Annotated in this window: 43 protein-coding genes (1 of these 43 cut by a window edge); 28 read left to right on the top strand and 15 right to left on the bottom strand. The window is 71.1% G+C overall.

What is annotated here, in order from left to right; translation table 11 throughout:
- Positions 1-490, top strand: partial view of a MarR family winged helix-turn-helix transcriptional regulator gene (locus AC0NH5_RS34550; protein WP_474411238.1) — the 3' portion only. Its footprint begins 92 nt before the window's first position; only the last 490 of its 582 coding nucleotides appear in the window; its start codon lies off the left edge, out of view; its stop codon occupies positions 488-490.
- Between the two features lie 159 nt (positions 491-649).
- The gene (locus tag AC0NH5_RS34555) at positions 650-1,084 is read left to right on the top strand and encodes a hypothetical protein (protein ID WP_474411239.1); all 435 of its coding nucleotides are present in this window, start codon (positions 650-652) and stop codon (positions 1,082-1,084) included.
- A gap of 256 nt (positions 1,085-1,340) precedes the next feature.
- Here the strand turns inward: AC0NH5_RS34555 and AC0NH5_RS34560 are convergent, their stop codons facing one another.
- A complete protein-coding gene (locus AC0NH5_RS34560) occupies positions 1,341-3,137 on the bottom strand; it encodes an AfsR/SARP family transcriptional regulator (protein WP_474411240.1) in 1,797 nt (598 codons plus the stop codon).
- A gap of 210 nt (positions 3,138-3,347) precedes the next feature.
- Between AC0NH5_RS34560 and AC0NH5_RS34565 the strand changes: the two genes are divergently transcribed.
- The 18 genes from AC0NH5_RS34565 to AC0NH5_RS34650 are packed head-to-tail and all read left to right on the top strand — an operon-like array spanning position 3,348 to position 29,936.
- Entirely contained in the window at positions 3,348-5,378 is a 2,031-nt protein-coding gene (locus AC0NH5_RS34565; RefSeq protein ID WP_474411241.1) for a phage tail sheath family protein, read from the top strand.
- Positions 5,379-5,431: 53 nt separating this feature from the next.
- Positions 5,432-5,956, top strand: coding sequence for a phage tail protein (locus tag AC0NH5_RS34570; RefSeq protein WP_474411242.1), 525 nt, complete (start codon positions 5,432-5,434; stop codon positions 5,954-5,956).
- Positions 5,956-6,657 carry a hypothetical protein gene (locus tag AC0NH5_RS34575; RefSeq protein ID WP_474411243.1) on the top strand — a complete coding sequence of 234 codons (702 nt, stop codon included), beginning with the start codon at positions 5,956-5,958 and terminating at the stop codon, positions 6,655-6,657. Before AC0NH5_RS34570 ends, AC0NH5_RS34575 begins: the two co-directional genes overlap by 1 nt.
- Entirely contained in the window at positions 6,650-7,333 is a 684-nt protein-coding gene (locus AC0NH5_RS34580; protein ID WP_474411244.1) for a hypothetical protein, read from the top strand. The genes AC0NH5_RS34575 and AC0NH5_RS34580 overlap by 8 nt, the downstream gene beginning before the upstream one ends.
- Positions 7,330-7,938 (top strand): Pvc16 family protein, encoded by a 609-nt coding sequence (locus AC0NH5_RS34585; protein ID WP_474411245.1) that lies wholly within the window; start codon positions 7,330-7,332, stop codon positions 7,936-7,938. Before AC0NH5_RS34580 ends, AC0NH5_RS34585 begins: the two co-directional genes overlap by 4 nt.
- Positions 7,931-9,895, top strand: a complete 1,965-nt coding sequence (locus AC0NH5_RS34590; protein ID WP_474411246.1) for an ATP-binding protein — start codon at positions 7,931-7,933, stop codon at positions 9,893-9,895. Before AC0NH5_RS34585 ends, AC0NH5_RS34590 begins: the two co-directional genes overlap by 8 nt.
- Complete coding sequence (locus AC0NH5_RS34595) at positions 9,886-10,197, top strand: hypothetical protein (protein WP_474411247.1); 312 nt, start codon at positions 9,886-9,888, stop codon at positions 10,195-10,197. The genes AC0NH5_RS34590 and AC0NH5_RS34595 overlap by 10 nt, the downstream gene beginning before the upstream one ends.
- Positions 10,194-16,556 carry an eCIS core domain-containing protein gene (locus tag AC0NH5_RS34600; protein WP_474411249.1) on the top strand — a complete coding sequence of 2,121 codons (6,363 nt, stop codon included), beginning with the start codon at positions 10,194-10,196 and terminating at the stop codon, positions 16,554-16,556. Before AC0NH5_RS34595 ends, AC0NH5_RS34600 begins: the two co-directional genes overlap by 4 nt.
- A gap of 8 nt (positions 16,557-16,564) precedes the next feature.
- Positions 16,565-17,281: a hypothetical protein gene (locus AC0NH5_RS34605; RefSeq protein ID WP_474411250.1), complete on the top strand. Its 717-nt coding sequence runs from the start codon at positions 16,565-16,567 to the stop codon at positions 17,279-17,281.
- Positions 17,278-17,907: a CIS tube protein gene (locus AC0NH5_RS34610; RefSeq protein ID WP_474411251.1), complete on the top strand. Its 630-nt coding sequence runs from the start codon at positions 17,278-17,280 to the stop codon at positions 17,905-17,907. The genes AC0NH5_RS34605 and AC0NH5_RS34610 overlap by 4 nt, the downstream gene beginning before the upstream one ends.
- A gap of 2 nt (positions 17,908-17,909) precedes the next feature.
- Positions 17,910-18,251, top strand: a complete 342-nt coding sequence (locus tag AC0NH5_RS34615; RefSeq protein WP_474411253.1) for a hypothetical protein — start codon at positions 17,910-17,912, stop codon at positions 18,249-18,251.
- A gap of 40 nt (positions 18,252-18,291) precedes the next feature.
- On the top strand, positions 18,292-19,383 hold the full coding sequence (locus AC0NH5_RS34620; RefSeq protein WP_474411255.1) for a hypothetical protein: 1,092 nt from the start codon (positions 18,292-18,294) through the stop codon (positions 19,381-19,383).
- Between the two features lie 8 nt (positions 19,384-19,391).
- Entirely contained in the window at positions 19,392-19,907 is a 516-nt protein-coding gene (locus AC0NH5_RS34625; protein ID WP_474411257.1) for a phage baseplate assembly protein V, read from the top strand.
- 3 nt (positions 19,908-19,910) lie between these two features.
- Positions 19,911-20,273: a GPW/gp25 family protein gene (locus AC0NH5_RS34630; RefSeq protein WP_474411259.1), complete on the top strand. Its 363-nt coding sequence runs from the start codon at positions 19,911-19,913 to the stop codon at positions 20,271-20,273.
- A complete protein-coding gene (locus tag AC0NH5_RS34635; RefSeq protein ID WP_474411261.1) occupies positions 20,270-22,963 on the top strand; it encodes a putative baseplate assembly protein in 2,694 nt (897 codons plus the stop codon). Before AC0NH5_RS34630 ends, AC0NH5_RS34635 begins: the two co-directional genes overlap by 4 nt.
- A gap of 1 nt (position 22,964) precedes the next feature.
- Positions 22,965-26,357 carry a putative baseplate assembly protein gene (locus AC0NH5_RS34640; protein ID WP_474411263.1) on the top strand — a complete coding sequence of 1,131 codons (3,393 nt, stop codon included), beginning with the start codon at positions 22,965-22,967 and terminating at the stop codon, positions 26,355-26,357.
- Positions 26,354-28,456: a hypothetical protein gene (locus AC0NH5_RS34645; RefSeq protein ID WP_474411265.1), complete on the top strand. Its 2,103-nt coding sequence runs from the start codon at positions 26,354-26,356 to the stop codon at positions 28,454-28,456. The genes AC0NH5_RS34640 and AC0NH5_RS34645 overlap by 4 nt, the downstream gene beginning before the upstream one ends.
- Before the next feature lie 25 nt (positions 28,457-28,481).
- Positions 28,482-29,936 carry a DUF6519 domain-containing protein gene (locus AC0NH5_RS34650; RefSeq protein WP_474411267.1) on the top strand — a complete coding sequence of 485 codons (1,455 nt, stop codon included), beginning with the start codon at positions 28,482-28,484 and terminating at the stop codon, positions 29,934-29,936.
- Positions 29,937-30,019: 83 nt separating this feature from the next.
- Here AC0NH5_RS34650 and AC0NH5_RS34655 read toward each other — a convergent pair whose 3' ends face one another.
- On the bottom strand, positions 30,020-30,508 hold the full coding sequence (locus tag AC0NH5_RS34655) for a hypothetical protein (protein WP_474411269.1): 489 nt from the start codon (positions 30,506-30,508) through the stop codon (positions 30,020-30,022).
- 155 nt (positions 30,509-30,663) lie between these two features.
- A complete protein-coding gene (locus tag AC0NH5_RS34660; RefSeq protein WP_474411271.1) occupies positions 30,664-31,389 on the bottom strand; it encodes a helix-turn-helix transcriptional regulator in 726 nt (241 codons plus the stop codon).
- Between the two features lie 590 nt (positions 31,390-31,979).
- On the opposite strand from AC0NH5_RS34660, the gene AC0NH5_RS34665 reads away from it, so the two are divergent.
- Entirely contained in the window at positions 31,980-32,480 is a 501-nt protein-coding gene (locus tag AC0NH5_RS34665) for a bulb-type lectin domain-containing protein (RefSeq protein ID WP_474411273.1), read from the top strand.
- 304 nt (positions 32,481-32,784) lie between these two features.
- On the opposite strand, the gene AC0NH5_RS34670 is transcribed toward AC0NH5_RS34665, so the two are convergent.
- The 8 genes from AC0NH5_RS34670 to AC0NH5_RS34705 all read right to left on the bottom strand — a co-directional run bounded on the left by AC0NH5_RS34670 (position 32,785) and on the right by AC0NH5_RS34705 (position 41,493).
- Entirely contained in the window at positions 32,785-33,264 is a 480-nt protein-coding gene (locus AC0NH5_RS34670; RefSeq protein WP_474411275.1) for a hypothetical protein, read from the bottom strand.
- A 108-nt stretch (positions 33,265-33,372) separates the two neighbouring features.
- Positions 33,373-34,611, bottom strand: a complete 1,239-nt coding sequence (locus tag AC0NH5_RS34675; RefSeq protein WP_474411277.1) for an iron-containing alcohol dehydrogenase — start codon at positions 34,609-34,611, stop codon at positions 33,373-33,375.
- Positions 34,612-34,660: 49 nt separating this feature from the next.
- Positions 34,661-36,121, bottom strand: a complete 1,461-nt coding sequence (locus AC0NH5_RS34680; RefSeq protein WP_474411279.1) for an NAD-dependent succinate-semialdehyde dehydrogenase — start codon at positions 36,119-36,121, stop codon at positions 34,661-34,663.
- A 12-nt stretch (positions 36,122-36,133) separates the two neighbouring features.
- A complete protein-coding gene (locus tag AC0NH5_RS34685; protein WP_474411281.1) occupies positions 36,134-37,210 on the bottom strand; it encodes an ABC transporter ATP-binding protein in 1,077 nt (358 codons plus the stop codon).
- A complete protein-coding gene (locus tag AC0NH5_RS34690; protein ID WP_474411283.1) occupies positions 37,210-38,277 on the bottom strand; it encodes an ABC transporter ATP-binding protein in 1,068 nt (355 codons plus the stop codon). Before AC0NH5_RS34690 ends, AC0NH5_RS34685 begins: the two co-directional genes overlap by 1 nt.
- A complete protein-coding gene (locus AC0NH5_RS34695; RefSeq protein WP_474411285.1) occupies positions 38,277-39,191 on the bottom strand; it encodes a carbohydrate ABC transporter permease in 915 nt (304 codons plus the stop codon). The genes AC0NH5_RS34690 and AC0NH5_RS34695 overlap by 1 nt, the downstream gene beginning before the upstream one ends.
- The gene (locus AC0NH5_RS34700) at positions 39,191-40,090 is read right to left on the bottom strand and encodes a carbohydrate ABC transporter permease (protein ID WP_474411287.1); all 900 of its coding nucleotides are present in this window, start codon (positions 40,088-40,090) and stop codon (positions 39,191-39,193) included. The genes AC0NH5_RS34695 and AC0NH5_RS34700 overlap by 1 nt, the downstream gene beginning before the upstream one ends.
- Before the next feature lie 47 nt (positions 40,091-40,137).
- Complete coding sequence (locus AC0NH5_RS34705) at positions 40,138-41,493, bottom strand: extracellular solute-binding protein (protein ID WP_474411289.1); 1,356 nt, start codon at positions 41,491-41,493, stop codon at positions 40,138-40,140.
- A gap of 338 nt (positions 41,494-41,831) precedes the next feature.
- Here AC0NH5_RS34705 and AC0NH5_RS34710 point away from each other — a divergent pair, with 338 nt between their 5' ends.
- The 3 genes from AC0NH5_RS34710 (at position 41,832) to AC0NH5_RS34720 (ending at position 44,046) form a co-directional block, all read left to right on the top strand.
- Complete coding sequence (locus tag AC0NH5_RS34710; RefSeq protein ID WP_474411291.1) at positions 41,832-42,575, top strand: GntR family transcriptional regulator; 744 nt, start codon at positions 41,832-41,834, stop codon at positions 42,573-42,575.
- 87 nt (positions 42,576-42,662) lie between these two features.
- Entirely contained in the window at positions 42,663-43,232 is a 570-nt protein-coding gene (locus tag AC0NH5_RS34715; protein ID WP_474411293.1) for a DJ-1/PfpI family protein, read from the top strand.
- A 1-nt stretch (position 43,233) separates the two neighbouring features.
- Positions 43,234-44,046 carry an alpha/beta fold hydrolase gene (locus AC0NH5_RS34720; protein WP_474411295.1) on the top strand — a complete coding sequence of 271 codons (813 nt, stop codon included), beginning with the start codon at positions 43,234-43,236 and terminating at the stop codon, positions 44,044-44,046.
- A gap of 626 nt (positions 44,047-44,672) precedes the next feature.
- Here AC0NH5_RS34720 and AC0NH5_RS34725 read toward each other — a convergent pair.
- On the bottom strand, positions 44,673-45,863 hold the full coding sequence (locus AC0NH5_RS34725) for a hypothetical protein (RefSeq protein ID WP_474411297.1): 1,191 nt from the start codon (positions 45,861-45,863) through the stop codon (positions 44,673-44,675).
- Between the two features lie 224 nt (positions 45,864-46,087).
- Here AC0NH5_RS34725 and AC0NH5_RS34730 point away from each other — a divergent pair, with 224 nt between their 5' ends.
- Positions 46,088-46,276 (top strand): hypothetical protein, encoded by a 189-nt coding sequence (locus AC0NH5_RS34730; RefSeq protein WP_474411299.1) that lies wholly within the window; start codon positions 46,088-46,090, stop codon positions 46,274-46,276.
- A gap of 83 nt (positions 46,277-46,359) precedes the next feature.
- Here AC0NH5_RS34730 and AC0NH5_RS34735 read toward each other — a convergent pair whose 3' ends face one another.
- Positions 46,360-46,503, bottom strand: coding sequence for a hypothetical protein (locus AC0NH5_RS34735; RefSeq protein ID WP_474411301.1), 144 nt, complete (start codon positions 46,501-46,503; stop codon positions 46,360-46,362).
- 610 nt (positions 46,504-47,113) lie between these two features.
- On the opposite strand from AC0NH5_RS34735, the gene AC0NH5_RS34740 reads away from it, so the two are divergent.
- The 3 genes from AC0NH5_RS34740 (at position 47,114) to AC0NH5_RS34750 (ending at position 49,728) form a co-directional block, all read left to right on the top strand.
- Complete coding sequence (locus AC0NH5_RS34740; protein WP_474411303.1) at positions 47,114-47,611, top strand: hypothetical protein; 498 nt, start codon at positions 47,114-47,116, stop codon at positions 47,609-47,611.
- Positions 47,612-47,938: 327 nt separating this feature from the next.
- The gene (locus AC0NH5_RS34745; RefSeq protein WP_474411304.1) at positions 47,939-48,610 is read left to right on the top strand and encodes a DUF4097 family beta strand repeat-containing protein; all 672 of its coding nucleotides are present in this window, start codon (positions 47,939-47,941) and stop codon (positions 48,608-48,610) included.
- 11 nt (positions 48,611-48,621) lie between these two features.
- Positions 48,622-49,728, top strand: a complete 1,107-nt coding sequence (locus tag AC0NH5_RS34750; protein WP_474411306.1) for a serine hydrolase domain-containing protein — start codon at positions 48,622-48,624, stop codon at positions 49,726-49,728.
- A gap of 50 nt (positions 49,729-49,778) precedes the next feature.
- Here AC0NH5_RS34750 and AC0NH5_RS34755 read toward each other — a convergent pair whose 3' ends face one another.
- Together AC0NH5_RS34755 and AC0NH5_RS34760 are read right to left on the bottom strand one after the other, a co-directional pair.
- Entirely contained in the window at positions 49,779-50,852 is a 1,074-nt protein-coding gene (locus AC0NH5_RS34755) for a transposase (RefSeq protein WP_474411308.1), read from the bottom strand.
- Between the two features lie 90 nt (positions 50,853-50,942).
- Positions 50,943-51,222: transposase (locus AC0NH5_RS34760; protein WP_474411310.1), on the bottom strand; the 280-nt coding region annotated here is incomplete at its 5' end.

The following is a 51,222-nucleotide window of genomic DNA, read 5'->3' on the forward strand; positions in this document are numbered from 1 at the left end:
CACGGAGCCGGTTACTGGAACGCGCTGGCTGAATGAGGACGAGCTGGCGGCGTGGTGGGCGAACTCCGCGATCATGATCAGCCTGCCGGCCGCCCTGGATGCCCGGATGCAGCGCGAGACACCCTTGACGTTCTTCGAATACATGGTGCTGTCGGTCCTGTCCGAGCAACCGGAACGCACCCTGCGGATGAGCGACCTGGCCGCCCGGACATCGGCTTCGCTGTCGCGGTTGTCGCATGTCGTCGGACGGCTGGAGAAACGTGGACTGATCGAGCGGGCCCGGGTTCCCGGCGCCGGCCGCCGGACCGTCGCCACGCTGACCGAGGCCGGTTACCGCGAGGTGGTGGCCGCCGCGCCGGGGCATGTCGCCGCGGTCCGCGAATATCTGATGGACCAGCTCGAGCCGCACGACCTGGCGGCATTGCGCCGCATCGGCACCGCCGTCAATGCCGCCATCAACCGCAACAGGCCGGACACGCCGAGTAGCTGACGCCCGGCACCGCGCCGCACTCACTGCCACCAGCAGCGAAGACGGCACCGCCGAGCGCTGGGCGGGCACAAAGCCGCCGTTCCCGCCCGGACCGTTCGACAATCCCTAGGGCTGTTAGCTTGCCCGGCGGCGCATCGGGTCCTTGACAAGGAGAAACACATGACGACCGAGGACGACGACTGGGGCCCGCTGTTCGTCGGCTCGGTCATCGGGGGACGGAGCCCGGGCAACACCGGCATCGCCACGGCGATCGACCGGCTGTCGCAGATCGTCGAGGGCGTCGGGTGGACCGACCAGGGGGACGAGTCGGGCGTGGACGTGGTGTTCCACGTCGCCGGGCCCCTGCTCGACACCGAGTTCACGGGGGTACGGACCGGCCGGTATGCGCGGCCGCTCCGGCTCGTCGCCGTGCAGATCGCGGTGCCGGCCGACCTGGAGAACCGGCCGCCGGAGGAGGTGCTGCCGATGCTCGCCGACCATCTCGTCGGGGCCACCGAGCTGGCGGCCGCGACCCTGGCGAAACGTAAGAACGCGCTGCCCGTCCGGCTGGCGGTCGACGTCGCCCGGACGGCGTGGGAGGTGGCCCGCACCTGACGCCGGGTTGCGCACCGAGCAGGTCCACGAAGCACGGGGAGGACAAGATGGGCAAGGTCGAGCGCAGGCGGCCGGCGGCCCCGTCGGCCTGATCGCTGACACCGAGTACGGCGGCGCGGTGCTGCACACGTCGGTGGTGCCGGCGGCCAAGGTCCGGGCGGCGCTGTTCCGCACGACGGGATTCCCCACGCGAGGCGTTCGCGCCGGTGAAGTAACGCGTGCTGCGCTCGACCGCCGTCGGAGGCCAACAGTGAACTCAGCCGCGTTCACTGCCGCTGCGGTCGCGCGCGGCGGTGTAGGCGGCGTGCGCCCGGGTCAGGTCGTGGAAGCGGTAACGGCCGGCGGCCGGTTCGCGCAGCAGGTTGGCGTCCAGCAGCTTGTTGAGGATCTGGGTGGCGGAGACCGGCGTGGCGTTGAGCAGGGTGGCGGTGGCGTGCTCGTCGATGTCCGGGCCCGGGTGGCGGCCGAGCACCTGGTAGGCGTACTGCTGTTCCGGACTGAGCCGCTGGTACGACAGGTCGAGGGAGGCGGTGACGCTGCGCTGGCCGGCCTCCAGCTCGGCCAGGCGGTAACGCTTGTCGCGCAGCCGCTCGGCCAGGTGTGCCGGCGTCCACGTCGGGTGTGAGCGCAGCCTGGCCGCCGCGATCCGGATCGCCAGGGGCAGCCGGCCGCACAGCTCGACCAGTTCGGCCAGCAGGCCGGCCTCGTGCGCGCGCGGATCCACGCCGGCGCTGCGGGCGAAGAGCGCGACGGCGTCGGGGACGGTGAGCGTGTCGAGTGACAGCTGCCGGGTGTTGTCGAGTCCGGCCAGCTGGTGCCGGCTGGTCATCAGCACCAGGCATCCGGGTGAACCGGGCAGCAGCGGCGCGACCTGACTCTCACCGGCCACGTTGTCCAGCACGATCAGCACCCGCCGCCCGGCCAGCCGGGTCCGGTACAGCGCGGCCCGGCCGTCGGCGCCGGCCGGTATCTGCGGCTCCGTAACCTCGATGCCGCGCAGCAGGTGCGCGAGCGCCTCGGCCGGTTCCATCGGCTCCGCCCCGCCGGTGTAGCCGCGCAGGTCCAGGTGGAGCTGCCCGTCCGGGTAGCGGCCGGCGATGCGGTGGGCCGCCTCGATGGCGAGGGCGGTCTTACCGACGCCGGCCATCCCGTCGATCACGGTGATCACCAGGTCGTCGGCGTCGCCGGGGCGGTCGAGCAGCGCCAGTTCGTCGACCCGGCCGGTGAACGCCGGTGGGGGAGCGGGCAGCTGGCGCGGCGTCCACCGGGCGTGTGCCTCGGCGGCGGGCAGGGCGAGTGCCGGGTCGGCGGCCAGGATCTGCCGGTACAGCTGTTGCAGCTCCGGTCCCGGGTCGGCACCGAGCTTGTCAGCCAGGTGCTCACGGATGACGGCGTAGTGGTCGAGGGCGTCAGCGGGGCGGCCCGCCGCGTACAGGGTACGGATGTAGGCTGCCGCCAGCGACTCGGCGGTGGGCCGCTCGGCGGTCAGGCCGGCCAGCAGGGCCAGCACCGCACCGACCTCACCGATGCGTACGGAGGTGGCCGCCCATTCCTGTGCGGCGTCGACGTACTGCTGGTCCCAGGCCTGCCGGACAGTGGCGGCCCACTGTCCCGGCAGGTCGGCCAGCGGCGTGCCGCGCCACAGGCCCATCGCCTCGGCGAGCAGCCGCAGGCGTTCGTGGTCGTCGCCGTGGCGTTCGTGGGCCCGCTCGACGAGGCGCCGGAACCGTAGCGCGTCGACCTGGTCGGGTGCCACGTCCAGCAGGTATCCACCGGAGCGGCGCAGCACCCGGACCGGCGGATCCCCGTCCGTCTCCCCGTTCGCCTGTGCCGTGTCCAGCAGCCGTCGCAGCCGGCTCAGATGAACCTGCAGCGTCCGGCGGGCGCCACCGGGCGCCGCGTCCCACACGCGATCGATCAGACTTTCCGTGCCGATCAGGCGGCCGGCGTCGGCGGCGAGTGCGGTCAGCACCAGCCGCTGCTGTGGAGCGCCCGCGTCCAGCGCGCGCCCGGCGGCAACTATCTCGATCGGTCCCAGCAGCCGAATCTGCATCCCCCGCACCCCGCCGCTGCTCGTCCCCGCGCCATCCGCAGGCGGGCTACCTGCCCGTTAGCAAATCAGTAGCGATCTGTACATCGACGAGTCTGACCCTCTACCGGATACCGGCACAAGCCGATGTAGGTCGGATTCCCGACCAACTGCCGCGTATCGGTCGCTGCGCCTGAAGGGAAGCCGATGCGCCTGAGGGGAAACGGAGGCGGGATGCCGGCGGACACGACCTATCCCGGGGTCTATGTCGGGGAAAACTCCACCACGGTAGGTAACGGCACACCGGTGTCCACCGCGACGGCCGCGTTCGTCGGGTACACCCGGCGCGGCCCGCTCAACCAGCCGGTCCGGATCGGAGGCTTCGCCGAGTACGAGCGGTACTTCGGCGGGCCGAGCCGGCACGGTGCGGTCGGCACCGCGGCGCAGCAGTTCTTCGCCAACGGCGGCCTCGCCGCGGTGATCGTCCGAGTGATCAAGGAGGGCAGCGCCGACGAGGCGTCGGTGACGCTCCTCGCCCGCGACCGCCACGACGACCACGGCGATCACGACGACGACCATAACCACGATGATCATGACGACCACGGGCCCGGCCGTCCGCCCCGGCCCGGGCGCCCGCGTGACGCGGCCGCGGACGAGAGCGACCAGCCCGAGCCGCTCGACGACCAGGAAGCCGCCTCCGACCAGGACCCGCGTGACCGTCACGACCGCCCGCGGGATCGCCCGGTGCTCGAGGTGCACGCCAGGGAGCCGGGTCACTGGGGCAACGAGCTGCGCATCGTGATCGACCACGCGACGCGGGATCCGCACGACACCTTCAATCTGTACGTGCTGAACGGTCCCACGGGACACGAGTCTCACCGCGGCCTGTCGATGGACCCGGACCACGAGCGGTTCGCTCCCGACGTGATCAATGCGGCGTCGAAGCTGATCCGGGTGGCGGCGGTGGGACGGCGCCGGCCGAACCCGAACGGCACGCTGTCGCGCGAGTTCGACCGCGACCTGCCCGACCTCGACGGCGACGTCCGGGTGCGCATCGGCGACGAGGAACGCGAGTTCCGGCTCTATCGGCCGCACCACGACGGACCGCCGCCGCGGCACCTGCCGGAGCTGGCCGCGCTGCTGGAACGCAAGCTGCGGGCGCAGCCGGACCGGCCGGGCAGCACCGCGTTCGGCGGCGCGCGGGTGCGTGTCGTCGGCCGCCGGCTGCTGACCGTCGCCGGGTCGCGGGACGAGGCCGACGTGGTGCACTTCTCCGGCGACCACTGTGACCACCTGGGCCTGGAGGCGTTCGCCGCGCCGCCGGTCTTCGCCCTGTCCGGCGGTGACAACGGCGACCCGCCCGAGCCGGGCGACCTGATCGGCGACGAGACCGCCAAGACCGGCCTGCACGCGCTGCGCGACGTCGGGGACGTGAACCTGCTGAACCTGCCCGACCTGGCCGGCTGGGACTCGCTCGAGGACGCCTCCACAGTGCTGGCGGTCGCCGACCGGATCGCCCGCGAGCAGCGCATCTTCGTGCTGATCGACGCGCCCGCCGGATGGACCAGCGTGGCGGCCGCCCGCACCGGCGTCGAGCGGCTCGCAGCGGCGCGCAGCGACCACGCCGCCCTGTACTTCCCGCACCTGATCGTGGACGACCCGGTGTCCGGGCGGCCGTGTCCGGTGCCGCCCGCCGGCGCCGTGGCCGGGGTGATCGCTCGCACCGACGTCGAGCGCGGGGTGTGGAAGGCGCCGGCCGGCACCGCGGCCCGGCTGCGGGGGGTGCGCGCGCTCAGCGTGCCGCTCACCGACCGCGAGAACGGGCTGCTCAACCCGCTGGCCGTCAACTGTCTGCGGATCTTCCCCGGCACCGGGCCGGTGGTCTGGGGTGCGCGCACCCTGGCCGGGGCCGAGGACGAGCAGGCCGGCGAGTGGGCCTACGTGCCGGTGCGGCGTCTGGCGTTGCACCTCGAGGAGAGCCTGTACCGGGCGCTGCGCTGGGTCGTCTTCGAACCCAACAACGAGCAGCTCTGGCAGGCGATCCGGATGGACGTGGGCGCCTACCTGGACACGTTGTTCCGGCGTGGAGCGTTCGCCGGGCGTACGCCTCACGAAGCGTTCTTCGTCAAGTGCGACGCCTCCACGACGACCGAGGCGGACATCGACGACGGTGTCGTCAACGTCGTTGCGGGCTTCGCGCCGCTCGACCCGGCCGAGTTCGTGATCGTCACGATCCGGCAGGTCGCCGGGCAGCCCGCCTACTGAGCCACGTCCACCCCTGAAACCCGCCTGCTGCAGCCGAGGAGCGAAGGAATTCGATGGCCGAGTTCGAGGTCAACGCGCACCGGTTCGACCCGTACAAGAACTTCAAGTTCCTGGTCCGGTGGGACGGGCGTACGGTCGCCGGAGTCAGCAAGATCAGCCCGTTGAAGCGCACCACCGAGGTGGTCAAGCACCGCGACGGCGGCTCGCCCAGCTCGCCGCGCAAGTCGCCGGGCCGCTCCGAGTTCGAGGGCGTCACCCTGGAGCGCGGGGTGACCCACGACCCGGAGTTCGACCGCTGGGCCAACAAGGTCTGGCAGGTCGGCGCCGGGCTCGGCGCCGAGGTGTCGCTGGCCGACTTCCGCAAGAACATCATCATCGACGTGCTGAACGAGGCCGGCCAGGTCGCGGTCTCGCACCGCCTGTACCGCTGCTGGGTCAGTGAGTACCAGGTGGTCGGTGAGCTGGACGCCAACGCCAACGCGGTCGCCATCCAGAGCCTCAAGCTCGAGGTGGAGGGCTGGGAACGCGACTACGAGGTGCGCGAGCCGGTCGAGCCGTCGTTCACCGATCCGGCCTGATGACGCTCGACCTGCTGACCGCCTGGGAGCGGGGGCTGGCCTGCTCGGGACCTGCCCGCTCCCTGGCGCTGCACCACACGGCGCGTCCCGGGGCCCAGCCCGCCGAGCTGCTCGCAGCCCCGGTGGGCGAGCGCGACGCGGACCTGTACGCGCTGCGCCGTGCCCTGTTCGGCGACCGGATGGAGGTGCTCGCCGAGTGCGCGAGCTGCGGTGCGGCGCTGGAGTTCGACCTCGACGCGGCGGCGCTCTCCCGGCATCCCGACCGCGCCGGCGAGCCGTTGCGGGTGGCCGACGACGGCTGGGAGGTCGAGTTCCGGGCGCCCACCGCCGGCGACCTGGCGGCGGCCACCGATCGCCGGGAACTGATGGCGCGCTGCACGCTGGCCGCCCGGCACGACGGCCGGGCGGTGGCCGCCGACGAGCTGCCGGAGCACATCCAGCGGCGGCTGGCCGAGGCGGCCGAGCGGGTGGACCCGTCCGGCGACGTCACGGTGCGGGTCGCCTGCCCCGGCTGCGCGGCGATGACCCCGCTCCAGCTCGACATCGCCGCCTATCTCTGGACCGAGCTGGACTTCTGGGCTCGCGACCTGCTGCTCGACGTGCATGTGCTGGCCGGCGCGTACGGCTGGAGCGAGGCGGAGATCCTGGCGCTGAGCCCGCTGCGGCGCCGCTACTACCTGGAGCTGTGCGCCGATGCCTGAGCCGGACTACTTCGATCGGTTGCTGGCCCGCCGTGCCGGAGCGGTCGCGAGCCTGGCGCGGCCGCGGCTGGCCGGCCGCTTCGAGCGCGCCGAACCGCGCTGGACCGAGGTGACCGAGCAGCCGCAGGCGTCGCCGCCCGCACCGCATCCGGCCGCCGAGGCCGTCTCGCCGTCGTTGCCGTGGCGCGATCGCGTCGAGCGGCACGTCGAGATCCACACCGAGACCCCGGCAGCCCCGGCCGCCCTGCCGCCGCCGGCGCCTTCCCCCGTCAGCTCCCGGACGCTCCCCGGGCCGCCGCGACCGATCGCGGCACCGCACCCGCGGCCGGCGGCCGCTCCCCGGATCACGCCCACGCCGCCGGCAGTGTCCGCCGGGGTCCGCCCGTCGCCACCCACCGCGACCCGGGCCGCGAGCCAGGACGGTCGGGCACCCACCGTGCGGGCGATGCCGAGGGCAGATCGAAACCCGGGCGTACGGCGCAGCGCCGTCCAGCCGCCGGCCATCCGCCGCCGGGAACGCCCCGCTGAGCCGGCCGTGCACGTGCGGATCGGCCGGCTGGAGGTGCGCGCCGCGGGCACCGGTGCCGGCCGGGCACCCGCCCGTGCCGCGCGGCCCGGCCGGCAGTCCCCGTCGGTGAGCCTGACCGACTACCTGACCGTGGGGAGGCGTCCGTGAGCAACGCCCTGGCCATCGCGACCGTCACTCAGGCGCTGGCGATGCAGATCGAGAACCACCTGCCCCCGGAGATCGACTTCGCGGTGTCCGTGCAGACCCGCCGCCCGCACACCGAACCGCCCAGCGAGCCGGCGATCACGGTCTTCTGCTACCAGGTCACCCCGGACGTGGCGATGCGCAACGCCGACCTGCCCACCCGGGCCTCGGACGGCACGCTGGTGGCCCGCCCCACCGCCGCGCTCGACCTGCACTACCTGATCAGCGCCTACGGCGAGGAGAACGAGCTGGTCGGCCAGCGGCTGATCGGCAGCGTGATCCGCACCCTGCACGAGCTCCCGCTGCTGCCGCGCGACGTGATCGAGGAGGCGGCGCAGCGGCCGTACCTCGACGGCAGCGATCTCGCCGAGTCGATCCAGCGGGTGCGGCTCACGCCCACGCAGATGGACGTGGACGAGACCTCGAAGCTGTGGGGGATGTTCAACCAGACCCCGTACGTGCTCTCGGTGGTCTATCAGGCGGCCCTCGTGCTGATCGAGGGTCGCGGGGTGCCGGGGCAGCGGCCGCCGGTCCGGGAGCGAACGGTCACGGTGAACGCCGGTGGCTGAACGGGCCCGCGAGTCGGCGGACACGAGCGGCGGCGAGGTGGCCCTGGCCACCGCCGTCCGTTCCGTGCTGGCCCGCCTCGACGCCCACGCCGCCGGCCCGGCACAGGCTCCTGAGCAGAGCGAGGACCCCGCCCTGCCGTCTCTCGACATGCTGGTGGACTGCTTCGGCCTGACCCGGTTCGAGCGCGCTGTCCTGCTTCTGGCGGCCGCCGCCGAGCTCGAACCCACCACCGGCAGCCGGTGTGCCGGAGCCGCCGGCGACCCGGAGCGGACCTACCCGACGTTCGGCCTCGCGCTGGCCGCCCTGCCCGAACCGCACTGGAGCGCGCTCACCCCGGTTGCGCCGCTGCGCCGCTTTCGGCTGGTCGAACCCGCCGACGAGACCCGGCTGACCGGCTCGCCGCTGCGCATCGACGAACGGGTCCTGCACTTCCTGGCCGGCACGCCCTATCTGGACGCCCGGCTGCACGGCATGCTGCGCCCGGCAGCCCCGCCGGACGACCTGCCACCCACCTATCGGCGGACCGCCGAGCAGGTCGCGACCGGTCTTGCCGACGCCGTGCCGCGTGTCGACCTGACCGGCGGGCCGCGCCGGGTCCGTACCGACATCGCCGCCGCGGCGGCCGCGCTGCTCGGTCTGCACCTGTACGTGATGCCCACCGCCGACATACCCACCGACCCGGCCGACCGCGACCGGCTCGCCCGGCTGTGGCAGCGCGAGGCGATCCTGCTGCCGGCCGTCCTGCTGGTGGAGACCGGCCCGATGGACCGGGGCCAGTCCTCCGCCGCCGACGCGTTCCTGGCCGCCGCGGCCGTTCCGCTGGTCGTGACCGGTGACGACCCCCGGCACACCGGCGAGCCGCGCGGTCAGCGGGTCACCGTGCCGCCGCTGCCCGACCGCGAGCAGCTCGCGATCTGGCGCGACGCCTTCGCCGGTGTCGACGGCCTCGCCGACGAGCAGGTGCGCGACCTGGTCGCCCAGTTCCAGCTGCCGCCGCACACTGTCCGGTCGGTCGCCGCCACGGTCCGCCGGGACCTGGCACAAACCTCAGCGCGGCAGGACGCACCGGCCGCGGGCGACGAGCCGGCCGCCACGACGGCCGCGGCGGTGGCGTGGCGGGCCGGCCTGGCCGAGGCGCGGATCGGCCTGGACGAACTCGGCCGCCGGATCGAACCGTCGGCGGGCTGGACCGACCTGGTGCTGCCCGAACGCCAGACCGCCGTCCTCCGGGAGATCACCGCCCACGTGCGCCGGCGTGCCGTCGTCCATCAGGAGTGGGGCTTCGCCCGGACGCTGCGCCGCGGGCTGGGCGTCACCGTGCTGTTCGCCGGCGGCTCGGGCACCGGCAAGACGCTCGCCGCCGAGGTGATCGCCGGCGAGCTGGGCCTCGACCTGTTCGTCATCGACCTGTCCCAGGTGGTGAGCAAATACATCGGCGAGACCGAGAAGAACCTGCGAGCTGTCTTCGACGCCGCCGAGCAGGGCGGGGCGGTGCTGCTCTTCGACGAGGCCGACGCGCTGTTCGGCAAGCGCAGCGAGGTCAAGGACAGCCACGACCGCTACGCCAACCTCGAGGTCAGCTACCTGCTGATGCGGATGGAGGCGTACCGCGGGCTCGCGGTGCTGACCAGCAACATGAAGCAGGCCCTCGACCCGGCGTTCCTGCGCCGCATCCGGTTCGTCGTCGACTTCCCGTTCCCCGGCGAGCGCGAGCGTGCCGAGATCTGGCAGCGCGTGCTGCCCGAGGAGACCCCGGCCAAGGGCCTCGACCCGCGGTTGCTGGCCCAGCTGACGGTGGCCGGCGGCTCGATCCGCAACATCGCCCTGTCGGGTGCTTTCCTGGCCGCCGAGGAAGGCGACAAGCTGCAGATGCGGCACCTGCTCGCGGCCGCCCGCACCGAATATTCCAAGCTCGAACGCTCGCTGACCCCGGGGGAGGTGCGCGGATGGGTCTGAACCGCGACGTTCACGTGGAGATCGGCGAGCTGGTGTTCGACGGTTTCGACCGCCCGCTCGACCCTGAGCTGGTGTCGGCCGCGTTCACCACCGAGCTGACCCGGCTGGTGCGCTCGCACGGCGTACCCCTTGCTCTTGGTCCGGAAAAAGCTCGCGACCTGGACGTGCTCGCCGGGCTGCCGCCGCTCGGACCCGCGGCTTCGCCGCACGAGCTCGGCGTGGCGCTGGCCAGGTCGGTGCATGCCGGCCTGAGCGGTCAGGGTCAGCAAGCACGAGACCGCGCGGTACGGGGGGAGCGATGAGCACCGCCCGAGCCGCTCAGGAGCGGCAGTCCACCGGCCGGGACGGCAAGCGCCGCAAGCCGAACCGCACCGGCACGCGCCCCGCGCCCGAGCCGAAGAGCATCGTCAGCGGGGCCGGGCAGCCGCTCGACCTCAGCGTGCGGCGGGAGGCGGAGGAGCGGCTCGGTCACGACTTCACCAGGGTGCGGCTGCACACCGACCGGGACGCGGACGCCCTGACCACGCTGCTCGGAGCGGACGCCGTCGCCGTCGGGCAGGACATCTTCTTCCGGGCCGGGGCGTTCCAGCCGGGCACCGCGGACGGTCGGCGGCTGCTCGCGCACGAGCTGCTGCACACCGTGCAGGACCCGCAGGGGCTCGGGGCGTTGCGAGCCGGCCGGGACGACGGCGCGGTCAGCCTGGCCGCGCAGCCCGCGGAGCAAGCGGCGGAGGAGACCGCGCAGCAGGCGGAGGGGCCGGAGGACGTCGAGGTCACGCCGGAGGCGCCGACGCCCGGCTGGATGCGCTATGCGACGGTCACCGCGGACCGGTTGCGCGGGGAGCGGCTGGACCCGGCGACGCTGCCGGACCGGCTGGCCGCGAACATTCTGCGGACGCTGCGCGGCGACCCGGCCGACTGGTCCAAGCGGACCCGGGTCCAGCTGGCCCGGCTGCCGGAGGGCCTGGTGGAGCCGGTGCTCGACCGCCTGGAGCGGCGGCTGCTGAGCACCGAGTACGAGCGGGTGCTCGACTTGCTGGACCAGGCCGGCGACGACGTCGACGTCGAGGCGGGTGCGCACGACGCGCCGGCGGCTGAACCGGACGCGGCCGCGCAGTTGTGGTGGGAGCGGGAGACCGCGGCCCGGCGTGAAGGTGAGGAGCGGCGCCGGGAGCAGCGGGCCGATCCGGCGCCGGGGCCGGAGAAGGAGCTGGTCGCCGGCCCTGGGGCGGTCGGCAGCACGCCGCGCAACGGTGGGGTGCCGGGCGACCGGGTCACGCCTCAGGGCGGAGCGGAGTCGCGCACCCCGGCGACGCCCCAGCCGGCCGCCGCATCGGCGCCGGCTGCCTCCTCCGCCGCGCCGACCTCCGCCGCGCCGACCTCCTCCGCGCCGGCCTCGTCCGCGCCGGCCTCCTCCGCCGCGCCCGGCCGGCAGGAGTCGAAGGCGGGCACCGAGGCGCCCGTGGAATCGGCCCCGCAGCGGGAGGCGCCGGTCGCGGGCCCGGAGGAGTCTGCGGCGCGGAACCGGCCGGCGGCGGCCGAGGCGGTGGCCGCGACCCGGCAGGTGAAGCCCGAGGACAAGCGCGGGCTCGACGTGCCGACCGGCTCACCGGCCGTCACCGGTGCCGGAACCCAGCTGCCGGGCGGCGCGGCCACCCTGGATCCGGTCCGCAACCAGGACGTCGAGGGCTTGGAGGAGGAGCCGCCCGCCGAGTCACCGCCCACCCACCAGTCCGAGGTGGACGTCGGCGGCGGGGAGCCGAGCGCCTGGGACATCACCCTGCGGCCGGAGGACTTCCTGCCGGCCCAGGACCCCGACGTGTCCGGGATCCCCACCGCCGACCGGGTCGACGAGGCCACCGGCGCCACACCGCCGATGCCGTCGTTCCCGGCGCCACCGGTCACCCGGGCTGACCAGGTGCAAGCAGAACGCGACGCGGAGGACGCCGAGGACGCCCGCGACGAGGCGGCGGCGGCCGAGGCCGAGCGCCAGCCGGCCGAGCCGGAGCGGCCCCTGGAGCAGGAGCCGCCGGACGCCGAGTCACTCGAGCCGATCGCCGCCGCGCCGCCTGGCCCGGCCGCCGCGTCACCGGTACCCACCAGCGGCGCGGATCCGAAGGCCGGGCCGGTGGACGCGCAGGTCACCGTGCAGGCCTCGGCCGGCAGGTCGGAGGGCGGCAGCCCCGAGAGCGAACAGGCCGCCAAGCAGGAGCAGGGCACACCGGCGGCCGGCGATCAGGTCCGAGCCGCCCCGGAGAAGGCGCCGCAGCAGCCGGCCAGCGGCCAGGCCGCGCCGGCTCCAGTTGAGCACACCCCGGATCCCGGCGGGTCCGGCAGCGCCCCGGCAGCGCCGGTGGCCGAACCCGCACCGGTGGCCGAACCTGCACCGGCCGCTCCCGCCGAGGTCGCGACCGCACCGGCGCCCATCGCGGAGCAGACGACCGTACGCGAAACGCCGTCACCGCAAGCGACGCCGGCCCCCCGCGCCGCCGCTCCGGACCCTGTTCCCACGTCGGAGCCCGGTCTTACGGCCGCACCCGGCGGGGCCCCGCAATCGTCGCCCGCCCCGGGTGGGCGGTCCGGCGGCAGCGCGGCAACGCCGCCCCGGCGAGCGGCGAAGGAGTCCGCGCCGGCCCCGAACCTGTCGACGGTGTCGCCCGAGGCCGGACTCGCCACCGCCGCGCAGCTCGAACCGCACCGCGCCCTCGAGTCGATGACCAGCGTGGGCAGCGCGGCCGACCGGACAGTCGGCGACGAGCACAAGAACCTGGCCGCCGCCCCGCCGTCGATGCAGCGACCGGCCGGCGCACCGCAGACCCTGTCCGGCGCCCCGAAGACCGACGCCCCGGTGCAGTACTCACAGGATCCGGCGCAGCGCTCGCAACCGCCGAACCAGGAGAGGGCCGAGGTCACCGGCGCCCGGCAACCCGAGGGGCCGATCGAGGCGGAGAAGGAGGAGGGCCCGAGCGGCTGGGACACGTTCAAGATGGCGCTCGGCTTCGTCGGCGGCAAGGTGGCGCAGTTCTTCGGCTTCGAGGTCGATCCGACCGAGCTGGCGGCCAAGTTCGCCGGCCTGCCGACCAAGGACGAGGCGCTGAAACAGGCCATGGCCGGCAACGCCCCCGGGGTGAACGCCGGCGCCGCCGCCGAGCAGACCTCCGGCGAGCAGGGCGCCGCCGTCGACACCAAGGGCCAGGACACGGTTTCCGCGGGTCGCGACGATGCCGGCCGCGGCATGGGCGAGGACCAGGTCTATCCCGACGTCCCGCCGGAGCAGATGCAGTCCGACGTGCCCGCCCGGTCCGGCGGCGCCCCGGTCGCTGCGGGCAGCGCGCCCACCGGCGTCGTGCCTGCCGAGGCGGCCTCGAAGGTGGCCGAGCACGACAACGGACCGGCCATCCAGGCCTCGTTCCAGCAGGGTCAGCAGGGCATGTCGCAGAGCCGGCAGGCCAAGGACCAGGGCTTCCGCGAGTCGCAGACGCGCCACCGGTCCAAGGTCGACACCGAGATCCGGGTCAACACCGAGAGCCAGCGCAACGAGCGGGACGCCGCGTTCGGCGACGTCGAGGCCCAGCGCACGGTGTGGCGCCGCGACCAGGACACCGAGCTGTCCAGGCTCGGCACCAAGAAGACCGACCGGCAGACCAGGGTCCGCAAGGACGTCACCGACCGCGAGAAGAAGGCCGACGACGACGTCGCGCGGGAGAAGACCGGCAGCGACAAGAAGATTCGCGACGAGGCCGGCAAGGCCGAGCGCGAGGCGAACCAGAAACGCGACACCGCCGTCCAGGACTCCGGCAACTGGGTGACCAAGGCCTTCGACTGGCTCAAGAACAAGGTCATCGAGATCAAGAAAGCGATCGTACGGGTGATCCGTGCGGCCCGGGACGCTGTCGTGGGCTTCATCAAGAACTTCAAGGAGACGGTGGAGCGCTGGATCAACGAGGCGCGCACCTTCATCGTCGACACGATCAAACGACTGATCGAGGACCTGATCGAGTTCGCGAAGGCGATGGTGCGCGCGATCATCGACCTGGCCAGGAAGATCCGCAACCTGATCACCAACCTGATCAAGGCCGCGATAGACCTGGTCAACCGGCTGGCCGAGCAGCTCAAGCGGATCGTCAAGGACCTGCTGGACAGGTTGGGCCGGCTGCTGGGCGACCTCTTGAAAGTTCTGTTCGAGGCATTGATGACCGCTGTCAGGGCGGTGGTCGACGCGCTCAAGCACTACCTGGCGATGGCGTCGCAGCTGTTGGGGATGCTGGGCACCTTCCTGTTCGTCGCCGTCGACTTCCTGTCGGACCCGGGCGGCTGGCTGAGCGGCGCCAAGAACTCAGCGGTGGACGGCGCGAAGAACCACCTGTTCCGTGAAGTGAAGGCGGCGGTCAAGCAGTGGTTCCAGTCCAAGATCGAGGAGGTCCTGGGCGTCGGCAAGGCGGTCATCGACACCCTGATCAAGGGCGGCTTCACCCTGGAGAAAATCGTCAAGGAGACCTGGGACGCGATCGTCCCGATGCTCCCCTTCATCATCGGCGAGATCGTCATCACCAAGGTCATCGCCAAGCTGATCCCGGGCGCGGGCTGGGTGATGGCGGTGATCGACGCGATCAAGGTGGCGATCGGCGCTCTGGGAGAGATCCTGCGCGCGATGGGCGCGGTGCTGGCCTGGCTGATCTCGGTCCGCCAAGGCGGTGCGGGGGTGTTGTTCGCCAAGGCGGTCGCTGCCGGCATCGTCGCGCTGCTCGAGTTGGCCTATGAGGCTTTGCTCAGCGGCATCGGCAAGTACGTGGCCAAGGTGGGCAAGCGCCTGAAGGGTGTCGCCCAGCGCATGACCAGGGACAAGAACCGCGCCGGGCAGGGGCCGCGCAAGGAGGGCGAGCCGGAGTCCGGCGGCACGAGGCAGGACGGTGACGGCCCGCGGGCGGCGCAACGGCCGGGCGGTCCCGGGAAGCCGGGAACTCTGCCGCGGCCGGCCGGCGTGGGACCTCGTCCGACCTCAGGCACTGGAACCCGCCCGGCCGGTGGCCCGGCCCGCCGGCCCGCCCCGGCCCCGTCAGGACCGCTCCGCACGCGGCCGGGAGAGAAGGCGGCCGGAGCACCGGACCGGCCGAAGGGCCGCCCAGAGACGGCACCGGCCGGGGTGCGCCCCGACGGGGCGCGCCCGGACGGCACCCGTCCGCCGGCGCCCACGCCCGCCACCGCACCGAGGAAGCCCGTGCCCGCCACCGCCAAGGACAAGGACGGTCGGCCGAAGACCGAACAGGACGAGCGACCGAACCCTCGGCCGACCCCGCCGCCGAGACCCCGGCCGAAGGCCGAGATGACCGCGAAGCCAAAGGAGCCGGCGCGTACCAAGCCGAAGGACGAGGATCCGAGCGCGCCCAAGCCGAGGAGTGACGGGGACGAGCGGACCCCGGGCGGGCCGAAGGACGGGGACGGCGCCGGGCCGAGGCGCGACAAGGACGACACCGTGCCGGGCAGGCCGAAGGATCAGCGAAGGCCGCAGGGCCGAAGCGACATCACGTTGCCCAAGGACAGGCAGGACAAAAAGGAGCATAAGAAGCAGCGCGAGGAAGAGGGCAAGGACAAGAGGCTCCGGGAGATCGTCGCGCGTATCCGCCCGCGGATCGAGGGCAGATTGAAACGGGGGATTCTCGAGCGCGACCACATCCAATTCCTGGCTCAGTTGCGCTCCTGGTACCGGCTGACGGCGTTGTTCAAGCGAGGTGCCGAGGATTTCAGTGTCCGGGCAGTGCTCAATCCGGAGATGGAGGCGGCCGACGGAGTGACGGAGCGCAGCGTGCCCACCGATAGGGACGAGCCGCTGCAATACCCGCCCACCGACGACCGCAGTCTGTTTACCGAAGGTCTGCCGAGGAGCTTCGAGCACAGATTCATCAACCCTGAGTGGTCCACTGGTGGCCAGCACCCTTATGGCGATCCGAGGAACCGGGCAATCAATTATCCCGGTTTCCGGCACATTTATCAGCGAGATGCCAACGGGGACGAGATCCCCGGCGCGGCCGATCTGCAGAACGCCATGGGATCATTCAAATGGAGCGCGATGCACCTGCTGCCCAGAGAGTTGGGCGGTCCCGCCGCGGGTTCGAACATGATTCCCGCACACCTGCACATCAACTCGGACTTCTACTGGGCCTTTGAAATCGATGCTATCCGGGCATTCGGTCTGAAGAACCAGGATCGGGAAGTAGGCCGGTACAGCGTTCAGGTGACTCCCTATACGGGGCCGGATCACGGTTACCCCAACGGTATCCCTGAGGGCTTCGCGGAATCCATCACCGCGAGATGGTCGAGGTACGAACACACGGGGGAGGGGAGCGGTAAGGACCCGGGTGAGTGGACGCCCCGGCCGTGGGCAAAGTCCAAGAGTCTCAGGTTGCCTCCGCCGCCTACGGGGAAACAGGCGGTGATCAATATCAACACGGAGACATCATTGGCGAATCTTCGAGGCGCGGTGGCGCGGAATGACGAGATCGTTCTGGCAATCCTCGATCTCAGGCCTTTCGAGAGCCTGGACCACATGAAGCGCGAATTGACTCACTACCTGGTGCCTGATACCGGTGAGCCGATCGAGGGTCTGGACGAACAGATGAAGAAGATAGAGAGTCGGCACAGCAGATACTTTATCATCGGATAGATTGCTAGGTGACTGAAATGCGTGCGCCGAATGATTTGGAGGAGCGTCATGTGGCGTCGCTCGCTGAAATACGCAGTGCCGCTTCGATCAATGTGATCGACGAGTCCTGTGGTGAGATCGGTCCTGGGTTCACGGCTGTGCGGCGACTGACGATGTTCAACCCTGACTGGGGGGATCTGCAGCTGGATCGCGAAATGCTCGAAACGCCACTTCGATTCTCGGAGATCGCGGTTCATTGGGAGTCGGAGGATAATTTTCCGGGACTGTCCGGGGAATATCGGGTTCCGTCGCCGATGGATATTTTGGGGCAGGAACCGATCCCGGAGGCAAGTGCCAGACCCAACGAATTCCAACGTGATTTCATTGCGGAACTCCGCTACATCGACGAGGCTTATAACTCGTCCCGAGGATGGATGACGTACCTGCAGATGAGACCTGGCTCTTCGCCGCTCGCCGTGTGGTTCCAGGACCTGGTTGCTATCGAACACCCGCCCTATCCAGTGGGATTCGTTAAACTCGACCTCACCTACGGGCGGTACATGGACGCGCTGGTGCTGACCAAGGGTGTGCACGGATGGCAGTACCTTTTCGCCGACCTGTCTCTCCGAGATGTCGTTCTCGAGGAGACTTCCCGGCGCTTACAGACGATGATTGAAGCCTTCCCTCTCCTCTTTCCGGGTCATGACTATGCCGACTTGGCCGCGCGGCTGGAGGAGCGGCTGTGACCACGTTCGCAGACATACCGAGAGCGATTCGGGCGGGGATCGTGGTGGTGGATCCCGAGAGCGGGACGCCGCAGCGGGTCATCGTCATGCAGTTCAACCCGGACACGCTCGAACGGTCGATTCAGGCGCAGGCGGCCGGGGGGACCGCGGACCCCAGCGGCAGCGGCACCGACGGCGACCGCAACGAAGCGCTCCGGCTCAAGGGGCCCGCCGAGGAGCAATGGAAATTCACCGCCGAGATCGACGCCACCGATCAGCTGGACGTCGCCGCTCCCGACGGGATCCACCCGCAGCTCGCGGCGCTGGAGATGCTCATTCAGCCGACCACCGCCCAGCTGCGCGAGTCCATCGCGCAGAGCCGGCGCGGCGCCATCGAGGTCAGCCCGATCGAGATGCCGCTGACGCTGTTCACCTGGGGCGACAAGCGGATCATGCCGGTCCGGCTGACCGAGTTCTCGGTCAACGAGCAGGCTTTCGACGTCAACCTCAACCCGATCCGCGCCTCGCTGAGCCTCAGTTTCAAGATTCTGACCGTCAGCGACCTGCCGGACGGGCATCCCGGTGCTGACTTCTATCTCGCGCACCTGGCGATGAAAGAGCAGCTGGCCCGGCGGGCGGTGAGCTGATCATGCCGGAGCCCTATCAGGCCGCCTACGACGCCATTCCCGGCGCCGGGCGCTACCCGCGGACCAGCCGGTACGCCGATGCCGAGATCGCCGTGCACACGCTGCCGGACGGTACCGAGGTGCGGTACGCCAAGCATCGCCTGCTGCCGCCAATGCGCGAGGGCACAGCCGGACACGTCGTGACCGCCGGTGAGCGTCCCGACCATCTGGGACAGAAGTATTTCGGTGACCCGGGGCAGTGGTGGCGGATCGCGGACGCCAACCCGGTGCTGGACCCGCGGGAGCTGACCGCCGAGGCCGGGCGCCGGATCTCCGTACCGAAGGCGGGGTCGGACTTTGCCTGACGAACCGTTCGGGCGTGGCCCGCTTCATCTGAATCTCAGCATGGGTCGCGACCTGCCCCGGCCGATCCCGCCGGAGGTCGGCGACGGGCTGCTGTCCGCGCAGATCACCGCGACGGCGGGGGAGCGCAGCGGGTTCCAGCTCGCTTTCGACCTGACGAAGAGCGGGCCGATCGCGCGGCGTTACCTGCCGGAGCGCTTCTTCCACCCGCGTACCCGGGTGGTGATGACCACGACGCTGCGCGGCATCCCGACGGTGATCTTCGACGGGTTGATCACCCGGCAGGAGGTGGGGGCGAGCAACCGGCCGGGGCAGTCCACGCTGACCGTCACCGGGGAGGACCTGACGCTGGCGATGGACCTGGAGGAGCGCGCGGAGGGCTTCCCCAACCTGGCGCCGTCGCAGCGGGCCGAGATGATCCTGCGCCGGTACGCGAGTCTCGGCATCACGCCGCGGGTGATCACCGAGCAGGTGCCGCAGCCGCCGGACGCGACCGAGCGGATCGATTTCCAGAGCGGCACCGACCTGCAATATCTGAACCAGCTGGCGCGGGCCAACGGCTACACGTTCTACCTCGAGCCGGGGCCGGAGCCGGGACGGTCGACCGCGTACTGGGGGCCGCAGATCCGGACCGGGCAGCGGCAGCACGCGCTGTCGGTCAACATGGACGCCAACTCGACGGTCGACCAGCTGACCTTCGCGTACGACGGGCTGGCGCGCGAGGAACCGACCGCCCTGGTCCAGGATCCGGCCACCCGGGAGATCGTCCAGCTGCCGCAGCCGTCGATCGACCCGCTGCGCCCGCCGCTGGGCCGGGACCCGACCGAGGCGCTGAAGCGGCCGAGTCTGCGCAACATCGCGAAGCTGAGCACCGCGCAGGCGCAGGCCGAGCTGCTGGCCCGAGCCGCGACCTCGGCGGACGCGATCGCCGGGTCGGGGTCGCTGGACGTCACCCGGTACGGCTACGTGCTGCGCCCCCGGGAGCTGGTCGGCGTGCGCGGCGCGGGAGTCGCGTACGACGGCGACTACTACGTCACCTCGGTCACGCACACGCTGCGGCCGGGGACGTACCTGCAGAACTTCACGATTTCCCGCGAGGGAATGGTCGCCCGCAGCGACACCGTGCGGCCCTAGGAGAGCTGATGCCGGAACCGACCAACCGATTCCTCGGGAAGTACCGGGGCCGGGTCGCTGATAACGCCGATCCGCGGCGCATCGCGCGGATCCGGGCCGAGGTGCCCGACGTGCTGGGCCGCGAGGTGTCCACCTGGGCGCTGCCGTGCCTGCCGTTCACCGGCGAGGGCTTCGGGCACTTCACCGTGCCCGCCGTCGGCGCCGGTGTGTGGATCGAGTTCGAGCAGGGCGACCCGAGCCACCCGATCTGGTCCGGCACCTGGTTCGGCGAGGCGGACGAGCTGCCGCCCGACGCCCGGGCCGCGCAGGAGACCGAGCCGCCGAGCCGGCCGGTGGTGATCCAGACCGGGGCCGGCCACAAGCTGTTGATCTTCGATACGCCGGGCGGCGGCATCCTGCTGGCGGCCGGCGGCTCGCGGATCCGGATCGACGGCGGCGGGGTGCGCATCGAGGACGGCGCCGGCGGCATCTCGATCACCAACGGCAACGTCGACATCAACGGCCAGATCTTCCCCCGGAGGTGACCTGTGAGAACCGACATCGCGTTCCCGTTCCGCGCCGGCGTGCGCGGGCGAACCGCCGGGGCGACGTACGACGAACACGTCCGTGACCTGATCGAGCAGCTGTTGTTCACCGGCCCGGGCGAGCGGCCGATGCGGCCCGACTTCGGTTGCGGCCTGCTGGACCTGGTGTTCGCGCCGACCGGCCCGGAGCTGATCGCGGCGCTGGAGCTGTCGGTGCGGGCGAGCCTGCAGCGGTGGCTGGGTGACCTGATCGAGGTGCGGTCGCTGGACATGACGGTCGCCGGCGGCACTGTGCGGGTGTGTCTGGCCTACACGGTCCGGCGCACCGGCGCCGCGGCCGAGGAGATCTTCGAGGGGCGAGCATGAACAGGCGCGCGGCGATCCGGGCGGCCCACCACAACGGGGTGGACGAGGTCGAGGTGAGCGACGACGGGCTGCGGCTGACCGTCACCTTCCTCGGCCGGGCACCGGACGAGCTGCGACCGGGGAACGTCCGCATCGACGGCGGCCGCCGGGTCACCGGCATCACGGCCGTCGAGGTGTCGGTGGAGCGCGCCGGCGATCCGGAGGCCGACGACCGGCTGCACGTCACCGTCGACCGGCCCGGCGACACCTCGCGATACCGGTTGTCGCTCGTCGAGACCGACGCCCACGGACGCCCCGGCACCCGCCCGTACCCGGGTCTCGACCAGCGCTATTACGGCGCCGGCTTCCGGTTCTGGCCGCAGCTCGGAACTCCGTTCGACCACACCGGCCCGGGGGAGCAGGGCCCGGCGGCGCCGGCCCCGGTGATCGACTACACCGCCCGGGACTACGACTCGGTCCGGCGGCTGCTGCTGGACCGGCTGGCGCTGACGATTCCCGGCTGGGTCGAGCGCAACCCGGCCGACCTCGGTGTCACGCTCGTCGAGCTGCTCGCGTACACCGCTGATCAGATCTCCTACCAGCAGGACGCGGTAGCCACCGAGGCCTACCTGGACACCGCCCGCCGCCGGGTCTCGGTCCGCCGGCACACCCGGCTGATCGACTACCCGATGCACGACGGCGGCAACGCCCGCGCCGTCGTGGTCGTGAAGGTTGCCGAACCGGTCACCCTGCGGCCCGGGGAGTACCGGTTCGCGACCGCGGTGCCGGGCGCCACCACCGCCGCGGTCATCGACGACCGGGACCTGGCCGGACCGGCCGGGTCCGGCGGTGTGGAGATCTTCGAGCCGCTGGACCGGCACCCGGTGCGGCTGGACCCGGACCACGACGCGATCCCGCTGTGGATCTGGGACGGCGAGGAGGACGTCCTGCCGGTCGGCGCCACCGCGGCGACGCTTCGCGACGGCTGGGCCGGATCGGACCGGAGCCGGCGGGCACTGTCGCTGCGCCCCGGCGACGTGCTGGTTCTCGAGGCGGAAGAACACCACCAAGCGGTACGCCTGGAAACCGTCACGCCGGGCATGGACCGTCTCGTCGGCCGGCCGGTGCTGGAGGTCACCTGGTCGCGGGCGGACGCGCTCACCGCCGCGCTGCCTCTCGCCGGGACGGTCGCGCACGGCAACGCGATCGTCGTGGACCACGGCCGGTCGGTCACCGAGCGGCTCGGCGCCCCGTACGTGCTGCCGCCGGGGGCGGTGCGGTGGCCGGTCACCCAGGCCGCGCCCTACCCGCTGCCGGAGCACGTCTGCGCCGGTCAGGCCGCGCATCTGGCGAGCATTCCGGAGCGGGTGCGGGCCCGGCTGTCCGACCTGTGGCGCAGCGCCGGCGACCGCGACGGCCTGTCCGACGCCGAGGTCGACGAGCTGGCCGCGCTGTTCGGCCTGGGCCACCGGGACCTGGCGGCCCTGCGCGAGGACCCGGTCCGCGCGCTGGGCGACCTGATGCGCCGCTCGACCCGGCTGCTGGCCGGCAAGCGGCGGCGCCTCGACGTGCTGGCAGCCCGGGCCCGGGCCGGCACCGTCCTGCCGGCGCACGTCGCCGACGAGATCGAGCAGAGCTGGGGCCGGCGGTACGTGGGTGGCCTGCACCCCGGCGATCCGGTGCTGCACGGCCCGATGGCCGCGCTGGCGGGCGACCCCCGGCTGGCTCTGCCGGACGTCACGGCGCACCACCGCGGCCACACCTGGACACCCCGGCGCGACCTGCTCGACAGCGGGCCCCGCGACCGGCACTTCGTCGGCGAGCTCGGCGACGACAACCGGCTGACGCTGCGGTTCGGCGACGGCCGGTACGGCGCCACCGCACCGGAGGAAAGGCCGCCGGACGGAAAGGTGCCGGAGGCGAAACTGGAGGTCCGGTACCGGCTGGGCGGCGGAACGGCCGGCAACGTCGGCGCCGGCGCGATCGCCCACCTGGTCCTCACCCACGACCCGAGCCTGCCGGACCGGGAGCTCCCGCCGGTGCTGGCCGTGCGCAACCCACTGCCCGCGACCGGCGGCACCGCGCCGGAGCCGGTCGAGCAGGTCCGCCACCTGGCGCCGCTCGACCTGCGGCGCCGCCGCCTGCGCGCGGTGACCGCCGCCGACTACGCCGAGCTCGCCTCGGCCCTGCCCGGTGTGCAGCGCGCGGCCGCCGAGCTGCGGTGGACCGGCAGCGTCACCGAGGCGCACGTCGCGGTGGACGCCGCCGGCACCGGCACCCCGTCGCGGCAGCTTCTCGACGAGGTCGCGCACCGCCTGGAGGCCTACCGGCGCATCGGCCACGACCTGGTGGTCGGGCCCGCCCGCACGATCCCGCTGGACATCGCCGTCGAGGTGCGCACCGCCCCCGGCCATCAGCGGGGCCGGGTCGTCGCCGAGCTGTACCGCCGGCTGCTCGCCACCTTCCGGCCCGACGCGGTGAGCTTCGGCGACCCGGTGCGGGGCAGCCGGCTCACCGCCCTCGCCGCGTCGGTGACCGGCGTCCGTAGCGCCCGGGTGACCCGGTTGCGCCGCCAGTTCGAGGCCGGCGCCGGGGAGCTGGCGGCCGGCCTGCTGCGCCTCGGCCCGCTGGAGATCGCGCGGTGCGACAACGACCCGGACCGGCCCGACGGCGGCCGCCTGGTGATCACCCTGACCGACGGAGGCGAGTGACGTGGACACCCCCACCGGCCACGCTGCGTTCCTGGCCGCCATGCTGGACCGGCTGCCGGAGCACCCGGCGTTGCGCCCGCTGACGGTGCGCACCACCGACGACCCGGCCGTCGCCCTGCTCGACGCGGCGGCCGTGGCCGGCGACCTGCTGAGCTTCCACTCCGCGCGGATCGCCGCCGAGGGCTATCTGCGGACCGCCGGCGACCAGCGGTCGCTGGGTCTGCTCGGCCGCCTGGTCGACCACCGTCCGCGCCCCGGCCTGGCCGCGAGCACCCACCTGGCATACCGGCTGGACCCGCGCTCGCAGCCCGGCGGCCCGGACGCCGACGTGCTGATCCCGCGCGGCTCGCGCAGCCGCAGCGTGCCGGTGGCGACCGGCGAGCAGCCGCGGACGTTCGAGACCGACGCCGACCTGACCGCCCGCGCCGCCTTCAACGAGCTGGCGGTCCGCCGCCGCCGGCCCGGCCTGCTGTTCCCCGACGACCTCGACCGCCGCGCCGAGGTCCTGGTCGCGGGTACCGACACGCTGCTGGTGGCCGGTGACCGGCTGCTGTTCGTGTTCGGCACCGGCGCCTCCGCCACCCGGCGGCTGGTGCCGGTGGCCCGGGTCCGGGTGGACCATGACCGGGACGTCACCGCGATCGGCCTGCCCACCTCGCCGCCGCCCAGCCTTACCGAGCTGGCGGCCGAGCTGCGCCGGTGGATCACCGACTCGGGCGACGGCAGCCCGAACCCGCGCCCGGCCGGTGCGCTCGTCGCCGAGGTCGACGCCGAGGTCCTGGCGCCACTGCGCGCCCAGCTCGACCGGTTCACCAGTCCGGAGGCGTTCGCCGCCGCGCTGGTCGCACCGCGCGAGCGCCTCACCGAGGCGGCCGTGGTCGCCGGTTCCCGGCGTGCGGTCGCCGGCTGGTTCGACGAGCTGGAGGCCGTCCTCGCCGACCTGTCCGCCCGAGCTCACGACCTGGGCGGCATCCACGACGAAGCGCCCACCGGACCGGCCCGTGCCACCCGTCGTGCCGCGCCGCCGGCCGGCGCGCTGACCAGCCTGATCGCGCTGCGGGCGACGGCGGCGCCGTTCGGGGCGCGGGCGGCGCTGCAACCGGTCCGCGACGAGCGGGGCAGGGTCGTCACGCTGACCGATTGGCCGCTGCCCGGCGCCACCCTCACCACCACCCGGGTCGTCTTCGACACCGCCGGCCGCACCGCGTCGCGGGCCGAGTTCGTCCACGCCCAGCCGGACGGCACTGTCCAGCACACCGTGGACCTGCCCACCGCGGCGACGACGTTCCCGCTGGGCCCGGGGCGCATCACGGTGACGGGTACCGCCGAGGCGGTCACCGTCGGGCTGGAGGCGGAACTGCCGGCACACCGGCTGGTCGTGAACAGCCCGGGCGAGGACCGCCGAATCACCATCGAGATCGACGATCGTACGATCGACGTGTCCCCCGGTGATCGGAAGCCGGTCGACGCCGGCGGCCGGAAGATCGTCGTCAGCTGTCCGGCCGCGACCCAGCCCGCCACGCTGGAGATCGCCGTCGCCACCGTCCCGGATCCGGTCCGGCGCACCGTCCTGCCGCTGGACGTCGTTCTGCCCGGCGTCACGGCCGGCAGCACGGTCGCCGTCGAACGTCCCGGCAAGGCCGGCCTCGCGCTGGTCGTGACCAGGGTCGTCGAGGCCCGCCCGGCCACCTACAGCATGTTCGGCACGACCGGTCGCGGCACCCGGCTCACCCTCGAGGATCCGTGGCTCGACGAGGACGACGTGCTGCTCTCCCAGATCCGCGACACCACGGTCTACGCCGTGGGGGAGCCGCTGCGCCCGGCCGGCCGCCCGGTCGACGACGACGTGCACGGCAACCGGGTCGAGCTCGCCGGCCTGCACCGCGGCCTCGGCCCCGGCCGCCTGCTGGCCGTCAGCGGCACCCGCTGGGGAGAGCCGGGGCGCGATACGCACCCCCACTTCACACCCAAGCCGGCCGGCAGCGAGCGTGGGGAGTTGGGGCGCGATACGGACCCGAACTTCACACGCGAGTCGGTGGGCACGGAGATCGCCGTGATCGCCGCCGTCGAGCACGGCACCGACCCGGAGGTGCCCGGCGACCACCCGCACACCACGCTGATCCTGACGGCGGACCTCGCCGGCCGGTACCGGCGAGACACCGTCCGCATCCTCGGCAACGTGGTGCCGGCCAGCAACGGCGAGAGCCGTGACGAGCCGATCGGCAGCGGCGACGCCACCGCTGCCGGGCAGGTCTTCACCCTGTGGCAGGAGCCGCTGACCTGGCTGCCCGAGCCGAACCCGTCCGGCGCCCACCCGGCGCTGGAGATCCGCGTCGACGGGCTGCTCTGGCAGCCGGTGGACAGCCTGGCGGGCCGCGGCCCCGGCGAGCGGGTCTACGCGCTGGGCACCGCACCGGACGGCCGGGCCACGGTCACGTTCGGCGATGGCGTGCACGGCGCCCGACTGCCCACCGGGCAGGAGAACGTCCGCGCCCGTTACCGCTTCGGCACCGGCGCGGCCGGCAACCTGCCGGCGCACCGGATCACCCAGGCGGTCACCCGGCCGCTCGGCGTCACCGGCGTCACCAACCCGGTCCCGGCGACCGGCGGCGCCGACCCGGACGGCCCGGGGCTGGCCCGGCGGCGCATCCCGCTGGCCGTCGCCACCCTGGACCGGCTGCTGTCCACCAGCGACTACGCCGAGTTCGCCCGCGCCCGGGTGGGCATCGGCCGGGCCGCTGCCCGCGAGCTGTTCGACGGCCGGCGCCGCGTCGTGCACGTCACTGTGGCCGGCGTCGACGATGTGCCGCTCGACGCCGGCCCCGGCCTCGGCCCGCTGGTGCCGGCGCTGTGGTCGGCACTGGCCGCGCACGGCGATCCGCGGCTGCCGGTGCGGGTGGACGTGCGGGAGCTGATCCCGCTGCGTCTGGTCGCCGAGGTGCGGGTGGCCCCGGGACACAGCTGGGAACTGGTCGAACCGCGGTTGCGCGAGGCGCTGCTGCGCCGGCTCGGCCATCCCGGTCGGGACCTGGGGCGCGACGCCCACCTCAGTGAGGTGATGGCGGTCGCCGACGCGGTCACCGGTGTCGACTACGTCGACGTCGCCGTCTTCTCCACGGTGGGCGGGCCGGCCGAACCGCTGGCCGTCGTCACCGCACGCGCAGCCCGTACCACTGAAGAAACCCACCGCGTCGCCGGAACCGGTCCGCAGAGCCTGACCCGCGTCGCCGCGCGGGCCGGCGTCGCCCTGGCCGAGCTGGTGCGGCTGAACCCGGGCATCACCGGCGTGCGGCCGCTGCCCGCCGGCCGGGTGGTCACCACGTTCCGCGGCATTCGCCCCGCCCAGCTCGCCGCCCTGGCGCCCGGCGACCTGACCCTCACGGAGATCCGATGACCGGCACGCCGAGAACTGTCGACGAACTAGCCGAGCTGCTGCCGCGCTGGCATCGGCAGGCCGGTGACGACCAGGGTGAAGCGCTTCGGGCCCTGCTCGCGGTGATCGCCGAGCAGATCGACCACGTCCGGGACACCGTGGACCAGCAGTATCAGGACTGGTTCGTGGAGACCGCCGCCGCCCGGGTGCTGCCGCTGCTCGGTGAGCTGGTCGGCTACCGGCCCCGGGCCGGCTACCAGCGGGTGCCGACCGAGGGACTGTGTGACGCTGGCCCGTCCGGCACCTCGGCGCAGCGGCTCGCCGAGGCGCTCGCCCCGCGCCGCGACGTCGCCGCCACGGTCGGGTACCGGCGCCGCAAAGGCACCCTGTCGCTGCTGGAGGAGCTCGCCGAGTCGGCGGCCGGCTGGCCGGCCCGGGCCGTGGAGACCTCGCGGCTGCTGGCCCACACCCAGCCGGTGCGGCTTTACGGCTCGGGCACCGGGCGGGCCGACACGATCCGCGCCGGCCGCGGGCGCCTCGCCGACCTGCGCGACGGCGCCGCCCTCGACCGTACCGGCACGCCGTTCGAGACGATCGCGCGGACGGCGGACGTGCGCCGTGGCCACCTCCCGGCCGGTGTGCAGCTGTACGTCTGGCGGCTGCGGCCGCACGCCGTCACCCGCGCTCCGGCGCACTGCGTCGACAGCGGGCGCAACCTCTACACGTTCTCGCTGCTCGGCAACGACACCCCGCTGGTGACCAGACCCGAACCGGAGCCGTCGACCTCGCACGTGGCCACCGTCGACAACGTGCCTGCGTTTCTGCGGCGGCGAGGGTTCGCCGATCGGCTGGCCGACTACTACGGGCCGGGCAAGTCGGTGGCCGTGTGGGTGGACGACCGCCTCGTACCCGCCTCCGATCTGGTCGTCGCCGATCTGACCGGCTGGCGGTACCACCCGCGGCGCGGCCAGGTGGTGATCGATCCCGAGCTGGGCCGGATCGCGTTCGCCGGCCGGTCCGCGCCGGACGGCGGCGTGACCGTGACCTACCACCACGCGTTCAGCGACGACCTGGGCGGCGGTGAGTACCCCCGGGACCTCCCGGAGCCCGGAGAGCAGGCGTACTACCAGGTCGGGGGCGAGCGGGCGCACCGCCGGATCGCCGACGCCCTGCGGCAGTGGCGCAACGACCGGCCGGCGCGGGCGATCATCGAGATCACCGACAGCGGCGCCTACTCCGAGCAGCTCGAGGTCGAACTGGCTGAAGGGCAGCACCTGACGCTGCGCGCGGCCGACGGCACCCGCCCGGTCCTGCGGTTGCTCGACTGGTCGAGCAACCGGCCCGACGCGCTCACTGTCTCGGTCGCCGACGACTGCCGATCGGACGAGCGGCCGTCGCTGATCGTCGACGGGCTGCTCGTCACCGGCCGCGGCGTGCACGTCACCGGCCCGCTCGGCTCGCTCACCGTGCGGCACAGCACGCTGGTGCCCGGCTGGTCGCTGGAGCCCGGGTGCGTCCCGTCGGACCCGCAGGAGGCCAGCCTCGTGCTGGAGAGCACCACCGCCGCGGTGCTCGTCGACCGGAGCGTGCTGGGCTCGATCCAGGTGCTCGGCGACGAGGTCGGCACCGACCCGCTGCCGCTGCGCCTGCACGACAGCATCCTGGACGCGACCGGCCCCGACCGGGCGGCGCTGTCGGGCGCCGACGGCCGCCACGCCCACGCCGCCCTGCACGCACACCGGGTGACCGTGCTCGGCGAGGTGCGCGTGCACGCCGTGGCCGCCGCTTCGGACAGCATCTTCACCGGGTTGCTGCATGTCGCCCGGCGCCAGAGCGGCGAGCTGCGGTTCAGCTACCTGCCGGCGGGCTCGCGGACGCCACGCCGGCACCGCTGCCCGTCCGGGCCCGGCCCGGTGTTCGTCAGCGAGCGGTACGGCACGCCCGGTTACGCCCAGCTGGCCGAGGCCTGCCCGGACGAGATCGCCCGTGGCGCCGAGGACGGCTCCGAACTGGGCGCCTTCCACGACCTTTACCAGCCGCAGCGGGCGGACAACCTGCGCGCCCGGCTCAACGAGTACACCCCCGCCGGCGTCGACGCCGCCGTCGTCTTCGTCTCCTGACCCGCCCTGGAAGGACTTTCCGACCATGCACGCAGATCTGTCCCGTGACACCTTCCGGGCCGGCCGGCACTATTCGAGGGTGCTCGCCCAGCAGGGCCGGGTCACCCTGGACGCCGACCTCAACGAGCAGGCCGCGATCCAGAACCACCTGCTGCGTACGCTGGTGGCCGATCTGGTCGGACCGGACGGCGGGCCCCGCGACGACGCCGGATTCGCGATCACCCACGTGCCCGGCCAGGGCGGCGCCCCGGACGATCTGTCGATCGGGGCCGGGCGCTACTACGTCGACGGTGTCCTGGCCGACGCGACGCCGCCGGAGCCCGGTGTTCCGGTGCCCGACGACGGCAACCCGCCGGAGGCCGGGGAACCGGAACCGTGGACCTACTTCACCCAGCCGGACGGCGTCCGTGACCCGGATCGGGCGGACGACCTGCTCCCGGACGCATTCCCGTACCTCGCCTGTCTGAAGGTCTTCGAACGCGCGGTGAGCGCCGCCGAGGATCCCGCGCTGCGCGAGGTCGCGCTCGGCCCGGTGGTGCCGGACACCGCGGCGCGCGTGCGGGTGAGCTGGCAGGTCGTCGCGCTGACCGCCGAGGAGCTCGGGCTGACCGGCGCCCCGGAACCCGAAGCGGTCCGGGCGGCTCTCGCCGACTGGGCGGTCCGCGACGACGAACCCCGGATGGCGGCACGGGCGCTGCGGCCGGCGGACGCCGACGACCACCCCGGCCTGACCGAACCGGACGCCCGGTACCGCGGGCCGGAGAACCAGCTGTACCGGGTGGAGATCCACGAGGGTGGCGCGGCCGACCGGGCGACGCTGAAATGGTCGCGGGAGAACGGCTCGGTGGTGTTCGGCGTAGAGGGGATCGACGGCACCTGGGTCGACCTGACCACCCTCGGCGCCGACGACAAACTCGACCTGCGGGCCGGCGACCGGGTCGAGGTGGTGGACACCGCGTACGCGAGCCGGCTCGAAGCCCTGCCGCTGCTGCGCGTGGATGAGGTGGACCCGGCCGGCCGTCGCGTGCGGCTGTCCGGCGAACCCGATCCGGGTGTCGGGCGCCGCCCCGAACGGCACCCGTTCCTGCGCCGGTGGGACCACGCCGGGGACGACACGACCGGCGCGCGCGGCGGTGCGGTGCCGTTGCAGGAGGGCCGCTGGCTGCCGCTGGAGGACGGCGTCGAGGTCTATTTCGCGGCCGGCGACTTCGCGTACGCCACCGGCGACCACTGGCTGATCCCGGCCCGCACCGCCACCGGTGACGTGGAGTGGCCGCGGGACCCGGCGCGGCGCCCGCTGCTGGCCGCGCCGGCCGGCATCAGCGTGTCCTACGCTCCGCTGGCGTGGATCACCGGCGCCGGCGAGCAGAGCGACCTACGGCTCATCTTCGGCCCGCTGGCGACGCCGGCCGGCGACGGCGCCGCGAAACCGGCCAAGGCGGCCGCCAAGCGCCGTCCCCGGCGCTCCGGCGGCGCATGACGCTCAGGACCGTCACGGTCAGCCGGGGTGCGATAGGCGCCCATCGGGCGTCGGACAGGTCAGGATGACGATGTACGGCCGGGTCAGGTAGGTAGTTCCAAGCAGGTGGCGCAAAAGCCGTCGCCTGGTTCGGGATCGAGAGAGTCGTCGAAGTAATGCACAGGGCGGTCCACCAAAGGGTCGTCCGTCGGAAGCGAGGCGGCGACCATCTCATTGTCTGCTGCGACGTCGAGCTTGATGCACGCGAGGCGAACGTTCGCGCTGCGCATCAGGCAAACTCCCACCGGGCTCCTCGTCGGGACAGTCCTGAATGCGGCCTGGACAATGGTGGGCCCGTCGTCCTCGTAGTGGCGCAGACGAGTGGCGTACGCGACCGGAGGCCGGTCCGCCCGGAAAGCCACCACTGTGAAGGAGTACTTGGCGAGCCAGGGGCGACAGAGGGCGATCACCGCGCGAATGAACACATGGTTTTGCGCGTCCCGCTCCAGCGGGCCGATGGTCCCGGTGGCACAACCGCTGTCGTTCCATCGGACCTGCCGGGTCGTCGGCGTCGGCGTCGGCGTCAACGTCATGGGACCTGCACCGTACGTCTGACTTCTCGGCGGAGCCGGTGGGGTGACCTCGGCGGATGCCGGCCGTAGCGCACCGGTGATCAGCAGTATCGCGGCGGCCGCTACGGCGGTCACTGCAGCAGCGGAGCGGACAGACACCGCAGACGGCGAATTCGTCATGACTCATCAGCTCCGGCGGGCGTGTCGGCGCGACTGGTGGTCGGCAGCGGCGCCGCCCCCGCAGCACCGAGTAGCAGTGCGAGTTGGAAGCGGTTCTCCACACCGAGTCGGTCCATCAGTGTTCGCATGGTGTAGGCGACGGTACGGGCGCTGACGTTCATCTGCTCCGCGGCGGACATGTCGGTATGGCCGACGGCCAGCAGCGCGACGAGAGCACGCTCCCGTTGGGTCAGGTCGATGGCGGGGACCCCCTTGCGAAACGGGTCATGACCGAAGCTCCACAACCGATGGAAGAACAGACACAGCCGCTGCACCACCGACGGCTCGTCGACCTCTACGTACCCGGCCTCCAGATCGAGGGGATCAGAGGGGAAGAGCGCCACCCTGCGATCGAAGATCATCAGCTTGAGGGGCAAGTCGGTCGCCTGCCGGTAGATTCCCGCCGCCCCCGCGGCGATGGTCCGCGGAGGAGCCGAACGGTCACCATCGGCCGGCGGCCGGCTCAGCACCCGCATCCGGACGCCGCGATCCAGCAGGCTCCGATCCAGGGGCAGGGCGGCGGCCCACGACTCCGCACTGATCACTTCTTCTATGTTGATCGTCAGATGTTCGTGGCGCTCCACCGCGACCAGGTGCGCGGCACGCCGCCGCGCCAGCACACGACTGCTCCAATGCCGCACCGTCAGGTTGTCCAACGCCGGCACCTGCAGTCCGTCGAGCACTGCGAAATGATCCCGCCATCGCTCGGTCGGGGCAGTCCGCACGGGCCGTCGACGCAATCGGCTCAGGGCGTCCGGCACTGGCGCCGCAATCCACGCTCGTGAAGGTCGCGGCCCGGAGGCTGTCCCGGTCGCGATCAACCCTCTCGCCACGAGTTCGTCGACAGCCGACCGGACCCGGACCCGCGTCACGCCCAACTCCCGGACGAGGCGTGTCTCACCCATGGAACCGACGATTGCCAAGGCGCGGTAGACCAGATCGGCGTCGACGGAAACACCCCATCGGGTCAACGACGGGACGGCTCCAGGACTCGTGACTCGCATGGCACCTCCGGCGGCCTTGCCGTCGTTCCTGTCTCTGTGCAGGAGAACCTCAGGATGTCGATGCGGCCGAGGGTTCACCCCGACGCTCGCCCAGCACATCAGCTGGAGGCCGAGCTGGGAAGGCTTGCCCGTCGCACCGTTGCAGGTTCGTGCAACCGATTCCGCGGTGGTTCTGTTCGGACCGTACGACACCGGCGCATGGTCTGCCTGCGTCGCCGGAGAGGCCGGCGGCCACGCTACTGCAAGCCTCACGACCGGAGGTACGAACCATGATCCGACTTCACCGCGTCCTGCTTGGCCTGGCCCTGGCCGGGACCATGCTCAGCGCGACGCCGGTCGCCGCAGCTGCCGCGCCGGCAGCAAACGGCAACGCGAGCACCGTCATCGGGAAGCCCACCGAGCCGTCGTCCGCGGCGGCCGCGCCGGCCGGCATCGGCACGCAGCGCGCGTGCATCTACCGGCGCGGAACGGTGTTCAACCCCAACACAGGCTGCCGCAGCAACAACGCACTGTTCATCATGCAGTCGGACGGCAACCTGGTTCTCTACCGGGCCAACGGCAGCGTCAAGTGGGCCTCCTACACGCAGGGCAACCCCGGGGCGTTCGCCGTGTTCCAGAACGACGGAAACTTCGTCGTCTACAACGCCTCCCGCACCCGGGCGCTGTGGAACTCCGTCACCTACGGCCGCGGCGCCGACCGGCTCGCCGTGCAGGACGACGGGAACGTCGTCATCTACGCCACCACTGGCGCGGTGCTCTGGGCGGTCTGACGCTCTTCGCGGAACGTTGCCCCCACCGGACGCGTGCGCACCCGGTGGGGGCAACGCGATGTCAAGTTGCTCGACGTTGCGATAGGACGAGGCCGTAGTGCAGGTGCCGGCGCACCGCCACCGGCATCACCTCGGCCGGGAACCGGAACCCGCGAAGGTCGAGCGGGAGGGACGTACAGATTGACGACGAGTACGCCATCGCTTGCCGCCAGTCGCGCCGTCATGCCCCCTGTCCGCATCCGGGCACGACCGGCTGAACCGCCGAGTCGGCTTGGCGCCGAACGCGGCAGATGGGGCGTCGCTGTCAGGCCTGTCGCCACACCCGGAATGTCTGTTGCAGGCGCCATTCGCCGTCGGGCTGCTGGGCCTCGTTGCGCCAGGAGAAGGCGTCGGGCTCGATGTCCGAGAACGTCCAACGCAGGTCGCCGCCGTCGAGCACGATTTCGGCACCCTCCTGACGAGCCAGAAAGGTGTGCACCCGGCGCCGGCCCGGCCCCACCCAGGTCGAGCGCCATACGCCGGGGCCCGCGCTCGGGTCGGGAAATCGCACGCTGACACCGTGTTCGACGCCGGGCAGAATCCAGACGTCGGTGGTGGCCCGGCCGCCCAGTGCGAATCCGAAATGCCATTCGCCCCGCAATACGGATGAGGATCCGCCGAGGTGGTACTCCGTGCAGTCCAGCGCCCACGAGCCGGCGAACTGTCCGAAAAGGTGGAGATCGACTCCAGCGGCGGGTCGGTCCGCGAGGTAGGCCGCACCGACCGCGGCCAGGTGGGTCGTCATGGTCGAACGATAGCCGAGACGCCAAGGACCGCTATCCATTTACGGGCACCACAGCGCACGCAAGGCCATGTTCGGCGTCGTCCGAGTAGCACAGGTGAGGAAGGCCGGTCACGGGACCCTGATCGATGACAGGACGTTGCGTTTCCGGTCGCCGGCCCAGGCGGCTTCGAGGATCGCGGTCAGGCTGGCGGTGTCGGTCGGGCCCGGATGGTTCTGGATCAGGCGGGTGACGCCACCGGCCATCTTCGCGAAGCGGGGGAGGTCGGCGCGCTTCACGCCGATGTCGGCCAGAGTGGCGGGGATGCCGATGTCCGCCAGGAGTTGGTCGAGCCAGGTGAGGAAGGCGTCCGCGGCCTCGGCGTCCGTTGCGTCGGACACGTCGAGCCCGGACACCCGGGCCAGAGCGGCCAGCCGGTCGTTGATGGTGTCCCGGGCCGCGTCGAGCGCGTAGGGCAGGAGCAGCCCGACACCCAGGCCGTGCGGCGTGTGCGTCGCCGCGCCGATCGGGTACTGGAGGGCGTGCGGGGCCGCGTTGCCGGCGTGGGAGAAGGCGATCCCGGCGAGCATGGACCCGTACGACATGTCGGCGCGAGCGTCCGTGTCGCCCCCGTCCCGGACGGCTCGGCGCAAGCTGCGGGCGATCCGCTCCGCGGCCAGCAGCGCGTAGTGGTCGGTGATCCGGTTGCGCCCGAGGAAAACCTGTTCCACCGGGTCGCGCGGTCCGTGGGGCCGGGGCCGCGCGGTGTAGCTCTCCACCGCGTGGCAGAACGCGTCGATGCCGGAGTGGGCGGTGACCGTCGGGGGACAGCTGTAGGTGAGTTCGGGGTCGACGACGGCGAAGTCGGGCACGATGTGGACGCTCGAGACCCCCACCTTCAGCGCGCGGTCCGGGTCGGTCAGCACCGAGACGGGGGTGAGCTCGGAGCCGGTGCCCGACGTCGTCGGGACCGCGACGAGCGGAATCGTCGGGCCGGGCACCTTCGACTCGCCGTAGTAGTCGCCCGGCGTCCCGCCGTGGCGCCGGATCACGCCGACCATTTTGGCCAGGTCGATCACCGTGCCGCCGCCGATGGCCAGGATCACGTCGGCGTCCACTGCGGTGGCCGCCGAGACGGCCAGGGCCACGTCGCGCAGCGGCACGTCGGGAGTCGCTTCGGGGAAGACCTCGACAGCGTCCACCCTGTCCCGGACGGCGGCGACGATCTCGGCCACGGCCGGCTGCCCCAGAAGGGTCCGGTCGGTCACGATGAGAACCCGTGAGCCGCTCTCGGCCACCAGACGGGGGATGTTCTGCGCGACGCCTTCGCCCACTATCAGCTGGCGCGGTCCGCGGACGGTCTCAAGCATGTCGGTGCCTCTCCGGAACGTCGGCGGTCGTGGGGGAACAGCAGGCCGGTCACGGCAGGTCGATCGCCGCGTAGGTGAAGTCGAGGTACTCGAGGATCCCCTCGTGCGAACCCTCCTTGCCGATCCCGGACTGTTTCACGCCGCCGAACGGAGCGGACGGATCCGAGATCAGGCCACGGTTGACGCCGAGCATCCCCGTTTCCAGCCCTTCGGCGAACCGGATCGCCCGCTGCAGGTCCCGGGTGAAGACATAGCCCGCCAGGCCGTACTCGGTGTCGTTGGCCTTGGCCATCACCTCGTCGTCGGATGTGAACGAGACGATCGGCGCCACCGGGCCGAAGATCTCCTCCGTCAGCATCCGCGCGTCCTCGGGCACGTCGACGAGGACCGTGGGCGGGTAGAAGTAGCCCGGTCCGTCCGGGCGCCGGCCGCCCACCAGGACCCGGGCACCACGATCGACCGCGTCGGCGACGAGTTCGCCGACCTTGGCGACCGCGGGCTCGTCGATCAACGCCCCGACGTCCACGCCGTCGTCGAGGCCGTGACCCACCGAAAGCGCGGCCATCCGCGCGGCGAAGCGCGCCGTGAACTCCTCGCGCACCGGCTCCTCGACGTAGATCCGGTTGGCCGCGATGCAGGACTCCCCGATGTTGCGCATCTTGGCGACCATGGCCCCGTCGACCGCGACGTCCAGGTCCGCGTCGGCACAGACGATCAGGGCCGCGTTCCCCCCGAGTTCCATCGAGGTACGCAACACGTTGTCCGCGGCCTGCCGGAGCAGCCCGCGCCCGACCTCGGTCGACCCGGTGAACGAGAGTTTGCGGGTCCGGCGGTCGGACAGCAGGGCCGAGATCACCTCGCCGGCCCGCTTGGTGGTCACCACGTTGACGACGCCCGGGGGGACGCCGGCCTCCTCCATGATGCGCGCCAGCAACAGCATGCTGAGAGGCGTCAGCGCGGCCGGTTTGGTGATCGTGGTGCAGCCCGCGGCCAGCGCAGGAGCGATCTTACGAGTGCCCATGGCCAGCGGAAAGTTCCAGGGCGTCACGAACACGCACGGTCCTACCGGCTTCGGTACGGTGAGGATGCGACAGCCGCCCCCGGGCGCGGTGCTGTAACGCCCTTCGACACGGACCGCCTCCTCGGCGAACCAGCGGAAGAACTCGGCGCCGTACGCCACCTCGGCCCGCGCCTCGGCGAGCGGCTTGCCCATCTCGAGCGTGATCAGGCGGGCGACCTCCTCGGACCGCACGATCAGGGCCCGGTACGTCGCGGCCAGCAACTCCGACCGTTTGCGCGGCGGGGTCGCCGCCCAGTCCGCCATCGCTTTGCTCGCCGCGTCCAGAGCAGCGAGCCCGTCGGCCGCACCGGCGTCCGCCACCTCGGCGATGGCCTTGCCGGTCGCCGGGTCCTCGACGGTGAAGGTGGCTCCGCTCGCGGCGTCGCGCCAGGTGCCGCCGATCCGGAGCAGCCGGTGCTCGGGGGCCAGGACCTTCATCGGGTCACTCATCGCGTGGGCTCCTTACCGGGTGGCCGCGGACAGCGACTGCCCGGTGCTCGCGTCGAACAGGTGCGCACGATCCAGGTCGACGGTGACGAGCAGCCGCTCGCCCGGTGTGCCGCTGATCGTGGGTCGTGCCTTGACCTTGAGAATCTCCGTCCCTACCCGGACGTCGACCACCGTTCGGTCACCGAGCGGCTCGAACCCGTAGAGCTCCCCGGGCAACGAGGCGTCGCCCCGCTGCTCGACGGACAGGTCCTCCGAGCGCAGCCCCAGCAGCAGCGGACGGCCGTTCTCGGCCGTGGTCCAGCCAGGCCGCGGCAGCGACCAACCCTCCGCACCGATCAGACGGTCTCCTTCGGCGCGGCAGGCGAGCAGGCTGATCGGCGGGCTCCCGACGAATCGGGCGACCCACTGGTTGGCCGGCCGCTCGTACACCTCGGCCGGTGTCCCGACCTGCTGCACCCGCCCTTCCTTGAGGACCGCGACCTGGTCGGCCATGGACAGCGCCTCGACCTGGTCGTTGGTCACGTAGACGAAGGTGGCTCCGAGGCTGCGGTGGATGCGGGTGAGCTCGGTACGCATCTCGACGCGCAGCTTGAGATCGAGGTTGGTCAGGGGCTCGTCCATGAGGAACGCGCGCGGGCTGCGGACCAGCGCCCGGGCCAGGGCGACCCGTTGCATCTCACCACCCGACAACTGCGCGGGACGGCGCTGCAGCAGGCGTTCGATGTGCAGCAGGCCCGCCACCCGGTCGACGGCCGTGGCGATCTCGTCCGAGGAGCGGTGGCGTGCTTGCAACGGCGAAGCGATGTTCTCGTACACCGTCTGCCGCGGATAGAGAGCATAGTTCTGGAAGACCATGGCCAGGTCGCGGTCTCCGGGGGCGTCACCGGTCGCGTCCCGGCCGTCCAGATGCACCGATCCGGCGTCCAGCTTCTCCAGACCGGCGATCGCTCGCAACGTCGTCGTCTTGCCCGCCCCCGACGGCCCGAGCACGACGAAGAACGAGCCGTCCGGCACGTCCAGCGTCACCCCGTCCAGGGCCTGAACCTTGCCGAAGGACTTGCTCAGCCCCTGTGCTGCCACGGTTCCCATCAGGCCACCAGCTCTTCCGTGCGCACGTCGTAGACGGCGGGGGCAGCGCCGGTGTGCCGCAGACCGACCCGGGTGTCGGTGGCGAAACGGACCGTCGGAGCCATCCGGACCCGGACGTCGCTCTGACCGCCGTGGTCGACCACGTAGATGATCTCGTCGCCCAGCCACTCCGCCGAGACCACGCGGGCCGGGATCGAACGGTCCGCACCGGGTGCCGTGACCTCCAGCGCCTCCGGCCGGACACCGGCGACCAGGCCCCGGTCGCGCGGCAGGCCCGGCGGGGGCGTGAGGTCCAGCCTGCCCCTGCTGCGCAGCTTCCCGTCGGCCACCTCGACGTCCATGAGGTTCATCGGCGGGGAGCCGATGAAAGCGGCGCAGAAGAGGCTCGCCGGACGGTCGTAGACCTCCAGCGGCGTGCCGACCTGCTCGACGCGGCCCTTGTTGAGGATGGCGATCCGGTGACCGAGTGACATCGCCTCGACCTGGTCGTGGGTGACGTAGACCATCGTCGTCCCCAGTTGGCCCTGCAGGTGCTTGATCTCCGTGCGCATGTCCGCCCTCAACTCGGCGTCCAGGTTGGTGAGAGGCTCGTCCATGAGGAAGGCGCGCGGTCGCCGCACCAGGGCGCGAGCAAGCGCGACGCGCTGCTGCTCACCGCCGGACAGCCGGCTCGGCCGCCGATCCAGCAGCGGGCCGAGCCGCATCAGCCGCGCCGCCTCGTCGACCCGTTCGCGTACCTCGGCCTTGGGAAGTCCCTCGGCGCGCAGCGGGAACGCCAGGTTGTCGCGGGTTCGCAGATGGGGGTAGAGGGCGTAGAACTGGAACACCATGGCGATGTCGCGCTCGGCCGGCGGCAGGTCGTTGACCAGCGTGGCGCCGATGCGGATGTCGCCACTGGTCTGCCTCTCCAGGCCGGCTATGGCCCGCAGCGTGGTCGTCTTGCCGCAACCCGACGGGCCGAGCATCACGAAAAGCTCACCGTCGCCGATGGACAGGTCCACCCGCTCCACCGCGACCGTCCCGTCCGGGTAGCGCTTGTGCAGCGCTGTCGCCTCGATGCCGGCCATCAGCGACGCACCGCCCCGAGCGTCACACCGGCGACGAGATGCCTGCGCACCAGGTAGGCGAATATGAGCACCGGCAGGGCGAAGACCACGGAGGAGGCGGCCACCAGACCCCAGTCCACGGTGGTGCCGCCGATGAGCCCGGCGATGGCCGGTGGGGCGGTCCGGACACTGTCGCTGGAGGTGAGGAAGACGGCGAACACGAACTCGTTCCACGAGAAGATGAGGGCGAACACCGCCGTCGCGGCGATGCCGGGCACGAGCAGGGGCAGCGTGAACTTCCGGAACGCCTGCAGGCGGGTGTAGCCGTCGAGCATGGCGGCGTCCTCGTACTCCGCGGGCACCTCGTCGACGAATCCCTTCACCATCCAGATCGTGAACGGCAGGTTGAAGGCGGTGTAGATGAGGATCAGGCCGAGCGGGGTGTCGATGAGCCCGACCACGCGGTACATCAGGAAGATCGGGATCACGACCACCACGGGCGGCATGAAGCGGGTGGACAGGATGAAGAACAGCTGGTCCTTCTTGGCCTTCAGGGTGAAGCGTGAGTAGGCCCAGGCCGCCGGGACGCCCAGCAGCGTGGCCATCACGGTGGAGGCGCCGGCGACCAGGAGGGAGTTGAGGAAGGCGACGGACAGGTCCGATCGGCCGCCGCCGGGGCCGACGAAGACGTCCCGGTAATGGGCCAGGGTGACCTGGAAATCGAAGAATTTTGCCGGTACGGCGTAGACGTCGCGATTCTCCTTGATGGACGTCTCGATCATCCACAGCACCGGGAAGAGCATCAAGACGGCCAGCACGGTCAGCAGCGCGATCTCGAGCACCGAGCGGCCCCGTCCTCTGCCGATGCCACGCGCGGGTGGCGTGCGATCCCGGACAGGACTTGTGGGCACGGCCTCGTTCACGGAGACGGCCATCAGTCCTCCTTGAGCTTGTTCAGGTAGCGCAGGTAGAGCTGCGTGAGGACGATGACGATGACGACCATGAGAATTCCGTACGCCGAGGCGGTTCCGGTGTTGAAGCCCAGGAACGCGACCTTGTAGACGTGGAACGACAACGTCTCGGTGGAGACCCCCGGGCCTCCGCTGGTCAGGATGTAGACGAGGTCGAACAGCCGGAAGGCCTCGATGGCCCGGAACAGCACGGCGATGAGCAGCAGCGGCCACACCAGCGGAAGCGTGATGGTGCGGAACCGGAACCACTCGGACGCCCGGTCGATCGAGGCGGCCTCGTACAGGTACTTGGGCACCGCGGTCAGGCCGGCCAGGGCGATGAGCATGATGAACGGCGTCCATTGCCAGGTGTCCACCACGATCAGGGAGGCCAGCGCCGTGCGCTGCCGGGTGAGCCACTCCACCTGTTCCAGGCCGAGTGAGCCGAGCATGCTGTTGACCACGCCGAACTGCGCGTCGAGCATGAATCGCCAGAACAGGCCGACCACGACCGGCGACAGCATCATCGGGATCAGGAACAGCGTGGTCAGCAGGCCCCGCCCGTGCGTACGCCGTGAGATCAGGTAGGCGATGGTGAAACCGAGCACGGTCTGCAGGACGACCGCACCGACCACGTAGATCAACGTCGTCACGGCCCTGAGATGGACCTGCGCCGAGGTCAGGACCGCGGTGTAGTTCTCGAACCAGACGAAGGTGCCGGACCCCCCGCGAGTGGCCGAGTAGTCGGTGAAGGACAGGTACAACGCCCACAGCAGCGGGAACACCGACATGGCGAGCAACAGCAGCAACGCCGGGGCGATGAAGGCTACGGCGAGCTTGCGGTCGCTCAACCGGCGGGACCGGCCCCGGGCCGGCGGCGTCACGGACGCCACCTGCCCGGGCCGGTCGGTCGTCAGAGGAACGGCGTCACTCACAGTCCGCCGCCGCCCTTTTTGCCGCTGGAGTCGAGTACGGCCTGCTGTTCCCTGGCGATGTCGTTGAGCGCGTCGCTCGGCTTCTTCGCGCCGTTGAGGGCCGCGTTGACGCTGGTGTTCTCGATGTCGACCAGCCGCGCGTACTGGGGCACGTTCCACATGTCCCGCATCCGCGGAACCGAGTCGGCGTACACCTTGTTGAACGGGCCGGCGTTGAGGAACTCGGGTGACTGGATGGCGTCCGTCCGCGAGGGCACGCCGCCCGCCGCGGCCCACTTCTTCTGGACGTCAGCCTGCTCGAACCACTTCATGAAGTTCAGGGCCTCGGCCTGGTTCGCCGCCGGCGAGTAGGCCGACACGTGCATTCCCATGCCGCCGAGAGGCACCAGGTCCGTCTTCTGCTTCGGCAGGGTGGCGAAGCCGAGCTTGTCGAGGATCTCCTCCCTCGACTTGCCGAGCGTCGACTGCTTCGGGTCGAGCAGGCCGCCGCTCGCGGCGATCCAGTTGAACGCGATGCAGGCCTTGCCCTGCGCGACCGCCGCGTTCACCTCGTCGATGAACCAGTTGCCGGAACCCTTGGCGGTCAGTGGCTTCATCCTGTTGACCAGGACGTCCATCGCCTCCTGGCCGGCGGCGTCGTTGAGGACACCCTCGATCTTCTTCGCCTTGGCGTCCCACAGGTTGCCGCCGTAGACGCCGTTGACCGTGTTGTAGGTGACGGCCGCGGCGTCGGAGCCGTTGGCCTGGTGGAACGCCAGACCGCTGACGCCCGGGTTGTCCGTCTGACACTTCTGGGCCGCTGAGATCATCTCGTCCCAGGTCTGCGGCGGCTGGTCGCCGATCAGGTCCTTGCGGTAGATCATCGTCCAGGTGTCGCCGAGCAGCGGCAGCCCGTACAGGCTGGCGTTCTCGTCACGCTGACCGGTCTCCGCCTGGGGGAACTGGCCGTAGGCGGCCAGCAGGTACGGGTCGTAGGCGTTGACGTCGATGTTGTTCTTGACGAAGTCGGTGAGGTCGAGGATGTTGCCGTTCGTCACCGCCTCGCCGATGTGCTGCGAGTCCAGGATCGCGATGTCGAAATCGGTCTTCCGCGCGGCGAACTGGGTGAACATGGCGTCGTGCCAGTTCGCGTTCGGCACGGTGTTGACCTTGATGGTCGCGTTCGGGCGTACCTTCCTGTACTCCTCGTTCGCGAACTTCTCCAGCGCCTGGGCGGGGGGCCACTCGAACCAGATGAAGCTGAGGGTCAGCGGGTCCGTGGTGAGCTCCGGGATGGTCGCCGGTGCCTTGGGCGCGCTCACCTGCGCGGCCCCGTCGTCGGTGTCGCTGCATGCCGTCACGGTGGTGCCCATCAGCAGCATGGCAGCCGCTGCCAAATATGCTTTTCGAGCAGGTCGTCCTGTTCGCCGGGAGGATCGCATCTGTGGCCTGCTTTCTGGGGGTGGTGACTTCTACAACCTCGCCAGGTGCTTCGTTGCGTTTCGCAGGTGCTGGATCGGGGAGGCATGGTGACGCGCTTCGCGGGTGTCCCCCCGAGGCCGGTGACACGCGTGCGCCTCGATGTACTGGGTTGCGGGATGACGAGCATCCGCTACTTTTCCTATACGATCCCGGCCGAGGGCGTCAGAATGCCGCAGCGGTGTGACCGATGTCAACGGGGTCGAAGACGCAGGAAGGACCTCATGTCGCGATGGACGACGAAGCGATGACCTCGCTGGACCGAAACGGCATGGCCGGCCCTGTGCCGCCGGGCCGATCTCGCGGCCGGCTTGCCGACGAGGTCTACGACACGCTGCTCGGCCAGCTGATGTCGCTACGGATCGAGCCCGGCTCCCGCGTCACGATCGACGCCCTGGCGCGTGAGCTGGGGGTGTCGCAGACGCCGATCCGGGACGCTCTCAACCGCATGGAGGCCGAGGGCCTGGTCGTGCGGGTGCCGCACGCCGGCTACCGCATTCCCCCGCAGATCACCCAGCACCGCTTCGAGGACATGCTCGAGGTCCGGCTGCTTCTCGAGCCCGCCGCAGCGCGCCGATCAGCGGAGCGGGCGTCACTTGAGCAGGTGAACGGCTTGCGGCGAATGCTGGCCGAGATGGAGGAACTGGAGGGCGGTGCCGGGCCCATGGCCTATGGCGCCTTCGGTCTGCGCGATGCCGCTTTCCACGATCTTGTCGCGCTGAGCGCGGAGAACGAGGTCATCCGCGAGGCGCTCGCTCGCCTGCACAGCCACGTGCACCTTTTCCGGCTGCACCGCGACGCCCAGGTCACCCACCTGGCCATGGCCGAGCACGAGCAGATCGTGGCCGCGATCGCGGCTCGTGACCCCGACGCCGCCGCCTACGCGATGCGCCGGCACATCCTGCGCTCCGGCGAGCGTTTCCGGCGGATCTTCGACGAGGTCGAGGACGTGGGTGTGATGGTGGCAGAGCCTTGACGGGCGGGTCCCCCCGGGGAATGCTGATCCGATCGAATCGGATCCGATCGGATCCCCCCAGCTGCCCCCGGATGCGAGGAGAAGCGGGTGCCCAGAGCACTGCTCCTGACCGGCGACGCCGCCGAAGAGCTCGACACCATGTATCCCTACTATCGCGTGCAGGAGGCCGGTTGGGACATCGACGTCTCGTCGCGGACGTTGCGTGACGTGCAACTGGTCATCCACGAGTTCGACCCCGATTCCGACGCCTACGTGGAGAAGAACGGCCGGAAACTGCCGGTCGACGTGCCGTGGGCCGAGGTCGACGTCGAGCGTTACAACGCCTTGATCATTCCCGGAGGCCGCGCCCCCGAGTGGATCCGCGTCGACCCCGACGTCCGGCGTATCACCGAGCACTTCTTCGCGCGCAACCTGCCCATCGCGCTGGTGTGCCACGGCGCGCAGGTGCCGGCGGTCTACGGGTTGCTCAAGGGCCGCAAGACCGCGTGCTTCCCGCCCATCACCGGCGACATGGAAAATGCGGGCGCGACGGTCATCGACGCTCCCGACGTCGTGGACGGCAACCTCGTCTCGTGCCGGGGCTGGCCCGACATGCCGCAGTTCGGCCGGGCGATGATGGACGTGTTCTCGAAGTCGGTCAACCCCGCATCGGCGTGAGGTGACGGACCTTCGGACCATCACCGTCGGCGGCTCGCCCGTCCGCGTCCTGGACAGCCGCGGCGGCCCCGCGGTGCTGATGCTGCACGGCTCCGGACCCGGCACGACCGGGTCCGGAGCCTGGGCCGGGACGGCGGAGGCGCTGGGCCCGTCCTGGCGTTGGGTCGCGCCGGACCAGGCGGGATTCGGCGGCACCCCGGTGCCGCCGGGTTCCCGGGGCGGCCTCGAGCTGTGGGCCGGGCAGGCCGCGGGCCTCATGGATGCTCTGGGCGTCGAGCAGTACGCCGTGATAGGGCACTCCATGGGCGGCGCGGTGGCACTGGCGCTGGCAGCCGCGCGGCCCCGGCAGGTCACCCGGATCGTCGCCGTCTCGACGATGGGCACCCCCGGCGCGCCACTGTCCGCCGACCTCGACGCGATCTGGGCCGCCCCCGCCGACCGGCACGGGGCCCGGGACATGCTGAGCCGCCTGTTCTTTGACCCGGCGCTGGTGACCGACGCGGCCGTCGACGCGCGTGCGGCCGCGATGCGAGAGGGGGCAGCCGGCTACGCGTCGTTGTTCCCCCCGCCCCGGGCACGGTGGGCCGACGACCTGACCGTTCCGGCGTCGGAACTGGCCGCTGTCCGCGCTCCCGTACTGCTCGTCCACGGCGCCGAGGACCGGGTCACCCCGCTCACGACAGCAGCCCTGCCCCTTCTCCACCACCTGCCCGACGTACGCCTGCACGTCCTCGGCCGCTGCGGTCACGTGCCGGCGGTCGAGCATCCGCACGAGTTCCGGCAACTCCTGTCAGGCTTCCTCAGCCGGGACTGATGTCCCGATCGGGCACCGATACCCGCCGGGGCCGGTCAGTGCCGCACGTGTCGCTCCGCCGGTCGATCCCCGTTTCTCAGACCTGGGCCAACACCATGATCCGGCGAACCGCGAGGCCATCGAGGAGACAGCCGCGCCCACGAGGCCGGCGCGGAGGCAGGCACGCAAGTCCCCGGCGGGCTGATCGCCGCGGGTCCGACTGGCACGCTGATGACCTCGAGTGGATAACCCCGCCGCCGTCCGGGCCAGGAGGCGCCGCCCGTCGCGCCGCCGGCCTCGGCCCGCTGGTCGACCTGCTCGACGACCGCACCGAAACCCTGGGCCTCGATCACCGCGATCTCCACCATCGCGCCGCGGCTCCTGTCGGTGATTGGCGAGTATGGGCAGTTCAGGGCAGTCTTTCCAAGTGCGCGACACTGCTCCGCCCCTGGCGGAACAGTGTCGCGCTGGATATCGCCGGCACCTGATCCGGGCCGCCGGTGCGGATCTCACATCGCCGCAGGCCGTCACTCAGGCACGGCGCTGCGGCGAAGAAGGCCGCGCAGCGCTGAAGGCTCCATGCCGGGGATGTCCGTGATGCTTACCGCTGGCCGGCCCTGGGGCTGACCATTCGTCACAGCGTCAGGTCAGTGGACAGGCTGTAGGGGGTCACAGTCGAGAAGCCGCGTCAGCTGCCGGCCTTCTCGACGCAGCTTGCGTCGCACCCGTTCACCGAACTCGGCCCCTTGCCCGCATGTCTGCGCTGCGTCACCCCACTCCGCTCTGGGATGGCGCGCGTATGCGAGTGCCACACGCTGCTCATCCGGATGAAGGCGGGCAAGCACGCGATCGATGCGGCGGTCATCCCAGCCACCGAACCCACCGTTGAACATGGCTCCGACAGGGTCGACCGCCAACGTGTCGCTCAGGCACCTCGACGCTCTGCCATTACCAGAAGCAGCAACGGGTCGATCCAGGCAGTCGACGTGGGCGCCTCGTAGCTGGGTCTCCCACAGAGGACGGCTGCTCCTGCGGTACGCGACCGTGTCGATCCTGAGTTGTCGGACCACGTCGATGTCGCCGAGAGACTCGAGCGTGGCAAGCTCTGCGTGCAGAAGCGCCGTTTCGGCTGCTTCAATGATCGCCGGTGTCGGTCGGAAGCCAAGCCAGGTTTCCACGAACGCTGTCATGATCGCCGCCTTGATCATCGGCTCTCCGTACACGACGGCGTCGCGGGCGAAGGCGGCGACGGCAGCGGCCGTACGCGCTGTCGTCGCCGCTTGCATCTCCGGATCGGCCGATGAGACTGACGGGTCGGCGCCCCGGCGACCGACTTGATGCCAGTGGCTGACAGTTGCGGCTAGCGCATCCGTGAAGACACCGATCAACCCGCGGTCTGGCTCACGCGCCCAGCTCGACTCCGCCACAGACAGGAGATCTGCCGGTACTAGAAACTCGAGGACGGTGCCGGCGGGTTGGGCAGCCAGCCACGACGTGAAATTTGACGGCCCGGTGTCGCTGCTGAAATCGATCGCACCGATCGCGAGCAGCTGCTCAGCTAACGAGGGGGGTATGTCGCTATCCACCGCGCCCCTGGCGGAATGACAGGCCGCCAGTACCACGACCGCCGTCGACCGCGTCGCTGTGATCGCGGCGGTCAGCTCATAACTATCCATGGCGGCCGTCGCGTCGTCGAGCACATGATGCTCGCCAACTTCGTACTCACCCCAGCCATGACCAGCGAAGTGGACGAGGTTCGTGCTCGGCTCGCCGTCCCCGCCGGGCACGTACGGTTCATCTGATTCGACCCGATCTCGGCAGTTCTCGTGGGATGTCATCGCCCTCTCCTTCAACGCGCTCTGTGTTCAAGGTGCGAGAACTGGCAGCACCGGCAATAAATCTTGGTCTGGTCCGGTCCGCGGCAACTGGAGAGAGACATTTCCGACGGTGCGGAAGGAGTCAACGGTGCCCTTCCAACGCCGCACAAGATTTTTGCCGGAAGGCCACAGCCTGAGCCCCTTAAAGGAGAAGGACGTTCTCTCCCGAGAAGGAGCCGAAGATCATGAGCCACCACGACACCCCGCCGTTGCTGACCATGCGCAGCGCAGTCGTCATCCTCGCGGCTATCCTCGTCGGCTTGGTCGCCGGCGTATTGAGTTGGCTGGCTGGCCACAACGAGCCGATGGCGGTGTTGTTCGGCGCCGGAGCGACTGGCGGCAGCGCGGCTGCTCTCCACACTTTGATCGATTGACAGCAACCGGGCTGTTTGCGTCCTCAGTGGCGGTGAGGAGTGTCGAACACCGTCATCTCGCCTGCTCGACGCTTCCGGGCACGTCATGGAATTTTTTCGGTCGCGTAGCGGATCACTGCGAGAAGGAGAGCGATCGTGGCGCCGCAGGCGCCGCCGCCAGTGACGATCGCCAGTGGAACAGCGACATTGCCGGCGGCGGACAGCAGTCCCGCGGTGGCGCCGACCATCACTCCGGCGATGAGGCGAAGCCGACCCAGACGGCGCGCGGAACGCCAGGAATCACCGCATGTGCAACGGGCTGTGGTTCCTCATTGTTGGAGCTGGGAGGCCTTGTTACGGTCATGGGGATATGCCTTCCCTTCGGGCTCTGGCGGGTCCTTGCGGGCAGGGGATCGGAAACGGCATCCGTGGGCTAGACGGGTGCCGTTTCATCTGTGTGGGGACTGCTCCGGGCTCAGTGGGTTGAGCAGGCCACTCCCTAACCGTACGGAGAGCACTGCCTACAGAACAGACCGGTGGGTAAGCAAGAAAGAGGAATGAGTGCGGATGAATGCCGCGTTCCCGGCTACCATCTTCTTCGGATGGCGCACCCCCGTGGTTCCGGCTGTCGATCCGTGCACCGCCGTAGCGGCGTCTGGTTCTCCATTTGTGCAGGTAACCCGAGGTATAAACATTGAGCGGGTATCCCGGCCTGGCGCTGCGGTCGCAGACTAGAACCGGCACGAGCCCGCGATCGTGGCAAGCGGTGCTCGGCCGTATACGTCAGCGGCTGCCGCGGCCGGGCTGCGCCGGCGTCGGCCACTCTCGGTAGCGGCCCGCGGCCAGGCGCTCGGCGTCATGGGACTCATTCCGGTCAATGCGGTGTCGCCGGACGCGATCCACAACCCGAGCCCGGCCGCGCCTGCTGCGGCGAGTGCCCACCCGATCGGTCGCGCTTGTCGAAACGCCATCTCGTCACGAGACCATCCCTCCGCCAGTAGATCGAACGCCATCACGCCGATGAGCTACACCGTCGGGCCGTGCTCAAGACGAGGACGTCGAGGTGAATCCGCCCGCAGTGGCGGTCTCCACCGACCTGCCGGCTATCAAACCAGCACCGCGAAGGTCGACGTCTCCCCGTACGACTCCGTACGGGCGCTGGCCGATACCGCCGCCCAGCTCGGCGCCGTCATGCACGCCATACACACCGCCGAGCTTTCCCCGGCGCAGGCGTCGCCGGAAGCGATCATCGAGGTCGATCTGGTCGGCACCGCCCACGTTCTCGACGAGTTCGCCCGGGTGCTCGCCTCCGGCGGGGTCGGGCATCGTCATCTTCAGCGAGGCCGGGTCACGTGATCCCGCCGCTGCCGCCCGAGCAGAACGAGGCCCGGGCGCGTACCCCCGGCGGTGACCTTGCCGGACTGCCGTTCCTGCAACCCGACACCATCGTCAACTCCGGCGTCGCTTACGCCGTCGCGGTGTCCATGAGGGTGCCCCATAGCCTTCACTTCCCATCTATTGCAACGACCCGGCCGTGCCGTTGCGTTAGATCTACAGCGAGTGCAACGATTTCGTGCCGTTGAGCTGCGAATCGACTATCAGAAAGCAACGTAAGGCTTTCGGAATCCATGAAGGCAACGTAGCGTTTCCTATGTCAGAAACAAGCAGCCGAAGGAGCTCACGATGCAGAAGTTCGCCACCCCCGCCCCGGTCTCTGCCGTCCTCGACATCCCCGCGGGGCGTATCCGGTTCATTGCCGCCGATCGGGCCGACACCACGGTCGAAATCCTGCCCGCAGACGCCTCCCGCAGCCGTGATGTGAAGGCGGCGGAGCGCATCGGGGTCGCCTACGGCGACGGCGTCCTGCGGATCGAGGCCGCGGAGGCGACGAGCCGGGTCCTCGGCGCTTCCGGATCCGTCGAGGTGACGGTCCAGCTGCCCGCCGGTTCGCGGATCGAGGCGAAGGCGGCCACCGCCGAGTTCCGGGGCGTCGGACGCCTCGGCGACGTCACCTTCGAAGGTGCGCAGGCCTCGGTGAAGCTCGACGAGGCCGCGAGCGCCCGCATGACCCTGCAGTCCGGCAACGTCTCGGTTGGCCGGCTGGGCGGCCCCGCGCACATCAGCACCCAGAAGGGCGACCTGCACATCACCGAGACCGTAACCGGCACCGTCACGCTGCGCACCGATCACGGCGACATCTCGGTCGGTGCCGCCCGGGGAGCCTCCGCGACCCTGGACGCCGGCACCAGCTACGGCCGCATCCACAACGCGCTCAACAACACCGACGGCGCCGCCGCCGGCCTGAACATCCACGCGACCACCGCCCACGGCGACATCACCGCCCGCAGCCTGTGAAGGAGCACCTCATGACCAACGTGACCAATGCCGGACAGGACCGTCCCGAACTGCAGAAGGCCATCAAAGCGTTCGTCGACGCAGGCTTCGCCGGACTGCAGATGCGGGTCCACGACGAACAGGGCGCATGGGTAGGCAGCGCCGGAGTACGCAAGCTGGGCGAGACCACCAGACCGCCGACCGACGGCCGGTTCTGGGCGGGCAGCGTCGCCAAGACCTTCACCGCCACTCTGGTCCTGCAACTGGTGGCCGAGGAAAAGATCGCACTGGACACCCCGGTGGCCGACCACCTGACCGACCTCGGGCTCGATGAGCGGATCACGGTACGGATGCTGCTGCAGCACACCAGCGGCCTGTTCAACTACACCGGCGAGTACTACCCCGACGGGACGGTCGCAGCGGGCATCCCCGCCACGGGCAAGGAATGGGTCGACACCCGGTTGCACACCTACCGGCCGCAGGAGCTCGTCCAACTGGCGTTGTCCAAGCCGATGCGGTTCGAACCCGGGACCGACTGGAGCTACTCCAACACCAACTACACGCTGGCCGCGCTGCTGATCGAGCAGGTCGCCGGCGGGTCATACGGCGAGCAGATGCAACAGCGGATCCTGGGGCCGCTCGGGCTGCGGGACACCGTCCTGGCGGGCAACACCACGGACCTGCCCGAGCCGCACGCCCACGGCTACTGCCGCTACCAGGACGGCGAGGACTGGAAGGTGGTCGACGTCTCCCGGCAGAACCTCTCCATGCTGCCCGCGGCCGGTGGCGCCATCTCGACCACCCAGGACCTGCTCACGTTCTTCTCCGCGCTCAACTCCGGCAAGCTCCTGCCGGCCGAACTCCTGGCGCAGATGCGCACGCCCCAGGGGCCGATCGACTACGGCCTCGGACTGTTCGTGCAGGACCTGGGCCCGGACTGCGGCGGCACCATCTACCACCACAACGGCGGTGCCCCCGGCGGCTACGGGGCCCTGATGTACAGCACACCCGACGGCAGTAAGACCATGACCGCCGGGATCACCATGGGAGACGCCGCGATCAACCCGGCCGAGGTGTTCCCGGCCGCGTTGGACACACTCGTCAAGACGGTGTTCTGCAGCGATCACGCCGGGCACTGACCGAGCGCGCGGACTGCCTCCCACCACTTGCCGGACGCCGGCCCCGCCACTCAACGCGAGTCGTCTTGCCGCTCGCACGGCGGCCAGCACGTCACAGTGAGCGGCTCGGCGGCTACGGCAGGTTGACGGCCTGTTCGCGCACCTCCGCTGGGTGGCCTGCAGAGCCGGGTTGCGCGCCGCTCGCCGTGATCGCATCCGGCGGTACGGAAAGTCTGGCAGTGCAGGGTAATCAGCCTGCTCGAAGTCGTGCCGGACGAGGATGCAGGGGCCCGCAGGTCGGCTCGCCGTCGTGGCCGACACCGATGAGGACGGTGCGGGCGGTGCAGCTGTAGCAGACGCCCGGGCGCGAGGATCTCGTCGTGGCACGGTGCGCAGACCCCGCCGCGGGGCCAGATCGCGTGCGTGGCGCGTCGGCGCCGGCAGCTTGTGCAGACCCGGATCGGCCGGGACACGCAGCCGTAGTAGTGGAATCTGTCGTGCGCCCGGGATCCGGCCCTTCCGGGCCCGGCCACACAGATCGCAGGCGGCGACCACGTCGAGCAGGCCGCCCAGGGCGTGCCATGCCAGGCCGGGGTTCTCCGCGCGCAGCACCGCGAGGCCGGCGGCGGCCAGGCCGCGTCGCTGGTAGGGCTCCGCGCGTAAAGCCCCGTCGCCGTCTTTGGGCGCGGCCCCCTACCTGCTCGCTTCCGTTGGGCGCGCCAGGCTTCGCGCCGTCGCCGGGCGCCGCACAAGCTGAGCCGAAGCCTATGGCGGCGGAGATCACGACAGCCAACCGCAGCCGCGACGCTACGACAATCTCTGGGCGCGGATCCGCAGCCAACTGCAATGGGCCGACGTCCACCGCGGTGACGCAGCAGGTCGTGGATTCGCTGCGTCGTGCCGTCTCTCTCCCACTTGGCGTAGTTGTCGTAGACGGTCTTCGCGGGCAGGAGGTGGTGCGGCATCACTCCCACGCGATCCTGGTGCGCGTGACGTTGAAGATGGGCGTTTGCGATCTCCCGCAGATCATGCACCGGCTGGCTGAACCCGAGACCTGGCCGGGCTGCCGCCACTTGCGTCAGGACCGGTTCGATCAACGCCGACCGCGCGTCCGACAGGTGGGATGGATATGGACGCCGCTCCATCCCCCTGTCTTGCCAACGAGCCGGAACAGCGTCCAACGAGCGGCGAACGCGAATCAACCCGTTAGAAGATTAGATGCCCTCTTAGAACTCCTAACTCTTTGAGTGGTGGAGACGGCGCCAGCAGATCAGGGCGCAACCGAGTTTGAGCAAGGCTTCGTGGATGTCGTCACGGATCTCCCAGCGGATGCGTAGCCGCCGGAACCAGTGCAGCAGCGCGAAGGTCTGCTCCACGACCCAGCGCATCTTGCCCAGCCCGGAACCATGTTCGGTGCCGCGGCGGGCGATGACCGGAATGATGCCTAACTCGCGCACCAGGATGCGGTACTTGTCGTGGTCGTAGCCGCGGTCGGCGTAGACCTTCGGAGCGCGG

It is taken from the genome of Actinoplanes sp. 13 (assembly GCF_056134165.1).

Excerpts from the sequence above, each read along its gene's own strand:
- AC0NH5_RS34645 (WP_474411265.1), top strand. The coding sequence starts at position 26,354 with ATGACCGGCACGCCGAGAACTGTCGACGAACTAGCCGAGCTGCTGCCG.
- AC0NH5_RS34690 (WP_474411283.1), bottom strand. The coding sequence starts at position 38,277 with ATGGCCGGCATCGAGGCGACAGCGCTGCACAAGCGCTACCCGGACGGG.
- AC0NH5_RS34730 (WP_474411299.1), top strand. The coding sequence starts at position 46,088 with ATGAGCCACCACGACACCCCGCCGTTGCTGACCATGCGCAGCGCAGTC.
- AC0NH5_RS34750 (WP_474411306.1), top strand. The coding sequence starts at position 48,622 with ATGACCAACGTGACCAATGCCGGACAGGACCGTCCCGAACTGCAGAAG.
- AC0NH5_RS34635 (WP_474411261.1), top strand. The coding sequence starts at position 20,270 with ATGAACAGGCGCGCGGCGATCCGGGCGGCCCACCACAACGGGGTGGAC.
- AC0NH5_RS34600 (WP_474411249.1), top strand. The coding sequence starts at position 10,194 with ATGAGCACCGCCCGAGCCGCTCAGGAGCGGCAGTCCACCGGCCGGGAC.
- AC0NH5_RS34655 (WP_474411269.1), bottom strand. The coding sequence starts at position 30,508 with ATGACGTTGACGCCGACGCCGACGCCGACGACCCGGCAGGTCCGATGG.
- AC0NH5_RS34735 (WP_474411301.1), bottom strand. The coding sequence starts at position 46,503 with ATGGTCGGCGCCACCGCGGGACTGCTGTCCGCCGCCGGCAATGTCGCT.
- AC0NH5_RS34615 (WP_474411253.1), top strand. The coding sequence starts at position 17,910 with ATGCCGGAGCCCTATCAGGCCGCCTACGACGCCATTCCCGGCGCCGGG.
- AC0NH5_RS34665 (WP_474411273.1), top strand. The coding sequence starts at position 31,980 with ATGATCCGACTTCACCGCGTCCTGCTTGGCCTGGCCCTGGCCGGGACC.
- AC0NH5_RS34695 (WP_474411285.1), bottom strand. The coding sequence starts at position 39,191 with ATGGCCGTCTCCGTGAACGAGGCCGTGCCCACAAGTCCTGTCCGGGAT.
- AC0NH5_RS34555 (WP_474411239.1), top strand. The coding sequence starts at position 650 with ATGACGACCGAGGACGACGACTGGGGCCCGCTGTTCGTCGGCTCGGTC.
- AC0NH5_RS34580 (WP_474411244.1), top strand. The coding sequence starts at position 6,650 with ATGCCTGAGCCGGACTACTTCGATCGGTTGCTGGCCCGCCGTGCCGGA.
- AC0NH5_RS34570 (WP_474411242.1), top strand. The coding sequence starts at position 5,432 with ATGGCCGAGTTCGAGGTCAACGCGCACCGGTTCGACCCGTACAAGAAC.
- AC0NH5_RS34740 (WP_474411303.1), top strand. The coding sequence starts at position 47,114 with ATGGGACTCATTCCGGTCAATGCGGTGTCGCCGGACGCGATCCACAAC.
- AC0NH5_RS34725 (WP_474411297.1), bottom strand. The coding sequence starts at position 45,863 with ATGACATCCCACGAGAACTGCCGAGATCGGGTCGAATCAGATGAACCG.
- AC0NH5_RS34670 (WP_474411275.1), bottom strand. The coding sequence starts at position 33,264 with ATGACGACCCACCTGGCCGCGGTCGGTGCGGCCTACCTCGCGGACCGA.
- AC0NH5_RS34575 (WP_474411243.1), top strand. The coding sequence starts at position 5,956 with ATGACGCTCGACCTGCTGACCGCCTGGGAGCGGGGGCTGGCCTGCTCG.
- AC0NH5_RS34755 (WP_474411308.1), bottom strand. The coding sequence starts at position 50,852 with ATGGAGCGGCGTCCATATCCATCCCACCTGTCGGACGCGCGGTCGGCG.
- AC0NH5_RS34745 (WP_474411304.1), top strand. The coding sequence starts at position 47,939 with ATGCAGAAGTTCGCCACCCCCGCCCCGGTCTCTGCCGTCCTCGACATC.
- AC0NH5_RS34625 (WP_474411257.1), top strand. The coding sequence starts at position 19,392 with ATGCCGGAACCGACCAACCGATTCCTCGGGAAGTACCGGGGCCGGGTC.
- AC0NH5_RS34620 (WP_474411255.1), top strand. The coding sequence starts at position 18,292 with ATGGGTCGCGACCTGCCCCGGCCGATCCCGCCGGAGGTCGGCGACGGG.
- AC0NH5_RS34650 (WP_474411267.1), top strand. The coding sequence starts at position 28,482 with ATGCACGCAGATCTGTCCCGTGACACCTTCCGGGCCGGCCGGCACTAT.
- AC0NH5_RS34705 (WP_474411289.1), bottom strand. The coding sequence starts at position 41,493 with ATGGGCACCACCGTGACGGCATGCAGCGACACCGACGACGGGGCCGCG.
- AC0NH5_RS34685 (WP_474411281.1), bottom strand. The coding sequence starts at position 37,210 with ATGGGAACCGTGGCAGCACAGGGGCTGAGCAAGTCCTTCGGCAAGGTT.
- AC0NH5_RS34710 (WP_474411291.1), top strand. The coding sequence starts at position 41,832 with ATGGACGACGAAGCGATGACCTCGCTGGACCGAAACGGCATGGCCGGC.
- AC0NH5_RS34675 (WP_474411277.1), bottom strand. The coding sequence starts at position 34,611 with ATGCTTGAGACCGTCCGCGGACCGCGCCAGCTGATAGTGGGCGAAGGC.
- AC0NH5_RS34680 (WP_474411279.1), bottom strand. The coding sequence starts at position 36,121 with ATGAGTGACCCGATGAAGGTCCTGGCCCCCGAGCACCGGCTGCTCCGG.
- AC0NH5_RS34560 (WP_474411240.1), bottom strand. The coding sequence starts at position 3,137 with ATGCAGATTCGGCTGCTGGGACCGATCGAGATAGTTGCCGCCGGGCGC.
- AC0NH5_RS34595 (WP_474411247.1), top strand. The coding sequence starts at position 9,886 with ATGGGTCTGAACCGCGACGTTCACGTGGAGATCGGCGAGCTGGTGTTC.
- AC0NH5_RS34565 (WP_474411241.1), top strand. The coding sequence starts at position 3,348 with ATGCCGGCGGACACGACCTATCCCGGGGTCTATGTCGGGGAAAACTCC.